The sequence below is a fragment of the Streptomyces sp. NPDC021212 genome, assembly GCF_044332925.1.
GTDB lineage: Bacteria > Actinomycetota > Actinomycetes > Streptomycetales > Streptomycetaceae > Streptomyces.
Genome location: NZ_JBIRPZ010000005.1, coordinates 436,921 through 494,591 on the forward strand (window position 1 = coordinate 436,921; position 57,671 = coordinate 494,591).

Below are 57,671 nucleotides of genomic sequence, written 5' to 3' on the forward strand. Positions count from 1 at the left end.
AAGGACACGAAACGGAACGGGCCGGAACCGATCGGCTTCTTGTCGAAGTCGGTGGCGCCCTCCGGCACGATGTACGCGCCGAACGCGGCCAGAACGTTGGGGAATTCGGCGGTGGGCCGCTTGAGGACGAACTCGATGCCCCGCTCGCCGGTCGCGCGGCTCGCGTCGAGGTCGATGGGTTCCAGGGACGCCTTGGCGCGGAACGCCTTCTTGGGATCGGCAATGCGGCGGTAGCTGTGCAGCACGTCCTTGGCGGTGACCGGCCTGCCGTCGTGGAACGTGGCCTTGCGAAGGGTGACCTGCCAGCGGTCCAGGGTCCTGTTCGCCTCCCACTTCTCGGCGAGGCGGGGCCGGGCGGACAGGTCGGCGTCGTAGTCGGCGAGCTTGTCGTAGAGAGCCTTCGCGCGGGCGGCGTCGGCGAAGAGATTGGCCAGGTGCGGGTCGAGGGTCTCGCTCGCGCCGCCGCCGGCGAACGCGGCGCGCAGCCGTCCGCCGCGCCGGGGGCGACCGGCGCTGCCGTCCCCTCCCGGGGTGTCGTCGGTGCCGCCGCATCCGGTGAGCGCGAACGCGCCGAGTGACGCGGCACCGGCGGCGGCGAGGAAGCCACGGCGGCGCAGGCCGGGGAAGTGGTGCTCGTCCAAGTGATCGCCCACGGGGGGAAGGTGGCGGGCGGGTTCGTCATGCATGGGGATTCCTCGGGGTGTGAGAAGTGGCGACACGATGCGGGGGCGGCCCTCAGGAAGCCGAGGGGGCGGGCTCGGTGACGCGGGCGACCACATGCAGCCGGTCGGCGTCGGTCGTACGGCCGGGGAAGTGGCCCTCGCGCCAGGGCGGCTCGGTGCGCGGACCCGGTCCGTCGTGCAGCTCCAGGACCTCGAAACCGTGCGCGGCCAGGAGATGACGCAGCTCCTGCGGGAACAGCAGCCGCCACGCGGAGTGCTGTTCCACGGGCGCGGATCCGTCGTCCGCGGTCCATACGCGAGTGCGGCGCAGGAGCTGGGCCGTGCGGTCCACCGTGAGCGTGGTGGTGGACCGGTAAGCGGTGCCCTGCCAGGTGAACTCACCGGCCGTAGGTGCGTCGAGCAGGTCCGTACGGCCGAGGAAGTAGGCCCCGTTGCGCATCTCCGCGACGAGCAGCCCGCCCGGGACGAGGGCGCGTCGGCAGGACGACAGGAAGCCGTCGAGCTGGGCGTTGGTGTGGCAGTACAGCAGTGCGCTGTCCAGACACACCACGGCGTCGGACACGCCCTGCCCCAGGTCGAACCCGTGCAGGTCGGCGCGGACGTACGCGGGCCCCGGGTGGTCCTTGCGGGCGTGCGCGAGCATCGTCTCGGAGATATCGGCCCCGGTCACGTCGCGTCCCGCGCCGTGGAGGTGGGCGGCGTCGCGGCCGGTGCCGCAGCCCAGGTCCAGGACGCGCGGCCCGGCGCCGTGCCGGCGCAGGCAGTCCTCCGTCCAGCGGCCGGCCAGCCGATCAGGATCGGGGAACCTGGCCTCGTACAGCTCGGGGTTGTCGGTGAGCAGATTGTGCGCGCCCGAGCCCGCCGTGGTGGTCGTCATGTCGTCTCCCTCTTCTCCCTCGTCTCCTTCGTCGCACCGTGTCCGGGGTGGCCGGATACCACGGCCGGTGCGGCGGACCTCGGTGTCGTCGGCAGTGAGCCCAGCCGGTGCAGCCAGGCCACGCCGAGTGCGGAGGCGAGCCCGAACAGCGCACAGCACGCCCAGGGCAGCCAGTCGGCGTCGCCCCGCTCGCCGGCGTCCATGGCCCAGCCGACGACGGTGTTGCCGAGGGCGGCGGCGATGCCCGAGACCACGTAGAAGATGCCGAAGTACGTGCCCGTCAGCTCGGGCCGTCCGAAGCCGGGGACGAGTTCCATCACGAACGGCTGCGCGACCATCACCCCGAGGTAGAGCAGCAGGGCCCCGACCAGCACGGGCAGGGCGCGCAGTACCGCGTCGGCGATGCCGTCCGGTCCGGCGGAGCCGCCCGCCACCAGCGCGGGCGGCAGGAACGCCAGCGCCATCAGGCCGAGCCCTACGGTGATCCAGCGCGCCCGGTTGCCGCTCACCTTCAGGGCGCGGGTGATGCGCAGCTGGAGCGTGAGGTTGGCGAGAGTGCCGACGAGGAAGACGAGCCCGGCGGCGCCGTCCCAGCCGGTGGCCCGGCGTGCTCCGTCGGGCAGCAACAGATAGAGCTGGTTCTCGAGGGTGAACATGCCGACCATGGCGAGCGCGAAGGCCAGGAAGGCGCGGTGGCCGAGCGCCTCGCGCCAGTCCGCGAGCACCGTGCCCTCGCTCGGCTCCACCTCGCGCGGGGGCAACACCAGGGCCTGCGCCACGGTGAGGACCGCGAAGATCGCGGCGGCGGTGAGCGCCGAGGTACGGAAGTCCACCAGGAGCAGTGCGCTGCCGAGCAGCGGGCCGATCAACGCGCCCGTCGTGGCGAAGACGTTGAACAGGGCGAACGCCTCGGCCTTGCGCTCTCCCGCCTCCTGCGCGATGTAGGCACGCACGGCGGGGTTGAACAGCGCCCCGGCGAACCCGCTGAGCACGGACGCGGCGATCAGGACGGCGAGGCTGTCGCCGAGCGCGAACAGCGCGAACCCGACCGTGCGCAGGGCGCACCCGGTGATGATGACGCCGCGGGCGCCGAGCCGGTCGGCGGCGGAGCCGCCGATGATGAACAGGCCCTGCTGGCTCAGGTTGCGCACGCCGAGGACGATGCCGACGACGGCGGCCGACATGCCCAGGTTCTCGTCGAGGTGGGTGGCGAGGTAGGGGATGAGCAGGTAGAAGCCGGTGTTGACGCCGAGCTGGTTGACCAGCAGCAGCTGGATCGCGACGGGGAAGCGGCGCATCTCATGCCACGTCTTCATGGCGCACCTCCCGCAACTGGACTCCGAGCCCGGGAAGGGCGTTCGCGCGGACGAAGCCGTCGGTGCCGCCGATGCCCGACCACGGGTCGTGGGCCAGCAGCAGGTGTCCGTCGAGGTCGGCCCAGCGGGCGCGGTCGGCGAGGTGGACAGCGGGCGCCAGGCCGAGGCTGCTGGCGGTCAGACAGCCGAGCATCAGCGCGGTGCCGCTGTCCTCGATCGCCTCGGCGATGCGCAGGGCGGCGTGCACACCGCCGCACTTGGCGAGCTTGACGTTGACGCCTTGGACGCGTCCGGCAAGACGGCGTACGTCCTCCAGTCCCACGGCGTCCTCGTCGGCGATGATCGGCACGGGTGAGCGCTCGGCGAGAGTTCCCAGCGCGTCCGGGTGGCCTGGCGCGAGGGGCTGTTCGACGGCCTCCACACCGAGTTCGGCGAACCGCGGCAGCAGCGCCATGGCCTGCGCCACGGTCCAGGCGCCGTTGGGGTCGAGGAGCAGTCGGACGCCGGGTGCCACGTCGCGGATGACACGGACGCGCTCCACGTCGTCCTCGGGGTCGGGAGTTCCCGCCTTGACCTTGAGGACCTCGAAGCCGCGCGCGGCGAGGCGGCGGGCCTCGGCCGCGGCACGGCCCGGCGAGGTGATGCCGATGGTGCGTGCGGTGGCGGCGACGGGGGGTTCGGGGGCGCCGAGGAGGCGGTGCACGGGGGTGCCCTCGCGCTTGCCGACCAGGTCGAGGAGCGCCGCGTCGAGGGCGGCGGTCACGGCCGGGGGAGTGCTCGCCCCGGGCAGCTCGCCAGTCCGCAGGGCTTCCAGGGCGCTCTCGGGGTGGCGAAAGCGGCCCAGGTCCGTCCCGACGGCCGCGAGGAGTCGTCGCAGGGTCTCGGTATCGAGGCCGTAGTAGACGCTGGTGACGGCCTCGCCGTGGCCGCTGACCCCGTCGTGTTCGACGCTCAGCCATACCGCGTCGCGGGCGGCCATCGTCGAGCGGGAGATGCGCAGCGGCTCGGTGAGTTCCAGACGGATGGTGCGCTGACTGGCTTTCACAGGTTTTCTTCCGGGTGGTAGGGGACGGCCCCCGGTGGGGCGGGCCACAGCAGGTCGGCAGTCAACGGGTCGGTGACCCTCGTACATCGCATCCAGCCGGTGGCCTCGGCCGCGCCGGGGTGCGGGATCTCGACGGGCCGGGTGGCCGCCGTGGCCGGGTCGAGGCCGTGGGCGGCGGCGAAGTCGTCGTCGTAGACGGTGTCGAGGTAGCGGTGCGGGCCGTCGGGGAAGATGGTGGCGACGACCGCCCCGGGGTGGACGCGGGCGGCCCAGGCGGAGACCCGCGCGACCGCGCCGGTGCTCCAGCCGCCGCTGACGAAACTCCCCCGGGCGAGCCGGCGACAGCTGTCCACGGCTTCCGCCGGGCCGACCCAGTGGACCTCGTCGAAGGTGTCGTGGGCGACGTTGCGCGGGTGGATGCTGCTGCCCAGCCCGCGCATCAGACGGGGCCGCGCGGGCTGACCGAAGATCGTGGAGCCGGTGGCGTCGACGCCGACCAGCCGGAGCGCAGGCCAGTGCCGCCGCAGCGGGCCGATGATCCCCGCGCTGTGGCCACCGGTGCCGACGCTGCACACCAGGACGTCCAGGTGGTCGAGCTGGGCGGCGAGTTCGGCGGCCAGTGACGCGTAACCGGCGGTGTTGTCGGGGTTGTTGTACTGGTCGGGCCAGTACGCGCCGGGCAGTTCGGCGAGCAGCTCCCGCAGCCGGGCGAGGCGGGCGGCCTGCCAGCCGCCCCGTTCCGCCGGACGGTCCACCAGCTCCAGCCGCACTCCGTGGGCGCGCAGCAACTTCCGCATGGACGGCTCCAGTTCGCTGTCGCCGACCAGTACCACGGGGTGGCCGAGGGCCTGTCCGGCGAAGGCGAGCCCGATGCCGAGGGTGCCGGAGGTGGACTCCACCACCGGTGCGCCGGGGCGCAGTTCGCCCCGTTCGCGGGCGCCCAGGAGCATCGACACGGCGGCCCGCGCCTTCATACCGCCCGCCGCGAGCCCTTCGAGCTTGGCCCAGAAGCCGGGGTGTGGCCCCGGCAGGTCGGAGGCGATGCGGACCAGGGGCGTACGGCCGAGCAGGGCGAGCAGTTCCCGGCGGGCTGCGGGACGGACGACTGTCGCGGTCACCGGGCACCTCCGGGGCGGTCGGCCCGGTAGTGGTGGACGGTGCCGGGACCGCCGTCCAGCCAGAAGAACGGGTACGGTTCGGCGCACACCGCGCTCACCCCGTGACCCAGGAGCCGGGGCAGTACGGCGCTGCCGGTCTGCGCGAACAGCACCAGCCGCTTGCCGTCCCGCAGCGCGTGTTCGCGCAGCGGCTCGAAGGTTCCGTTGCCGAGTGTCATCCCGGAGACGAGCAGCGCGTCGCAGTGGGCGGCCTCGGCGAGCGCGTCGGTGACGACCGGCTCGTCCCACTCCGTCACCCCACCCTTGAGGTCGCACGGCACATAGCCGATTCCGTGCGAGCGCAACGCCTCCAAGAGGGAGTTGACGACGCCGATCACGAGCACCGTCGCCCCCGGCGGCTGGTCGAGCAGCTCGACGACGGCCCGCGCCCGCGCCCGGGACTTCTCCAGCGACGTCCCGGCGGGGAGCGCGACCGGACAGGCCCCGTGCTCCGGGGTGTGCGGAGCGATGTGCATCAGGTAGGCGTCGAGGGCGGCCACCCGCACCGGAAGCAGCGGATGGTCCAGAAGCTCGGCCACATCGGCGCCGACGCACTCCTCGACCGCGCTGTCGGGCAGGGCGCCGGGCTCGACCGCGCACGAGCCGACGGCCCCGGCGAGCCGCAGGCTGAGCACCTCGTTGCGGTAGCCGGTGCCGCGTCCGTCGTGCCGTACGGCCTGCCGCGTGGTGAAGGCCACGGCGATCCGCCGGGTACGCGGGTCGGGTCCGAGTTCGCCGGAGCGGACCCGCCTCACGAGATCGTCGTATGTCGCCCCGCGGACCACGGAAGGGGCCCAGGCGGTCTTGCCGACGGATATGTCGGAGGTGTCGGCGGTCATCGGATCACCAGTCCGGACCGCACCTCGGCGAGCAGCGCCTCGACCCGCTCCCGGGCTCCGGCCCCGTCCGGGTCCCCGGCCATCACATGCCCGAGGTACTCGTTGTTGCTGCCCGCCGCCTTCACCTGCCTGCCCGGCTCCGCGAGCTGGACCTCCAGCACGCCGGGAGCGTCCCGTAGCGGGTCGCCGTCCAGCGAGGCGAGCGTGCCCGTGCGCTCCGGCACGAGGAAGCCGATGGCGGCACTGCGCAGCCCGGTGTCCGTGCGCCGCAGATCGGGGGCGCGGCCGAGGCTTGCGTCCACGCAGGCCGCGGCGAGGTCGATGGCCGTGACGTGGCGGACGAGTTCGGTGATGCGGTTGCCGGCGGGGCGCGAGTTGACCTCGACCACGCGCGGCCCGGCGGAGGTCAGCTTGACCTCGGTGTGTGCAACCACGCCGTCGACCAGCCCGAGCGCCTTGAGCGCGCTCAACGCGGTCTGCTCGGCGGCCTCCGTGTCGCCGGCCGTCAGCGCGGCGGGGAACATGTGCCCGGTCTCGATGAACGCGGGTGCCCCGCCGACGCTCTTGTCGGTCACGCCCACCACATGGACCGCACCCCCGTGCGACACCGTCTCGACGCTCACCTCGGGGCCGTCCAGCAGTTCTTCGAGCAGGACCGTGGGCGCGCGTCGCTGCCCGCGCGCGTTGACCGGGAAGTCGGCCAACCCCGCGAAGGCGGCGGCGAGTTGGTCCTCGTCGTCCACACGCCGTACGTACATGCCCGCGCACAGGTCGACGGGCTTGACGACCAGCGGGTAGCCGATCTCCCGCGCGGCGCGCGCGATGTCCGCCCACTCCTCATGCACGGCGAAGCGGGGCCCGGGCACCCCGGCGTCGGACAGGACGCGACGGGTGGCGTCCTTACGGCAGGCGTTCTCGACCGCCTCCGGCCTCGACCCCGGCAGGCCGAGGTGCCCGGCGATCCGCGCGACCGTCGGCAGGTAGTAGTCGCAGGAGGTGATCGCCCCGTCGAAGCCGAACACCGCGTGCAGCCGCTCGACCTCCGGCAGCAGCGCCTCGGTGTCATTGGTGTCCGCGGTGAGCACGTTGCGCGCCCCGAGCAGCGGGTGTGCCGTCCCCTCGGGGGCGGAACGCAGGTAGTGGTGCAGGTCGCGGGTGAGGAAGGTGAACTCGTGCCCACCCTCGCGTATCGCCCGTGGCAGCAGTCGGCTCATCGACCCGACCCAGCTCTCGACCACCAACAGATGAGCCACAGCTCCCCTTTTCCAGTCGTGTGGGATACCGTCGCGAACACGCTATCGATAATCGTTTTCATTGTCATCTGATGGATCGAAGTCCCGAGGAAGAAATCGTTGTGACCTCAGCCATGCACCGCACGGCACTGCTGTGCGCCCTGACGGCCATCGCCACGGCGGTCGGCCCCGCCGCGCCCGCCCAGTCCGCCGCCCCTGCCCCCTCCGCGAGTTCGGCATCCGCACTCCGCTTCAGCGCCTGCCCCGCATCCGTACCCGAGCCGCCCGACCCGGAGCGCGTCGAGTGCGGGCGGCTGAGCGTGCCGCTGGACTGGGAGCGCCCGCGAGGGCCGCGCATCGACATAGCCGTCTCGCGCGTCCGCGCCTCTGGTAGCCACGCCGAGCGGCGCGGCGCCCTGCTGGTCAACCCCGGCGGGCCGGGCGGCTCCGGGCTGCCCTACGCGGTCACCAAGCGGGCCAAACTCCCCGAGAGCGTGCGCCGTTCGTACGACGTCATCGGCTTCGACCCGCGCGGCGTCGGCCGGAGCACACCCGTCGACTGCGGCCCGATGGGCGGTCTCTTCCACCGCCCCGGAGTGGATCCCGTACCCGTCGGCGCGGCGGCGGAGAAAAAGTATCTGGCGTCGCTGCGAGGCATGGCCGACGACTGCGCGGCGGGCGCGGAAGGCACCCTGCCGTACCTGTCCACCGACCAGACCACACGCGACATGGACGCGATACGCGCAGCGCTCGGCGAACGGAAGACCAACTTCCTCGGCGTCTCCTACGGCACCTACCTCGGTGCCGCCTACGCCGCCGCCTTCCCGCAGCGCACGGGCCGGATGGTCCTGGACAGTGTCGTAGGCCCCTGGGACTGGTACGACTTCGACGTCATCCAGAGCCGGGCACTGCTGCGGCAGCGCGACACCTTCTTCGCCTGGACGGCCGCCCATCCGGACCACTTTCGCCTGGGCGACAGCGTGGAGGCCGTACGCCGGGCCTACCTGCGCGTACGCGGTGGACTCACCGCCGCCCCCGTGAACGCCTTCGGCCCCGCGGAGTTCGACCGAACCGTGTACCGCGCCCTTGGCCGCACCGAACGCTGGGCGGACCTCGCCGACGGTCTGCGCGGCTACCTGCGCGACGGCAGCCCCGCCGGACTCCGTCCCGACCAGGACTTCACCAGCCAGGGCTCACGCAACTACGAAGCGGCCAACCGCATCGTCAAATGCGCCGACGGCCCCGGCCCCACACTCCGGCGGATCGTGACGGACATCCGCCACACGCGACGCCTCGACCCCCAGCCGGTCCTCACCGGCATGGAGGCTTCCACCTGCGCCTACTGGCACCACCACCCCGCCCGCCACGCCCCGCTCGGCAGCCCCGATGCGCCGCCCGCTCTGCTGGTGGCCTCCGCCCACGACCCCGTCACGCCCATCGAGGGGGCGCGCCGAATGCGCCATCACCTGCCGGGTTCACGCCTGATCACCCTCGACAACGACTACTCCCACGGCGTGTTCGCCAGCCGTGGCAACGCCTGCGTGGACGACGCCGTGGCCACGTACCTCGTCGACGGGGCGGAGCCGAGGGCGGGTGTGCGCTGTGCGGGGCCCGGTCTGCCCTCGGTGCCGTGAGACACGCTCAGCGTTTTTGAAAAGCGCTTTCATTTGACTGGTGTGGCGGGATCCGGGGCGGCGCGGCACCGGATCCCGCCGCCCGCGCTGCCGCACGCTCGGCCCAGGCCGGACAGGGAGGAACCCCTCGGTGACACACACCGCGCACCAGGAGTACACCGTGCGCCCCGCGACACCGGACGACGTCGACGGCGCGCGCCGGGTCATGCTCGACACCTTCTACCGGGAGTTCGGCTACGGATACGCACCCCAGTGGCACCGTGACACGGTGGACATCAAGGGCACGTATCTCGACGACCCGCGGCATCTGCTGCTCGTGGCCGTCCACTAGGGCGAGGTGGTCGCCACGACCGGCGTACGGTCCGGCGGCCCCGCCCACCCGCCGCACCCCCGCCGGCTCGCCGAGCGCTACCCGAAGGACACCACCGCACAACTGGTCCGTGTCTACGTGCACCCTGAGCACCGACGCCGTGGGCTCGCCCGCACCCTGGTCGAGGCGGCCCGCGACTTCGTCGCGTGCACCCCCGGCTACGACCGCATCTATCTGCACACCAACGTCGACATCGACGGTACGGAACCCTTTTGGCGAAGCCTGGCCAAGGAGGTGTTCGACGCCCGCACCACCGGCGAACACGGCCCGGGCGTCGCCACGGTGCATTTCGAGGTCCCGATGTGACGACCCGCCGCACACCGGGGCCGGGTACTCACCTCGCTCCCTCGTGTGCGGCGCCGTCGTTCAGGCCGGTTGGGGAGCTGTCTTCCTGGCTCCCCACCGTCGGGTGTGGTAGGTGCCGGCCAGTCGGCAGACGAGGTAGATGGTGAACGAGATGGTCGTGACGTAGGGGCTGATGGGGATGGAGCTGCCGAGGGCGAGCAGGATGCCGCCCTCGATCGAGGCGACGGCGAAGACCACACTGAGCACCGGCAGTAGCACGGGTGACGCGGTGACGCGGGCGGCGGCCGCGGCCGGGGTGACGAGGAGGGCGAGGACCAGCAGCGCGCCGACGATCTGCACCGACAAGGCGACCGCGAGTCCGAGCACGATCATGAAAGCGACGGACAGGGCGCGCACCGGCACTCCGCGGGCCTCGGCGACGTCCGGATCCGCGCTGGCGAAGGTCAGAGGCCGCCACATGGCAGCCAGGGCGACGATGACCACGGCGGAGGTGCCGAGCAACCACGACATCTGAGGAGTGTCGACGGCGACGATCTGGCCGGTGAGCAGGCCGAACTTATTGGCCGCGCGGCCTTTGTAGAGGGCGAGGAAGAGTACCCCCAGGCCCAGGCCGAAGGGCATCATGATGCCGATCACCGAGTTGCGGTCACGGACGCGCGTGCCCAGGACCCCGATCGTGCCGGCCGCGATGAGCGAGCCGGCGATCGAGCCCGCCACGATGTTCGTCTCCAGTAGCAACGCGGCCGAGGCGCCCGCGAAGGACAGCTCGCTGATGCCGTGTACCGCGAAGGGCAGGTCGCGCATGATGACGAAGACCCCGGCCAGGCCGCCGATCAGACCGAGCGCGGCGCCGGCGATGAGGGAGTTGCGGACCAGTGCCAGGAGTTCGCCGTAGTTGTCGAAGTTGAAGATCTGGTGCCAGATCCCGTCGGCGAGCGTCATGGGCGGACTCCGTCGGTCTCGTGTGCTGCGGAGGTCTCGTGGGGGTGGTGGGGCGGCGCGGGTGCGATGGGCTCGTCAGGGGCTCCGACGACCACGATCCGGCCGTGGACACGGACGACGTCGACCCGCGTCCCGTACAGCTGGGACAAGGACGAGGAAGTCAGGACCTCCTCCGGTGTCCCGATGCGGTAACCGCCCCGAGCCAGATACAGCACCCGGTCCACCAGCCCGAGCACGGGGTTGATCTCGTGGGTGACGAAGACCACCGCCGTGCCGTGGGAGCGGCGCCGGGTGTCCACCAGTTCGGTGACCGCCCGCTGGTGGTGCAGGTCGAGGGAGAGCAGCGGCTCGTCGCACAGCAGGATCCGGGGGTCGGTGGCCAGGGCCTGTCCGATACGGACACGCTGCCGCTCGCCTCCGGACAGCAGGCCCACGGGGACGTCCGCGTAGGCCGAGGCCCCGACCGATTCGAGGATCTCGTCCACGCGGCGGCGGGCGGCGCTCGTGCGCAGCCGCGGTCCGAAGCGGTGCCCGTCGATCCCGAAGCGCACGAGGTCGCGTGCGCGCAGCGTCGCGTGTGCGGACAGAGCTGCCTGCTGGGGGACGTAGCCGATGTGACGGCCGGTGTCGCGCGGAGACCGGCCGAGGACGGTCAGCGTTCCGGCGGACAGTGGCCGCAGTCCCAGCAGCGCCCGTACGAGGCTGGACTTGCCCGATCCGTTGGGCCCGAGTACGGCGAGGAACTCGCCTGGCCGTACGTCGAGGTCGAGGTCGCGCCACACCGTGCGCTCTCCGTAGGACAGGGCGGCGCCACGCAGGCTGATCAGCGCGTCGGTGTCGGTGTCGGTGTCGCTGGGCTCGGCGTCGCCCCGGCCGGCCCGGGGCGAGGGAGCCATGGCCGGGCGCCTCACTTGCCCAGCGCGCCCGCGAGCGCGTCGACGTTGGCGGTCATCCAGCCGAGGTAGTCCTTGCCCTTCGGCAGGGTCTCGGTCACGGGCACGACCGGAATGCCGGCGGCCTTGGCGGCGCCCTCGGCCTTCTTCGTCTGCGCACCGGAGGTTTGCTCGTTGTAGACGAGCGCCTTGACCTGCTTGCCCGTGAACAGCGCCAGGGTGTCCCGCAGGGTCTTCGGGGAGACGTCGTCGCCCTCCTCGATGGCCGCGCTGAACTCCTCGGGCGTCTTGTTCGCCAGGCCGCTCGCCTCGGTCATGTAGAGCGGCACCGGCTCGGTGATGGCGATGCCCTCGCCGCCGTGCTCCTTCTTGATCTCCGCTTCCTTCGCCTGGAGCGGCTTGAGCTTCGACTTGAAGGTCTCGGCGTTCTTCTTGAAGGCTGCCGCGTCACCGGGGGCGGCCTTGCCCAGGGCCGCGGCTATGCGGTCGGCGACCTTGGCGACGCTGGGGAAGTCGTACCAGACGTGCTCGTTGAGCTCACCGCCCTTCGGCGCGGTCTTGCCGGATACCTTGACCGCGTTGATCACGTCGGCGGAGGAGTTGCCGCTCTTGAGCATCCGGTCGACGAAGTCGTCATAGCCGCCGCCGTTCTCGACAACGACCTTCGCCTTGGACAGGGCAAGCTGGGTCCGGGTGTCGGCCTCGTAGGAGTGGGGGTCCTGGCCGGGGTCGTTGATGATCGAGGTGACGTCGACCTTCCCGCCGCCTATTCGGTCGGCGATGTCGCCGTACACGTTCGTCGAGGCGACCACCGCGATCTTGGATGACGAGGACTTCCCGTCGCTTCCGGAGTCCGACGAGCTTCCGCAGCCTGCCAGCAGGGCCAGAGAGGCGCCGGTGATCAGCGCCAGGCGGCGGGGCGGGGACGTGAGCATGGATCCTCCATGGCGGGTGGGAAGGGGGCTTCACGGGCGAGGGGCCACTTGGTCGGGCCGGGCGGACACCACGTTAATGGAAATGAATGTCAAGACCATGATCCGGTCTCGTTGTTATGAAAATCGTTGCCAAGAATTGACGTGCCCGCTAGGGAAGCAAGGTGTCCCGGCTCGGCGCCGGGTGGCAGCGGTCGCAGATCCCGGTGAGCTCGACGGTGTGCTCGACCTCGGCGAATCCGGTCGCCGCCGACACGCCGTCCGCCCAGCGCTCGACGAGATCCGCTTCGACGGCGAGGCTCAGGCCGCACCGACGGCAGACGAGGTAATGGCGGTGGCCGTCGTCGGGGCGGGGGCGGTAGAGCCGCTCGCCGGTCACGTCCCGTACGACGTCGACCTGACCGGCGTGTTCCAGCCTCCGGAGGGTGCGGTACACCGTGGTCAGTCCCACCGTGGTGCCCGCTGCCGCGAGCGTCTCGTGCATCGCCCTCGCGGAGACGAAGTCGGGGCAGCCGTCCAGCGCTCGCAGGATGGCGCTCCGCTGCCAGGTCGACCGCCATGCCGACGGCAGCCGCCTGGTCGGCGAACCGTGCATGACGCTTGCCTCCCACGCCTCGGCGATCATGATGGCGATGTACTCGGCGGACCGTTCATAAGGGTCGCTCGGTTTCCTCGGCGGACAACGGCGCTGGATGGATGCCCGACGGGGGTGACAGTCGTCCGGCCCGCGGGCGGTGCCGCTCGGAGCCGGCCGGGTATGCCGTGGCTCAGGACTACGGCACCGGCACGGCCTCGTGCGGTCCGTGCTCGTGGTCACAGCTTTCGTCGAGGCCGTAGGTCTCCCAGGCGGGGAAGGGGTCCTCCCAAGCCGCCCAGCGCGATGCGCCCTGCGCGTGCTCGTCGTCGGTGAGCAGGCATGCGGACAGGGCTTCGTGCAGGGCGGCGGGCCGCAGTCCGGTGCCGATGAAGACGAGTTCCTGGCCCCGGTCGGGGCCGGTCGCGGTGCCGGGCTCGATGCCGTCGTGTGCTCCGGAGGGTTCGAACCGGGCCACCGCTCCCGCCTGTGACCACAGCCCGGTCACGCGCGGGCGGGTGGCCAGGTGGAAGAAGCCCTTGGAACGCAGGACGCTGCCGAAGGTCCCGCTGTCCAGCTCCATGGCGATGAAGTCCCACAGTCGGGCGGGGTGGAACGGCCGGGCGGCGCGGAAGACGGTGCTGGAGATGCCGTACTCCTCGGTCTCCGGCACATGATCGCCGTTGAGCTCCATGACCCAGCCGGGGGCCTGCTGGGCGCGTTCAAGGTCGAAGCGGCCGGTGCCGAGTACCTCCACCGGTTCCACCCGGCCGTGTGTGGCGGGCACGATACGGGCGGCCGGGTTGAGCCGGGACAGCGCCGCCGCCAGCCGTTCGGCGGTCTCGGGGGTGACCAGGTCGAGCTTGTTGAGGACGATGATGTCGGCGAACTCGACCTGGTCCATGAGGAGATCGCTGACAGTGCGCTCGTCGTCCTCGTACTGGTCCAGGCCCCGCTCGACCAGTTCGTCGCCGCCGGTGAGTTCCGGCAGGAAGTTCGCGGCGTCGACGACGGTGACCATGGTGTCGAGGCGCGCGACCTCGCCCAGCGTGGCGCCGTCGTCGCGCGGGAAGGCGAACGTGGCGGCGACGGGCATGGGTTCGGAGATGCCGCTGGACTCGATGAGGAGGTAGTCGAACCGCCCTTCCCTCGCGAGCCGGTCCACCTCTTCCAGGAGGTCGTCGCGCAGGGTGCAGCAGATGCAGCCGTTGGTCATCTCGACCAGGCGCTCTTCGGTGCGGGAGAGGGCGGCGTCGCCGTCGCGGACGAGCGCGGCGTCGATGTTCACCTCGCTCATGTCGTTGACGATGACGGCGACCCGCAGCCCGTCGCGGTTGTTGAGGAGATGGTTGAGGAGGGTGGTCTTGCCGGATCCCAGGAAACCCGACAGGACCGTCACCGGCAGCTGGTCGGCCATCGGGCGGTCAGCCCTCGGGCCGCAGCAGTCCGCGCCGGTAGGCGGGGACGAGCTGCCGCGGGACGCGGTGTTCGCGGCCGTCGATGGTGATCGTCACCAGCTCCGGGGTGTTCGCCTTCCACTGGGCGCGGCGGTGGCGGGTATTGCTCCGGGACATCTTCCGCTTGGGAACGGCCATGAGATGCGTGTCCTTTCCTGATCGGTGGGCGGTCGCCCTCAGCGTATATGAAAATGGGTACCGTTTCCATGTAGTCTTCGTGGTGACACTGTGTCGTCATCCCTCAGGAGGAGTTGTGCCGCTGGTGCTGCTGCGGGTACGCAGAACCGCCCACGACCTTGTGACCGCCCTCGCGCAGGCGGCGGAGTGAGTACCGGCGGGAACGCGGGCCGGGGGCTGCTGGGCCTGGTGTGCGGCAACACTCCGGAAGCCCGGGGGCGCCTCCTGGATCTGCTGCGGTGTGCCGTGCCCGACGCGCTGGTGCTCTCGGTCTCGGTGCACGCCGACGAGGCCGGGAGATACCCCTTCGTGCAGCGCTTCGCCACCGGTGGTGCGGAACAACAGCGGGACTCGCTGTGTCAGGGGGCGACCGGGGACCCCGCGGTGATCATCCGGCAGGACCTGGACGCCATCGCCTGCGCTGCCACGCGCCCGCATGTCGTGCTCGCCCTCCCCGGCAACGTGGACCCCGTGCCGTTTCTGGCCGCCTTGTGGCGGACCCCATCGGGCAGGACCCCGCTCTCGCACCACTACGATCTGGCCCCGACCGCCGTCGGCGTGGACCCCGACCGCATGATCAACGATCTGAGCTGTGTGCACCGCACCGCCCACGTCTTCGGCCACCATGCGCACGCCGAGCCCCTCACGGTCGCCGAAGCGGCCGCCCGCCATGTGGAGGCCGCCCAGGTGTTGGTCGTGCGGGACGGGTCGGGGGAGGACGACCGCCATCGGGAGGGGTGCCGCGCCCTGCTCGGCCACCTCAACCCGTCGGCGGTGGTGCACCTCGACGCGGAGGACGGCGACGATGCCGCGCTGACGGCCCTGGCGCGGCCCGATTCCGGCTGGACCACGGCCGGACCGGCCGACCGCCTCGACGCCGTCGCTCCCGTCGTACGCCACCGCGGCATCGACCACGGCGTGACCTCGGTACTGTGGCGGTCCCGGCGCCCGCTGCACCCCGAACGGCTGGCGGAGAGCCTGCCACGGGTCATGCCCTCGGTGGTGCGCAGCAGCGGACACCTGTGGATGGCCACCCGCCCGCGGACGGTCATCTCCTGGCGCTCGGCCGGGCGCCGGCTCGAACTGCGCGAGGCGGGAGGCTGGCTGGAGGACGGGGACACCGCGGCGTGGCACGCCGCCTCGTCCCAGCGCCGGACACTGGCCTCCTGGTACTGGGACCACTACTACGGCGAACGACGCAACGAGATCGTCTTCACCGGCGCCGAGCTGGACGAGGACCGGCTGCGGACCGCCCTGGACGCCGCCGTGCTCGACGACGGTGAACTGGCCCTGGGCGCCGAGCGCTGGGCCCGTCTGCCCGATCCGCTGCTCGGCGACGCGGCGGAGGGCCAGGAGGGCTGACGTGTCGGCGTGTGGGCCCGGCGCCGACCCCCGCGCGCCGATCGCACCAACCGACGACATCGTCGGCATCGCTGATTCAGCCTTTACAGCTCGTCAGGCGTGGCCTTTGCCGTATGGGGCGACCGTCCTGCGATGGGCCGCGCAGGGAGGCCGCCCAGCGCGGTGAGGCCCAGTTCGCGGCCCGCGCAGGTCCGGACGATCCGGCCCCGCCGCATGACCGCGACCCGGTGTGCGAGGTGGCGTACGAGTGCGAGGTCGTGGCAGATGAACAGGTAGGCCAGGCCCTGCTCGTCCTGTAGGGCGGTGAGCAGGTTCAGCACCCCCGCGCGCACTGATGGGTCCAGTGCCGACACCGGCTCGTCCAGCACCAGCAGCCGCGGCTCGCCCGCCAGCGCCCGTGCGATCCCGACGCGCTGGCATTGCCCGCCGGAGAGTTCGTGCGGCAGCCGGTCGCCCAGCGAGCCGTCGAGGCCGACCGTCCGCATCAGCTCCTCGACCCGGCCGGGTGCCGGCGGCGCCCCTTGGGCGCGCAGGGGTTCGGCGATTGCGTCGCGGACCCGCAGCCGTGGGCTGAGCGATCTGTAGGGGTCCTGGAAGACCGGCTGGAACCGTGGCCGCAGCGGGCGCAGTTGTGGGTGTTGCCGGATCAGGCACGTGGGGCGGGTGGCCGGGTCGGCGGTAGGCGGCCCGGCGCCGCTTACCAACTTCTCTTGGTCGCTCCGGGAAGCTCGCCCGCGTGTGCCATCTCCCGTATCCGGATGCGGGAGAGGCCGAAGGCGCGCAGAACGAGTTGCGTAGGGCCGGGCTCTGTGAGTCGACGTCATCACGTGTCGGACATGCCCTCGCGTTCCTTCCTGGTGACGTCGGTGGTGTTTACCAGGACAGGCTCGGCAACGTTCACCCCCGTCGGCATCGGAGTCGCGTGGCCGATGCGGATCAGCCAGGCCACGGCCGCCAGGCACGCTGCCGTCAGCACGAACAAGATCAGCGGGACCACGCGTACGCTCGATATCTCGATGGCCTTGCCGAGTGACGGACCCGCCGCCACACCCCCGACCATCGACGCGGCAATGACCAGCGCCCCTGCCCGGCGGGCGGTCGGTACGGTGCGGTTCAGCCACGGCAGCCCGGTCGGGAAAATCGGGGCGATGAACAGCCCGACCCCGGCGTAGGCATAGGGCGCCAGTGCCGGGACGGCCGCCGTGAGCAGGCAGATTGCCATCCCCGTGTTGCTCACCACCAGGATCGTCGGCTCTGAGTACCGCAGGGTGAGCGGCGCGACCAGGAACCGGCCGACCGTCATCATCAGCCAGTAGACGGACGTCGCGGATGCCGCCGTGGCGGCGGTGTAGCCGACCGTCTCCAGGTGAGTGGGCTCCCAGCCGCCGACCCCGGCCTCCACCAGGACGTTGAGGACGTAGAGGAGAACGAAGACACCCAGAATCGGGCCGGTGCGGCGGGCGGCGCCCACTGCGGTCGGGTCGGCCGCCGGCTCAGCTGCCTGTTCCCGGTCCCGCACCCCGCCGAGGGTGAACAGCAGCGCCGCCGCGAGGACCGCGAAGGCCCCGAAGATCCCTGCGTAGTGCTGTGCACCGAACAGGCCGATCAGGGCCGGGCCGGCGATCGCCCCGACGCCGAAGTGGGCGTTGAGGATGTTCAGCATGGCCGGGCTGCGCCGCCCGAATCCCACCGCGAACAGCTGGTTGAGACCGTAGTCGATGCCGCCGAAGCCGAAGCCGGTGACCAGAGCCGCAAGCAGCGCCAGAGGCCAGGTGGGAGACAGGGCGAAGCCGAGGCTGCCGACGGCCATCAAACCGTAGGAGGCGCCGAGGAGCATGCGGTTGCTGGCCCGGCCGTGGACGCGGTCGAAGGCCAGCACGCCGGTCACACCGCCGATGAAGTGGGCACTGAGACCCAGTCCCGCGCCCGATGGCGACAGGCCGAAGTCCTGGCGCAGTGCCGGGATCGCCGGCCCGTACAGCGACTGTAGGGCGCCTATCAGGATGAAGCCCACGCAGGATGCCACGACCGCCGTCGGGCTGAACAGCGGAGGATGGTTCGTGGGCGCCTTCGGGGCAGCGGGGCCCTGTGCCATGGAGTCTCCAGATGTGATGTCGGTGGTGACTGCCGGAGCCGCCGTCGGCCGGCGGCTCCGGCGACGGTCAGGCAGGCATACGCGCGGCGATCTCGTGAGCGAACGCCATGATCGTGCCCTGGGGACTGATACCGGTCACTCCCGGCAGTACGCTGGCGTCGCAGACGTACAGGTTCCGGAAGCCGCGGGGCCTGCCGTAGGCGTCGCACACCCCGCCGCGCTTCGGCAGGCCCATCCTGCACGAGGCCATCCCGTGGACCGACACCAACTCCCAGTCACAGGGCTGGACCCGCGCGCAGAACCGCTCGGCGTCGGCCTCGTTCTGCAGCGGGCCGCTGAAGCCCGCGGGCGGGACCAGCTCCTTCGCCCCGGCTGCGAACAGCAGACGTGCGGTGTCGCGGAACGCGGTGCGCAACGCGGCGTGGTCCCGGCTGCCCATGCGATGCCGCAGCACCGTGCCGCCGGGGGGAACGCGCATGATGCGTGCCAGGCTCTCCAGTCGGACCTGCGTGGTGTAGACGCCCGCCTGCCCGATACGGTCCACGTACCGCTGGACGGCATCCGGACCGTGCCCGGCAAGTGCGGCAGCGAGTCCGCCTGGAGTGACATTCGACGGCATGACGAGCATCCCGCGGTCCGTGAAGTGCTGCACCTGGGTGGTGAAGATGGTGCCCCGGTCCGCGTTCACCGTCTCGTCGAACAGGGCGACAGTGCGCAGGTTGACGTGCAGGGCGAGTCCCCGCCCCGCCCGGTCGGCGTGGATCCCGCTGCGCTGCATCAGCGCCGGGGTGCCCAGGGGGCCGGCCGCGAGCACCAGAGTGCGCGGCCGGTACGACGCCCAGCGGCCCGCACCGTCCCGGGTGAGAACCGCGCGAGCTTCTCGCCCGTTGTGCGCGATCCGCAGCGCCCGCACGCCGGGCACGACCCGGGCACCCATCGACTCGGCCTCGGGCAGGTAACTGACCGCCATGCTCTGCTTGGCGCCGGTGACGCAGCCGGTTGCGCACCGGTTGCGGTGGGCGCAGGCGCGCACTGCCCGCTGGGAGTGCGTCCACCGCCAGCCGAGCCGGTCGGCCCCCTGTGACAACAGCACGGAGTCACGATTGCCGTCACCCGGCTGCTGGGCGATCACCCCGAGGCGGTGCGCGATGACCTTCAGCCGGGGCCCCAGGTCGGGGGCGCGGTAGCCGTCGACGCCGGAGGCCTGCGCCCAGCGGTCGAGCAGGGCCTCGGACGGCTCCCAGAACAGTCCGCCGTTGATCACCGTGGTCCCGCCGACGCACCGGCCCTCGCCGTAGGCGATGGTGGGGGTGCCGAAGATCGGCGTCAGCCCGCCCTGGCGGTACAGCCGGCGCATGTTCTCGGCGGGGGACGCCGCCGCCAGCTCGGCGGTCTCCACCCGAGGGCCCTCCTCCAGGACGGTCACCTCCCGTCCGGCCGCCGCCAGTTCCAGTGCCGCCGCGCTGCCGCCCGCACCGGAGCCGACGACGAGCACGTCGCAGTCGATGACGGGCAGGGCGCGGAACCGGCTCAGCGCGCGGATCATGGCGCCTCCTGCCGGGTCCGGCCGTCGAGCGCTCCGTACAGCGCCAGCGTCGTCGTGGCGCGCACGACCTCCCGGAAACCGGGCAGGGTGGCCAACCGGTCGACGCCGCCGCTCCCTGCCGCCCTCCGGCCCCGCGTCAGCAGGGTGGCGACCGGCAGGGCACGCAGGGCGCAGAGGAACGCGAGACGGTAGTGGGCGGGCAAGGTCGCCAGTGTGCGGGCCACGTGCTCCTCGGCCTCGGCGCCGGCCTGCGCCCCGCTGAGGCACCGGTAGTGCCGAGCCCACTGGGCGGGCAGTCCGCTGGCTCGCAGCGCGCCGGCCGCACGGCGCGCGGTCGCGGAGGTGTCGTCCGCCCGCGGCGGTGTGGTGACGCGCGGGATGCCGGATGCCCTGACCGACGCCGTCATCGGGAGCTCACCTTCTCCTTCACGAAGCCGGCCAGCAGGCGTGCGGCGCCCTTGTCGAGTACTGCGTCCAGCGCCGTGAGGAAGACGTCGACATCGGATTCCTCGCTGACCAGTGGGGGCGAGACGATCAGGGCGATGCGCCGGTTCGAGCCGAAGAACGACAGGACGCCGTGCTCCCGGTACAGGGCGGCGATCACTGACCCGGTGATCAGCTTCTGCACGGTCTGGGGGTCCTTCGCGAAGGAACTCGGCAGCAGGCTTCTGAACCGGTCCGGGATCTCGGCCGGCGGGCGCAGGAACACTCCGTGCAGCCCTCCGCGGCCGCGGGTGCCCGCCACGAGTCCCGGGTACCGGGCGGCGATCTCGGCGAGCCCTGTGTTCAGTTGCCCCTCCAGTTTCCGCGCCCGGCCGGGGAAGTCCTCGTCCACGGCGATGGCGAGGGCCTCCAGGGCGGTGGCGGTCTCCTCTCCGAAGCCGTAGTAGGTGGTGCTGTGGAGGGTGGCGTCGCCGAGGTTGTCGTACGCCTTGCGGAAGACGGGCTCTCGCGTGACGTAGCCGGAGATGGACGCCTTGCCGCCGCCGAAGGACTTCGACATCGTCAGCACGTCCGGGACGAGGCCGGGGTAGCGCATGAAGTGGAACAGCTCACCGGTCTTGCCCCACCCCGTGTAGACCTCGTCGAAGATCAGCACGATGTCGAGTTCGGTGCAGATACGGCGCACCTCGCGCAGGAACCGCTCGGAACACTCCTGGAGGCTGGATGCGCTGAACGGCTCCAGCACGACCGCGTACACGTCGCTGCGGCCGTCCGACGAGCAGTGCCGTTCCAGCGCCTCGTGGAAGGACGCGAGGTCGTCGTAGGCGAAGGAGTCGGCCCCCGGGATCTGCGGGAACGGGAAGTGGATCTCGGGTGAGGCGGTGAGGCTGCCCGCGCCGAGCAGTTTGCCGTGGAAGGCGATGTCGGTGTGCAGGATCGTGCCCCGCCGCCCCGCGTGGTACTTGTACGCCAGCTTCACCGCGCCCTCGACCGCCTCGGCGCCGGAGTTGGGGAAGTAGCTGATGTTCAGGTCGCCGGGCAGCAGGGCGGCGAGGTTGTGGCTGAGCGCTGCGACGTACGGGGAGAAGTAGTTCTTGTGCACCTCCATGCGGCGCTGCCGCTGGAACCGCTCGCGTGCGGCAAGGATCCGCGGATGGTTGTGCCCGTGGTTGAGCACCCCGATGCCGCCGGTGAAATCGAGGACGCGGCGGCCGTCGCGCAGGGTGATCCAGGCGCCTTCGGCGTGCTCGACCAGATCACCGCCGAAGCCGAAGGAGCCGATCAGGGACACCTGGCTGCGGCTGACGTACCGCCGGTACAGGTCGTGGACACGGGCGATGTCCAGCTTCTCGCACTCGTCGATGGAAATCAGGTCAGCCATGGTTTCCCTCGGGGATGTCGGTCAGCACCGCGCGTTCACGGCGCTCCTTGCGCACCCGTTCGGCGATGAGCCGGGCAGCCTTCCGGCCGTCCCGTACCGCGTAGTTGGTGCCGCGGTCCTCCGGGAACACCTGCGCCATACTGGCGAGGTACAGGCCGGGCACCCGGGTGCGCAGCGGCGGCATCGTGCGGGTGTAGTCCGGTGTGATCACCGGCTGCGCGTACTCCGCGCGCCAGACGTGATACTCCTCCACCCAGCTGCGGTCGAAGGCGGGGAACATCCGGCGCAGGTGCGGCAGGCTGAACTCGAAGACCTCCTGGTCGGACATCCGGTACAACTCGGCGTCCGCCGGAAGGTACTTCGACAGGTAGACCATGTGCCGTCCGCCGTACCGAGCCGGGTCGTCGAGGTTGGTGTGCTCGATGACACCCACGTACGGGAAGGAGGGGTCGTTGACGTTCAGCCAGTATGTGTCCGACAGGCGGCGGTTGTTCTCCAGGACCAGGCACACGTTGGCGAGGTAGTCGATCCCGCGCAGCTGCCGGAGCAGTTCCGGCACCGCGGCGTGCTCGGTTCCGGGTCCGTCGAGCAGCGCGGCCGTAACAGGCGGGGCGGTGGTGACGAGCACGTGCCGGGCCGGGAAGAACTTGCCGTCGGCCAGGACGCCGGTAGCCCCACGGGCATCGGCGTGAACGGCTTCGGCCGTGGTGGACGTGCGGATGTCGACTCCGAGGTCCGCCAGCCGTTTGGCCATCGCGGTCAGCAGGGCGTCGCTGCCGCCCCGCAGGTAGTACAGCGTCTCGTTGCCCGACTTGTCGCGGCTGCCACCGCGCAGGTGCAACTTGGTCCACATCCACGTCGCGCCCACCTGGCCGGCGTAGGAGCCGAACTTCCCTTCCAGCAGGGGGCGCCACACGACGTCGTAGACTCGCCGTCCGCCGAGCTCCACCAGCCAGTCCTCGGCGGTGCGGTGCTCCAGCTCCCGCCAGTCGCGCACCCGCTGGGCGCGCAGCGCCATCAGACCGAGGCGCAGCCGGTCGGGCAGCGGCAGTGCGGTGAAGCGCAGCAGATCCACCGGTTTGGACAGCCGGTACACGGAGTTCGCGTAGTACAGGCCCGTGCGGGTCTGGTGTGGCTTCATCAGGTCGGAGACGCCCAGTTCCTCGCACAACCCGATCATCTCGTGGTCCGAGGAGAACCAGTGGTGGTAAAAGCGCTCCAACTGCCGGCCACCGACGTCGAAACTCGCCGCCAGGCCGCCGATGCCGTCCTCCCGCTCGATGATCCGGCAGCTGACCCCCCGCGCCGCCAGCTCCAGGGCCGAGGCAAGACCGGTGAATCCTCCACCGACGACGAGCACGTCCACGGGTTCCTCGGCCCTCTCCACCGACGTCGCCTTGAGCTCCTTCATCGCACGGCCTCCATCACCGCCGCGGGCGCCGTCTGCGCCACGTCCGGCAGGGGGCGGGCCGCTTCGGCGAGTGCGGCACCGGCGGCCTCGCCGACGCGGTCGCGGACCACATAGGGTGGCCGCCTCCGGACCTGGCCCAACACGTCGTACACGTATTCGCCGACCGTCCCCAGCGAGAGCGCCTGGAGCGCGAACAGGCCGACCGGGAGCGCGTTCCTCGCGTCCCGGCGAAGCACGCCGAGGCCGAGGGCGCCGGCCAGTGACGCGACGCCGAGCACCGACACCGCGCGCAGCGGTGCGGCAGAGCCGTTGATCAGACCACGCCGCGACAGCGCCAGCATCTTGCCGAGCGTGTACTTCGACTCACCGGCGGCACGTGCGTCGCGCTGGTACGCCACGCTCGCCTCGGGGAATCCCGCCCAGCTCACCGCCCCCCGCAGGTACAGTCCGCTGTCGCCCAGCCCGGTCAGCGTGTCGACCACCTTGCGGTCGAGTAGCCGGAAGTCCCCCACATCGACTGCCACCGGGTACTCGGACACCGCGGTGAGCAGGCGGTACCAGGTGAAGGCGGTGGCCTTCTTGAACACGCTCTCCCCGCTCCTGCCGGTGCGCCGGGCGGAGGCCACCGGCCAGCCCTCGCGCCACAGCTCCACCATCTGCGGTATGAGCTCGGGCGGATCCTGCAGGTCGGCGTCGATCACGACGACGGCATCGCCCGCTGCCTCCCGCAGCCCGGCCATGCACGCGGCCTGGTGGCCGAAGTTGCGGCTGAACCGGACTGCCCGCACCGCGGTGTCCCGGTCCGCCAGGTCCTGGATGATTTCCCAGCTTCGATCGGTACTGCCGTCGTCGACGTACATGAGCTCGTACCTGACGCCGCCGTTCTGCCGTGTCAACGAGGACAGGCGCGCATGAGTCCTCAGAAGGACCGCTTCCTCGTTGTAACAGGGAAGGACGACGCTGATCAGAATTGGCTTCTTCTCCGGTGTGACTTCAGACAAGACGATCACCTCATGTGCGGATCCGGACCGGAGCGGGTTCTTCCGCGAAGCCGGAGGACAACCGGCGCGAGCCCGGGGCTTCTTTGCTGGTGGGCAGGTCGGAGGAATCACAGGGACTGATTGATGGACGGTTCGGGAGTCAGGCCATCGGCGGGGCGGAGCAGTCCGGTCCAGTGATGGGCAGGGCGTACACGGCCCGGCCCGCGAGTTATCCTGACGCCCCCGGCGGAACCCGGGAAAGCGTTCACCGTCGAGTGTTCACCGGGGTCCGCACCGCGAGTGGCGCGTCTCACCGGCTAAACGGCGTCCGTACGCCGTTCGAGAGCTTCCCCGAGACGGGCCCACCTGTCGGAGCACTCCCGGGCCAGGGCGGCCGTGGCCTTCACCCAGTGGCGAGGTACAGAGCGAGCGAACTTCTCCAACTGCTCCGGCTCCACGGCGAGTACGCCGAGCCACTGCAGGAGGAACCGGCCTGTGCTGCTCAGGCGCAGCGATGGGTCTTTGCGCAGGCTGAGCAGCACCTGCCCACTGCCGCGCGCGCCGGTCTGCGGTGATGCATGCGGAATCCTGTCGGCAGCGAGGGGATCCGCATTCCGGTTCGGTTGCCGCTGCGGCTCGTCCCGCCTGCCGGGGACGGGGTGCCCTTCCTCTCGGAGCCTGACCCGTACGTTGTGGGCTGTGCCGACAGCGACTCCTGCCTGTCTCGCGACTTCGCGGAGGGATGCGGTCGGGCAGGCCAGGATGATCTCGGCGGCTCTGCGGCGGCCTTGCCCGCCGTCAGTCGGCCGCACCCGCCCGTCCCGTCCCACTCTCTCGCTCAACTGCCAAGTACTTGCAGTTGAACGACTGCGGATTCCGGCCACCGTCGGCGGGCTGATACCCGCCACCTCGGCGATCGCCCGGTCGGACCAGTGCGGTCGCGCCTTGAGAATCTTCTTGACGGCCTGTTCCCGGTCCCCGGCCGACAACGGCAGGCCGTGTGCAAGGTTGACCCGGACAGACTGGATGAAGCACTCGAACTCGTCGCCGTCGAAGTAGACGACCGCAATCGTCGGGTCGCCGCGCAGGGCGGCCGCGTGGAGCCGGTGCATTCCGTCGATCACTTGGCTCGTGGACCTGTGCACCAGGATGGGCGGTAACGGCCCGCCGGACTCGGCCAGTTCGCGCACATGGTCCTGGCAGATTCCGGCAGAGCGGGGCGAGGCGGCCGACGCAAGTGCCGTCAGGCTGACCTCCTCTGGTGCCGCTCCGGCCGACTTTCCGTTCCGGTGTAGCTGCGCCGTCTTCTCCGGCCTGTGCGCACCGGACGACTGCTCATCTCTCGCAACCCCCGTTGCACGGATCACTGCCGCAACCTCCCCAAAAGGCTCCCGTACACCTCGACATGCTTCTGTGCCAGGGTGTTCCATTCGTAGTTCAGCGAGGCGTACCTGGCCGCCTCCTTCCCCATGTGCGCGGCTCCGTCGGGGTGGTCGAGGAGCCAGGTGATGTGATTGCGGAACTCCTCAGGCGTTCCGTTGTCGACCGGCAGACCCGTGCACATGTGGTCGACCCGCTCCCCAATGCCTCCCACGCGTGACGCCGCGACTGCCTTCCCTGGTGACTGGGCCTCGCAGACGACGATCGGCACCATGTCCTGAAGCGAGGGGAACAGCACAACTCGGCTTGCTCGTACATGTGCGAGAGCCTGGAGTACGGCACCTTGTCTACGAACTCGACACGGTCCTGAAGACCGAGATCCTTGGACAGGCTCTCGAGTTCACCGCGGAAATCACCCTCTCCCGCGATCGTCCGTCGCGCGGCATACAGCAGCGATGAGGAACCCTGGCAGCGGGGGTGAAGAGCGGCACCCCTACCAAGCAGCGCGGTACTGCGCCAAGGGGTGGAGTGCGCCGTCATGACCAGAGGGACGCCGCGTTCCGGGCCGGCGGAACGGCGCACGACCGTGTCCTTGGGACTCCGGGCATGAGCGTGACTGGTGGCGACCGTCACGTGCACGCCAGCGCTTCTCAGGGCATCGGTCAGTGCCCCCACATGGACACCGACGAAACAGAAGGGATTCGGTAGGTAGTCTGTCGTAAGGGTGAGGACGTGCAATCTTCAGCCCTTTCCGGGATGGGGCGACCCTGAAGTCCCGTCCGATCGGGGACTTTCGGAATTGCGCCATACGACTTCACTGCGCGAGGCGGCGGCCGCGCGGCTCCTGGGTCACCCGTGTGTGCACCGGAGCGCAGTGTCTGGATCCTGTGGCCGACCCACCCATGACTTGCCTTCAATTGTTCTGCAACGGAAGTAACTTGGCCACCGTACGTAGACACCTGCCGCAACGCAAGGGGTGTCGCTGGAGCGTTGGCGAGGTACTTACCTTCGAAGCAAAAGTAAGTACGTACCCGGCGGGCGCATGGAGTGAGCCCCGGAACCCGGAGGCGTACCGCCTGGCCGCGAAGCGATCACGCGCGACACAGAACCCAGGAAGAAGGGTCAGGCAAATAAGGCGCATCCGTCGATAACTGGACGCGAAGTACGGCATCGGGCGAGAGAGTTGACCTCTGTCAAAACGTTCTCGTTGACTCGAAGTCGCACACTGACTGGCCCTCGGCACTGCAAACGCACTTACGCCGTCCGCCCGGGTCCGCCCGGGACGGAAGCTGCGCCACCTCGCCCGCCTCGCACCTCGCATCCGCAAGCTCAATGCAGCCGGCACGCTCCTGTGGGACGACCTCAGCAACAAGTGGTTCACGCCGGAAATGCGCGGCAGAACCGTCTTCGTCTTCCACCACCAGGCACCGCTCCAGCTCGGCTCCTCCGCCGTCGCACTCAACCTGATCCGCCTGAACGCCTGGTGGAACGACCGCCCCCCTGGACCGCACCCGCACCAGCCACCTCACCCGACTCAAGCACACCCTCACCGCATAACCACAAGGGGCAACAGGATCCTTCAAGATCCTGGCCACGTACCAGAGGCACTACAACGCGCACTGCCCCCACCGGGCCCGACGCCAACTACCTCCACAGGCGGACGGGCCACCACCTCCGGTCCTGGAGCCGCCCAGCCGCAGAGTCCTGCGTAGTCGCGTCCTCGGCGGCGTGGTCAACGAGTACAGCTATGCCGCTTGACCAGGAGCGACGATTATTCGAGCCCCACACGATCCACCGGGCGATCTCGGCGTCGTCCCGCTCGACGGCCCGGCGCTGGGGGCGCTGCAGGCTCCAGCCCATCCGTCCGGTCAGCAGCCGCCACACCGACGCCCGCGCCAGCTGCACCCCGGTCAGCCGCTCCACCACCACACCCACCCGTTCCAGAGTCCACAGATCGGCCTCGAACCCGTGCGCCTGGGCGCCCTGCACCAACGCTGCTTCCACGGCCGCGACTTGAGCGTCGTCGAGTTTGGGCGGGCGGCCGGTAGCCGGGCGCCGTCGCAGTGCCTGCATCCCGCCCTGCTCCCACACCCGTTTCCAGCGCCGGACGCTCTCCAGGCAGACTCCCACCGCCCGCGCGACCTCGGCCTGGGCACACCCCCGGCTCGAACATCTCGGCCGCGCGCATGCGACGGGCCTCGGCCAACTGCGGCCGCGTCAACGGCGGAACAGATACAGCACAGACATCAGACTCAGCGCGAGAGGACACCACTGGATACTCACACCACTGAAGCCCCCGCACCCACAGAACTAACGAAAAAGTCAGTAGGGTCACGTTGTGGAGTGGGCGACTTTGGCCAGTGCTGCTGCGGGTGCTGTCATAGCGACGGCATCGGGCGCGTTCTTCGATCGCCATCGGTGGCGGCGGGAGCGGAGGGCCCATCTCTTGGAGGTTCGCCGAACGCTGTACGGCGAGTATCTGACCTGCTTATCGAAGGCGCGCAACGCGTTTCGCCTCCTCGCTCGAGACCATGAGCTTGGGTCGCTGGAGCGAGAGAGAGCGGCGCGGGAAAGGTTCGCATCGTGCTACGAACTGCGCTACCAGATGACGATCACCGCGTCAGCGCCCGTGGTTGAGGCATCCGAGGAGACCTTCCGGCGGCTTCGGGACGTGCGGGACCTCTGCCCTTGCCGGAAACTTCATCCGTGCAGGGGTGCGGTGGCCTGGCGTTGGCGGTGCCCTGGTGTGGTCGGTGTCCGTTGTAGAACCGCTCGAACTCGCGGAGGGCGTGGAGAAGGTGTCGCTGGTTCCAGATCAACGTCCGGTCCAGGAGGTCGCGGCGACAGGTCTGTATCCACCTTTCCATGATCGAGTTCATTCGTGGCATCTGGATGCCGCTGAGCACGACGTCGATCCCCGCGTCCTTGAGGACGGCATCGAACAGTTCTGGGAACTTCCCGTCTCTGTCTCGGATCATGAACCGTGCCCGGCAGCCGAGGTCTTCGAGGTCCATGGCAAGGTTCTTCGCCGCTTGCGCTACCCAGGATGCGCCCGGATGCGCGGTGGCGCCCAGGAACCGGATCCGGCGACTGCGGTGTTCGATCACCACGAGCACGTACATCCGTATCCCAGACAGGGTGTTGTTTCCATGAAGTCGCAGGCCAGCAGGGCATCAGCCTGGGAGCGGAGGAAGGTGGCCCAGGTACTGGAGTTCTGCTCGGCTGCTGGGTCGATGCCGGCCTCTTTCAAGATCTCCCAGACGGTGGACGCGCCCACGTTCACCCCCAGCACAAGCAGCTCGCCGTGCGGACGCCTGTACCCCCAGCTCGGGTTCTCCTTCGCCAGCCGCAGCACCAGGACGCGGATCGAGCGCACCGTGCGCGGCCGTCCCGGACGCTTGGGCCGGCAGGAGGCGGCATGACGGTGTGCGACGAGGGTGCGGTGCCAACGCAGCACCGTGGCGGGGCGTACAAGCAGCCGTAATCTTGGCAGGACGTGAAGTGGCAGCCGGTGCAGCAGCGCCGCCAGGAACGCCCGATCGCTCGGCATTAACCTCATCTTGCCCTTGCCGAGTTGACGTTCCAACACGGTGACCTGGCGGCGCAGCGCGAGGATCTCCGCGCACTTGCCCCGGTCGGACATCGGCAGCAGGCGAAGCATCGCGAACGCGTTCGTCACACCCAGGTAAGCCAGTCGCAGCAGCACGGTCGATCATCTTGCCGCGGTGAGCGCCAGCCTCGCGAGAGCGCCTGTTTCGGCGACTTCGCCAGTCGACCTCCGGTACACCGCGCGCCACCTCCCACCAGGGCGGATGACATTTACGGCAAGCGCAAGGTTCGCGACGGTCGACCGGCCCAGCAAGAGCGAGCAGCCCAGGAATCGGCAGAAGAACAGGTAGAGCAGTCGCAGACCAGCAATCGGCGTCAAGCCGAAACGCCTGCGCAAGCATCGGGCGTGCTCGAGGTGTCTCGACTTGGCGGGCCGCGTACACCAATGCCCCTGCCTGTGACTCGGGGTCGGTGATGGCCCGGGTGAAGCTGTCGGCGAGGTCGGTGCCCCCTCTCAGGCCGTCGGTGCCGCTCAGGCCGCCGGTTCCGGTTTCTCCGGTGTCGCCGGTGGCTCGGCGGGTGTCGGCGCGGGGGGACGGAAGAGGACGGCCCGGGCCACGGGCGGGGCGAACAGGGCGGTGATGGGTGCGGAGAGGGTCAGTACGGAGCGGAAGACGCGCCCCACGACAGGATCGCCAGGGGACCGCTCCTGGACCCGGCGCAGGTACCAGTCGGCGACGCGGTCCGCGATCCCGCTGTCGACCGCGTTGCCCATGGCACCCGGCATCTTGCGGTCCGCTCCGGCGGAGATGTCCCACGCCTGCCGGGACGCCGCGAGAAGTGCCCGCTGCACGCGCAGTGTCGTGGGAGTACGGCGCGGATCGGTCAGCGCATCACGCAGGGCGACCGCGTTCATCGCGGCGACGGCCATGCCCTGCCCGTAGATCGGGTTGAAGGTGCACAGGGCGTCGCCGACGGCGAGGAACCCGGCCGGGCAGCGGCCGGGCCGGTCGTAGCGGCGGCGGACATTGGCGGTCCGACGGAAGCCGAACGCCGGCGAGAGCGGTTCGGCCTCCTCCAGCCACCGGTGCAGGAGCGGATGCGGCAGCCTGTTGGTGTACGTCACGAACTCGTCGTCGTCCGTGGGCGGCTCGTCGCCGCGCAGCCCCGAGACGATGACCAGATGGCTGCCGTCCTCCAGCGGCAGGGCTCCGCCGGCGTGGACCTGGTCGGGGCTCGGGTAGACGTAGTAGCTGACGGTGTGACCGTCGAGGACGCCCCCCTTGCCGCGGTAGACGCGCGAGGCGTACGCGAGCCCCGTGTCGATGGTCTCCTCGTGCGGGGCCTCGGCCCCGATCGCCGTGAGCCACTGCGGCGCCTTGGTGCCGCCGCCGGAAGCATCGACGACCAGGTCGGCCTCCAGGGCCCGCTGCTCGCCCCGGGTGTCGCCGGACCTGTCCCGCAACAGCACACCCCGCACGCGCGAGGCGTCACCGAGGAGCCCGACGACATCGGTCCCCTCCGCCGTGCTGATCACAGGGTTGGCGAGTACCCGCCGCCGCACCAGCTCCTCGAGCTGCGCGCGGGAACCGGTGTAGATGTGCGTCGTCGAGGGCGACCTGCGATACCAGCGTCCGTTCTGATGTGCGACCATGTCCGACGGCATGCCCACCCGAGGCGCTCCCGCCGCCCGCAGCTCCGCCTGGATGCCAGGCAGCAGCGACTCCAGGGCCACCTGTCCGCCTTCCAGCAGCACATGCGGATGCCGGCCCTGCGGCACACCGGGCCGCGACTGCGTCCCGTCCGGGAACCGGTCGCGCTCGACCACGGTCACCCGGTCGACATGACCGGCCAGGACTTGCGCCGCGAGCATCCCCGCGAGACTCCCACCCACGACGACCGCGTGCCGCCCACCTCGACCACGGTCCATGCCCCGACCGCCCGTTCCCTCAGCAGAGTTCACCAATCCACTCCACTCCCCTGTTCGTCACGTCGTGACCAGGCATCAATAGTCCCGCTCCACAGAGCTGGTTGCCCGCTTTCCAGCCTCTTTGCGCCCTCCGAATGCACCCGCTCCGCCTCGGAACTCCATCGGATGCCACGTCGGCGCAGGTAGGCGCGGTGGACGGCCTGCCCTTCGACATCGACATGACTGTCATCTGCGGCCGCGACCCGAAGGGCGCGGTGCGGGCGGCCGCAGAAACCCCATGTCGTGTCGGCGTATGTCGAGGCGGGCTAACGCGTCGGGATCGTTGATCGGTGGTGGCAAGGGCTCTGGCATTGGCGATGCCCTGTGCGGGCGGTGCTCGTTGTAGAAGGATTCGTACTCGCGCAGGGCGTGGAGAAGATGGTTCTGGTTCCAGATCAAGGTCCGGTCCAGAAGTTCCCTGCGGCAGGTCTGTATCCAGCGCTCCATGAGCGAGTTCATCCGCGGTATCCGAATCCCGGTGGTGACGACTTTGAGGCCGGCATCGATCATCAGGGCGTCGAAGGCGGCTGTGAACTTTGCGTCGCGGTCGCGGATGAGGAACTTCACCTTGTTGCCCGCGTCCTCGAGATCCATGAGGAGGTTGCGTCCGAGCTGCACGATCCACTCCGCGGTGGGGTGTGCCGTGGCGCCGAGGATCTGGATGCGACGGGTGGTGTGCTCGATGACGGCGAAGGCGTACAGGCGCGCTCCCGTCAGAGTGTGGACCTCGAAAAGATTGCAGGCGAGAAGAGCCTTGGCCTGGCTGCGGAGGAGGTCGCCCCAGGTGGTGCTCTGCCGTTCGGGGGCGGGTGGGGTGCCGTGCTCGCGGAGGATCTCCCAGACGGTGGAGGCGGCGACCTTGATCCCCAGTGCGGCGAGTTCCCCGTGGATCCGTCGATATCCCCACGAGGTATTCTCCCTGGCCAGACGCAGGGCCAAGGCGCGGATGGATCGGATCGTGCGTGGGCGTCCGCGCGGCCTGGGCCGCCCAGCAGGTCCGCAACCTCGCCACCGACCTGGGCATACGCATGGATTCACTGCGCTTCCTCATCCGGGACCGCGACAGCAAGTACACCGACGCCTTCGGCGCCGTGTTCCAGGCCGAGGACATCGAGATCATCAAGACGCCGGCCCGTGCGCCGAAGGTCAACGCCCACTGCGAACGAGCGATCGGCACTCTCCGCCGAGAAGTCCTCGACCACATACTCATCCTCCGCGAAGATCACGCGCGCCAGGTCCTGGCCACGTACCAGAGGCACTACAACGCGCACTGCCCCCACCGGGCCCGATGCCAACTACCTCCCCAAGTCCATAAACAACCACCTCTAGTCCTGAAGCCGGCCAGCCGCAAAGCAGCCCTCGGCGGGGCCTCCGGGGACACCGGGGCAGGGGACACCGTGGTGGCAGGGCGCAGGGGATGACGCGGGCTCGGTCGGTCGCATGGCTGCTCACCCCCTCAGAGCAGAAGCGTCCCGCCGGACGGCAAGGCGGTCGTGCGAGGTTCCGTCCCCGGCGAAATCACCGCGCCCGGGTTCGGGGCCGACCCGGTGTTCTAACCTGTTGTCCAGTCAAGAACGGCTTGGGGGACACGTGCGGTTGGACGGGGCGGCGCGGCAATTCGGGGAGGAGTTGCGCCGTTTGTACCTGCGGGCCGGGAGTCCCGGACTCAACACCCTGGCAGCCCGCTCGCAGTCCTCGCCCGCCGGAGAGCGGCTCACCGCCGCGCTGGTGGGCAAATGGCTGCGCGACGAGTCCATTCCCAGTTCTGCGCCGCGGCTGAGAACGCTCATCGAACTCCTCCAGGAAACGGCGGCCGCATCCGGCGGGGAGCCGTACGACATTCCCCCGCACCAGTGGTGGGAGTCCCTGCGTTCCGCCGCCCTGCGCGAGAAGCGGCGCGGCCCGGGGCCGGAGGTCCATGAGAACGCCGGGGAGGCGGCCGACGGCGAGGACCCCCCGGAACACCACAACAGCGTCGACGGGGAATCCCAGATCATGGGGTCCAGCGTCCAGGCGCGGAACATCAACGAAATCCACTTCCATTCCGCTCCGGCACCCCCCGAGTCCCCGCCCAGGACGCCCCCGTCCACCGGGGACGCCCGGAAGGTGGTCCTTCGATGGGAAACCCAGCAGGAGACCATCGAAATCTACGACGAGGGAATTGCCATGCAATGGATCAGGGCGCACATGCAGATGGGCTTGGGCGATGGATGAGCTGACCGATATCGACCCGGCGACCGCGGAGCGGGCCAGGGAGATCCTGGAGTCCGCGGAGGGCCCCTTTTCGAGTTCCGAGGACACCGACAAGGCCATCGAGATCCTGACCAAGGTCCTGTCCGCGACGCCGTCGAGTACGCTGCGTTCCACGATCCTGTCCAATCTCGGGATGATGCTGTTGGTCCGCTCGCAGCACACGTCATCGGTCGCGGACCTGGACGCGTCCATCGCGTATCTGCGGGAGGCACAGCAGACCCAGAAGACGCTGGGCGGCCATCCCGCGCTGAGCGCGACGATCCCGAACCTCATGAGCGCGCTGCGCGCGCGGTATGAGCACAGCGGGGATCTGGAGGACCTGGACGAGGCGGTCCGGTGGGGCCGTGACGCGATTCTCTGGCTCCCGGCTGGCATTCCCCAGCGGGCCATGGCGCTCACGAGTCTGAGCAGCACCCTGAAAATCCGTTTCGAGCGCTCCGGGAACGCCGGAGATCTGAGCGAGGCGGTGGAACTGGGCCGTCAGGCCGCCGTCGATCTGCCCGTCTCGCATCCGCGTATGGGTCCGGTGCTCTCCAATCTGGGAAGCGCCCTGATGGCGGCCGAAAAGACCGACGAGGCGATTTTCACTTATCGGCGAGCGCTGGAGAATTTCCACGCCACGGGCGACCGGCACGGTGAGGCGCGCGCGCTGACGAACCTGGCCGGGGCGCTGTCTAGGACCGGACGTTCCGACGAAGCCATCACGACGTATCGCAGCGCCCTGGGGATTTTCCGCGCCGTCGGTGACGGATACGGCGAAACCCGCGTCAAGAACAATCTCGCGGGCGTCTATCGGGCGGCGGGCGACCTCGAACGGGCCATTCCGCTTTATGAGACCACCCTCACCGACCGCGAAGCGCTCCTTGGCCCCGACCACCCCATCACCCTCGCCTCCCGCACCAACCTGGCCCAGGCATACGAGGTGGCGGGCGACTACGGACGGGCCATTCCGCTGTACGAGGCCGCTCTCACCGGCCACGAACGCATCCTCGGCCCCGACCACCCCACCACTCGCGCCTCCCGCGCCAACCTCACCCGGGCGCTGCGCCGCTGGTCGGAAGAGGCCGACGCGGAGGGCTGACGGGCGGCCGACGGGAAATGCGGGCCCTATTTCCTTGACGGCGACGCCACCCAACGAGACGTTTCGTTTGCCCTTCAGGGAAGGATCTCGCTCTCCTGCCTGTGGGGTTCCAAAACAGGGCCGCCGCACTGACCTGCGAACTTATCCGGCCCTTTCATACTCATTGATAAGTCCTCCGAGAACGGTTCGACGCTTGATCCGTTCTTGCGAGAGGTCGGTGATGGGAAGGTCGGGTCGGGGCGGTTTGAGTGGGCGTCCGCGGTGGGGTCTTCGCCCGTTGTAGTGGCGGGCGTATTCGTTGAGCGCGGTGCGAAGTTGGCGCTGGCCGAGGATGAGCATGCGATCAGTGACCTCGGAGCGGACGGTGAGTACGAATCGTTCCGCGTACGCATTGGCGTGCTCTTTGCGTAGCATCGCGTCCGCGGATTGCGTCGCCCAGGGCAACCTGACGGCGAGGTCGTCGCCGAGCCGCCACAGCTGATTGTCCCAGCCACGCGCGCCGAACCTGACAGGGCGATCGGCCAGGTCGGGGTGCTGGTCGCGCAGCAGATCCCGGACCAACTCCGCGGTGATCTCGATATCGGTGTGCGTCATGCGGAGCAACGGTATCGGGGCCGCCCGTCCGCGGCTCCCGAGCCGTTTCGACGGGATACGACGAGCAAGGCGTTCGCACGGCGCAGCGGATTCGCGCTGGAGGTCGCCGGCCCACCTCCGCCCGCGCGGAGAGTTCACTGGGGGATGCGGGCGACGGTCAGGGCTGCGGTGGTGGCCGCGGTCAGGCCCTCCAAGTACCCCTCAGGGAGAGGTGAGCGGACTGTGGCCAGGCGCCAGTACAGAGGGCCGCTGGCCAGGTCAAGTGCGAGGTCGATGTCAGTATCGGTGGGTAGCTCCCCGCGGTTGACCGCGTTGCGGACGACCACTTCGGCGACGCCACGTTGGGAGTCCCGCACGGCTTCTTGAAGTGCCTGAGCCATATCCGGGTTGCGGGCAGATTCCGCGAACAGGTCAGGAATGATCTGGGCGGCCATCGGATGCCACAGCACCCGCGCAGTCGCTTCCAGTAGCGCCTTCACATCCCCGTGCAGAGTTCCGGTGTCCGGTGTCGGCAGCCCCTGCTTCGCCAAAGCGGAAACCACCTCCAGAACGATGGGAAGTTTCGAAGGCCAGCGTCGGTAGATGGCGGCTTTCCCCACCCCGGCCCGGCGCGCTACCCGTTCGATCGACATGCGTCCATAGCCGACGGTTGCCAGCTCCTCGAAGACGGCAGCACGGATCGCGTCGGTCACGTTCTCCTGGAGTACGGCGGCACCTGCGGGGGCGCGCCGAGGCTTGGCCGGCTCCTTCTCCATGTCCTGAGCCTACTCGACGACGGAACGGTTGCGATCCGTCGTGGCCTGCTCTAGGTTATGTGACGACGGAACGCTCCCGTTCCGTCCTAAGTATTGAGGTCCGCGGTCCATGCCAGGAGACCGGCCCTGCCGAAAGGTGACTAGGTGAGCCAGCCTCCCGTTCCTGACAGCGAACGGCTCCCTCCTCCCGGGGGTCTCGCAGAGCTAGCAGCCGCTCACGGTCTCACCGTGAGCGGTGCCCGGGTGGGCCTCGGCGAGTACATCCGGCAGATGTGGGGTCGGCGCCACTTCATCCTGGCCTTCTCCCAGGCCAAGCTGACCGCGCAGTACAGCCAGGCCAAGCTGGGGCAGCTGTGGCAGGTGGCGACGCCGCTGCTGAACGCGGCGGTGTACTTCTTCATCTTCGGTCTGCTGCTGGGCGGCAGGGGCGGCATGGGGAACGAGCAGTACATCCCGTTCCTGGTGACGGGTGTGTTCGTCTTCACCTTCTCGCAGAACTCCGCCATGGCCGGAGTGCGGGCGATCTCCGGGAACCTGGGTCTGGTGCGGGCCCTGCACTTCCCGCGGGCCTCGCTCCCGATCTCCTTCTCGCTCCAGCAGCTCCAGCAGCTGCTGTTCTCAATGATCGTGCTGGTCGTCGTCCTGCTGGGCTTCGGGCACTTCCCGGGCTTCTCGTGGTTCCTGGTCCTCCCGGCCCTGGCGCTGCAGTTCGTCTTCAACACCGGTCTGGCCCTGATCATGGCCCGGATGGGCGCCAAGACTCCGGACCTGGCGCAGTTGCTGCCGTTCATCCTGCGCACGTGGATGTACGCCTCCGGCGTGATGTACCCGCTGGAGCACATGCTCCAGAAGGCGGGGGCGCACTCCTGGGTCTCCGACGTCCTGCTGGCGAACCCGGCGGCGGTCTACATGGATCTGATGCGGTACGCGCTGATCGACGGCATGCCCGAGGCCCTGCCCCCGCACGTCTGGACGTGGGCACTGGGTTGGGCTGTGCTCTTCGGCGTCGGGGGTTTCGTGTACTTCTGGAAGGCAGAGGAGCAGTACGGCCGTGGCTGAACAGGCTCTCGAGACCGTCGAGCAGGCCATGCCCGCCGAGGCGCGCGTGCCCACGGTCATCGCGGACGACGTCCACATCGTCTACCGCGTCAACGGCGGACCCAAGGGCAAGGGCAGCGCCACTGCCGCGCTGAGCCGCATCATGCGCCGCAAGGGCGCCCCCGGTATGCGCGAGGTGCACGCCGTGCGCGGCGTCACCTTTGTGGCCTATCGCGGTGAGTCGATCGGCCTGATCGGCTCCAACGGGTCCGGCAAGTCGACGCTCCTGAAGGCCGTGGCGGGCCTGCTGCCCACCGAGCGCGGCAGCGTCTACACCGACGGCCAGCCGTCGCTGCTCGGCGTGAACGCGGCCCTGATGAACGACCTCACCGGTGAGCGGAACGTCATACTGGGCGGTCTGGCCATGGGGATGTCGCGCGAGCAGATCCGCGAGCGATATGCGGACATCGTGGACTTCTCGGGCATCAATGAGAAGGGTGACTTCATCACCCTCCCCATGCGCACCTACTCCTCCGGCATGGCGGCCCGCCTCCGCTTCTCCATCGCGGCGGCCAAGGACCACGACGTCCTGATGATCGACGAGGCCCTGGCGACCGGTGACCGGAAGTTCCAGAAGCGCTCCGAGGCCCGCATCCGGGAGCTGCGGAAGGACGCCGGGACGGTCTTCCTCGTCAGCCACAACAACAAGTCCATCCGGGACACCTGTGACCGGGTGCTGTGGCTGGAGAAGGGCGAGCTGCTGATGGACGGTCCGACGGACGAGGTCATCAAGGCCTACGAGAAGGAAACCGGCAAGTAGCCCACTCGGGCGCCGCCAACGCCGATCCGGTCGCCGGAGCGGTCCGGGACCCGGCAGACTCTCGTGTAGATGGAAGGGGCAGCACGAGTGCACAGCCGATGGAGTTCTACCGCGAGCTCCTGCCAGCCGCGCCGGAGGCCGCCGAGGGGCTCCTGCGGCGCTGGTGGTACGAGGCGATGCTCGACACCGACCCGGCCGGCGACCGGTTCACCGAACCCGCACTGAACGGCACCCTGCAGACGAGCGTCGCTGCGGCCATCGCGCGCCGCCAAGCCGCCGAGCTTGCCCGTTGAGTGAACTGGACGGTCAGGAGCCGGAAGGCTGGCCTTGTGAACTGTGTGGGTGCCAAATATTACATCCGCCCTGGTCAGGTGTCGGATGCTGGTAGCGGTCTCATAGGTTTCGAAACCTGGGTAGTTGCGTTATTCGGTGGGCGTCGACATGGGAAGACTTCCCCAAACCGGAGTTCCCCAGCGAGGCTGAGGTGCGTGCCGGGGACTGCGTGCGAGGGAAGACCGTGTTCCCGGTGCCCGGTGATCAGCGGCCGGAGAAGGTGATCTATGCGCCGGACGGCCGCAGCGAGCATCTGGCTGAGTGGACGGTGCCGAAGAAGTAGCCGTAACCAGACATCGGGGCCGCCGCCGCGCCAGGTGATCAGCTCGGTGTCCTCCAGGTCGATGCCCTCGACGTCGAGCCCGGCGCGGCGCAGGAACTCCAGCAGGTCCATGAGCCCGTACGCCACGCCGAGGATGTTGCCGTCCACGCGTACGCGTCGGCCGGCGCCCGGCGAGGGTGGCTGGACGACGATGCGCGGCGCGCGGGCCATACCTCCAGCGTCAGCCCGAGCGGGGCCGGGCGCATCCGGACGTCCGCCAGGCCGGGGCATGACCCAGACCGACAGCTCAGATCTCTACGCAGGCACAGACTTCCCAGCCATCTACGCGCACGCAGATGCATCCAGTGATGCTCTCTGTCGTGGACGGCTTGGCGCCCGCGCGGGCTACGCTGACTCGCGCATTGAACTCTGCTCGGTCGCCATTGGTCTTCTTGAGCTTCTCGGGTGTCGCGGCGAGGACCTGCGAAATGAGCGATCTGGCGAAGGAATCCGGGGTGTGAACCGACTGCAGCCCTGCGTTGGGGTCATTGGCCATGGTCGACACTTCCTCTCGGGAACTGGGCGATTGCCCGTCTTCACGTCCAGCGTCCGACTGCGGCCTGTCCCGCGCACCCGGGGATAGGCCGGGTGGCTACTCTTCGGCGGGGAGGCGGCGGGCGAGCCGGACGGCCAGCTCGTCGGCGACGGGTGAGCCCTCGCGGCGCAGCAGCTGCACCGCGGCCCGCGCCTCGCCCGGGGTGATGAGCGGCTCGCGCTCGCCCTGGTCTCCGATCAGCGTCCACAGCTGCGTCTCGTCCATGCGCTGCCCAACCTGTGGGGCTCGAATAATCATCGCGCCTGGTCAAGCGGCATAGCTGTACTCGTTGACCACGCCGCCGAGGACGCGAGTACACAGGACTCTGCGGCTGGCCGGCTCCAGGACCGGAGGTGGATGTCCGTCTGCCTGGGGAGGCAGTTGGCGTCGGGCCCGGTGGGGGCGGTGCGCGTTGTAGCGCCTCTGGTACGTGGCCAGGACCTGGCGCGCGTGGGCTTCGCCGAGGATGAGTACGTGGTCGAGGACTTCTCGGTGGAGGGTGCCGATCACTCGTTCGCAGTGGGCGTTGGTTTTGGGCGCGCGGACCGGTGTCTTGATGATCTCGATGTCCTCGGCCTGGGAAACGGCGTCGAAAGAGTCGGTGTACTTGCTGTCGCGGTCCCGGATGAGGAAGCGCAGCGACGGCGGCCTGTGTGGGCGCGGCCGTCCGGGACCTCAGCGTCGTCGTGGGTAGTCCCATCGGCGGGCGACGAGTCTGCGGTGCCAGGCCAGCAGCGTGCTCGGTGTGACCGGGAAGACCTACGGCCCAGCGGCGGCGGGGTATCAGGGAGGACAGGGGTGCGAACCAGAGACGGTCCGCTGGCTCGTACCGTACCCGCCCCTGCAGCTGGCGTCGTGGCACAGCGTTTTCGTGCCGCAGGACGACAAGCTCAGCCTCCTTCGAGGAATCCCGCCGTAGGAGCACTGCTGGGACAGAGAGAAGACATCGAGTCATTCGGTAGAGAGAGCGACACGACCATCCAACCAGGATCGCAGTGCTACGCGGAGGTCGTGGCCTTTTGACCAGCAGCGATGAATATCCGAGCCCCACAGGTGCGTGGGCGTCCGCGTCGCCTGGGTACGCAGGTTGCGGCATGGCGTCGCCTGAGCAGTTCACGGTGCCAGCGCAACACCGTCTCGGGCCGGACCAGCAGCAGAAGGTGCCGCAGCCCGTCCTTGGGAAGGTGGTGGAGCAGGCTTGCGAGGGCAGCGCATCAGTGTCGGTGAAGGTCGGCTTGCCCATCTGACGCTGCAGGACCAGCAGTTGGTGCCGGAGCACCAGGATCTCGACGTCCTTTTCTCTGTCGCTCATCGGCAGGAGGCGTAGGAAGGAAAGGGTGTTGGTCGCGGCGAGGTAGGCCAGGCGCAGCAGCACAACAGATCGTGATGCCGCGAGGACCCAGAGCGGGTGGGTACCGGCACCCGCAGTGCTGATCATGGTGTCGGCGGGCTGACCCACGCGAGCCGCACTGATCGGCCAGTCTCATCGAGCGGGCCCCGGGCCCAGTTCCGCAGCGTCGTGGTGTTGACCCCGAGGTCCAACCGCTCCCTGGCGACCATGGCACCCGCCCCCGTCAACAAAACGCTGTTTTCGTCAGGAGTGGAGGAAGCCGAGGTCCACGAAGCCGGGCTCCTCCTCGTCAGAGTCCATGTACGCGTCGACGTCCGAGGCTGCGGCGAGGCGCAACTGCCAGGTGCGGATGACGTTGTGCAATGGGGTGAGGCTGTAGCTGTGGCGAGAGTCCTCCAGGGCCTTCGCCCAGTCCCGCTCGAAGGCCGGTGCCCAAGTGTCGGCGCGGCGGTCGGTGCGCAGCTGGGCATATATCTGCGCGGGGGCGGTCGGGGCCGGGGCTTCCTCAGGCTGCGTGCTCATCGGTTCCTCCAAGCGGGCGGTGCCGACACGGTAGCCGCCATCGGGATGATGGAAAAGAGGTGCTCACTGCTCCAACGCCCTTTCTCAGTTCAGGAAATCCCCGGGTCCCTCCTCCTGTCCCTTCTCTTGGCACCGGCAGTCGTCGGCGACTGCCGGTTAGTCGCGTTCGGCGTTGTTCTTCGGATGAGAACTCAGACGCCGCCTCAAAGCATCCAGCGAGCCGTACAGAACGCATCTCTCATCTGTACGAGAGGCACTCTTATACCTCAGCTTCGATGAGAACTCACGGCAGTCGCCTCCCGCGACGCGGCTCAGTCGGCAGCCGTCATGGTGAGGGGAAGGCTGGTGGTGCCCCGGATGAAGTTCGACCGCAGGCGCCGTACCGGGCCGGAGACCGTGAAGGATATCCGCCGGTCGGTCATGTGCCGTACCAGGATGCCGAGTTCGACCTGAGCCAGCATCGCACCGATGCAGCGATGGATACCAACGCCGAACGACAGGTGCCGGTTCGGCGTACGGGTGATGTCGAAGGTGTCCGGATCGGGAAAGCGGGTCTCGTCGAAGTTCCCCGAGGCGTTCCACAGGGTCACGGTGTCACCGTCCTGGATCAACCGACCGTCGATGGTGAATTCGCGGACGGCCTGGCGCATGACGTAGGCGTTGGTCGAACTCCAGCGGAGCATTTCGTTGACCGCGCTGTCCGTGAGTTCCGGGTCGGCCTGGAGAAGTGCCTTCTGCGCCGGGTTCTGGTGCAGCGCGAGAATGCCGGCGCAGGCCGTGTACGAGGAGGTCTCGTTGCCGCCGACGGCGACGTTCAAGCAGTTGAAGAGGATGTCCTCCTCCGGCCAGGGGCGTCCGTTCCGCCGGGCTTTCAGAAGCATGCTGACGAGGTCGTCCTTCGGGTTCTTCCTGCGATCCGCCAGAAGTTCCGCGAAGAATTCGAAGATTTCGGCTTGGACCACCGCGAGCCCGATCCGTTCGTCCTCCCCGGGGTCGACGAAGACCGGGTCCCGGAAGCCGATCATGCGCCGGGTCATGCCGATGAGCTCATGGGCGTCGGTGTGGGAGACGCCCATCATGGTCATGATGGCGCCGGCCGGGAGCTCCGTGGCGATGTCGGTGGCGAAGTCACAGCCGCCGTCGGCCACGGCGCGGCGCACCGCGGTATCCACCAGAGTGGTCACCTGGTGAGCGATCCGTCGCAGCATCCCGTTGCTGAAGGCACGGTGCACCTGCTGGCGGATGTGTCGCTGGCGCGGGAGGTCGGAGGCCACGAGCATCCGGCCGGCGGAGGGATCAGCGGTGCTGCGGAACGATCCGCCCAGCATGGGGCCGCCCTCGGAGCTGAGCGAGGTGTGATCGTTGTACGCCGTCTCGATGTCCGCGTACCTGGTGAGCGCCCAGAAGCCGCCGCCGTCGGGGAGCGGGTGCCAGTGCACCGGGTCGTTCTCCCGCAGCTGGCGGAAGATCATCGGGGCGTCCTCGCCGAGGAACAGTTCGGGGTCGGTGAGGTCGATCGTGGGCGTGGTCATACGAGATCGTCCTCCTTCTCGGACAGCACGGGACCGGTTTTGGAGCGGACCAGATCGGCAAGTGCCGCCAGCTCACTGGTCACCAGGATTTCCCGGTTGCTCACCTCCACGCCCAGTTCCTTGACGATCCGCCGTCGGAGCCGGAAGGCCTGGAGGGAGTTGCCGCCCAGAGCGAAGAAGTCATCGGTGAGGCCGACCTCGTCCACCGAGATCAGGTCCTTCCAGAAGTCGGCGAGCCGGATCTCCACCGGGTCACTCGGTGCCACCCGGTCGGCGCGGTGCTTCTGGTGTTCCGTCACGATCTCCCGCAGCCGTCCCAGATCCCGCTTGCCGCGGTCGTTGGAGGGCATCTCCGGGATGCTGATGAAGGCGCTGGGAACCATGTACTCGGGCATCGAGGACGCGGCCGCTTCACGCAGGTCGGCGAAGGAACTGTCGCCGTACAGCACCACGAGTGCGGCGAGATAGCGGTCGACGCCCTCTCCTCCCACGAGCACGGCCACATCACGCACATGGTGGTGACGGGCCAACTGGCGTTCGACCTCTCTCGGCTCGACCCGGTAGCCGCGTACTTTGACCTGGTCGTCCGCCCTGCCGACATAGCGCAGCAGTCCGTCCTCCCCGCGTACCGCCAGATCCCCGGTGGCGTACAGCCGGCCGCCCGGAGTGCCGTAGGGGTCGGGAAGAAACCTCTCCGCTGTCAGTCCCGGCTGGCCGTGGTAGCCACGGGCCACGCCCGGGCCCCCGATGTGGAGTTGCCCGACGGCACCCGGTGTCACCTCGTCAAGATTGTCGTCCAGGACGTACAGGCCGATCCCCTCCAGCGCGCGGCCGATCGGCACGCTGCCGTCGTGTTCCGCATCGGTGACCGGGTGGGCCGAGCAGGCTGTGGCCGCCTCAGTGGGGCCGTACAGGTTGACCAGTTGCCCGGTGAAGCCTGCCGCGAGCAGGTCACGGCAGGAGCCCGGCGACACCACGTCGCCGCCGGTGGCGAGGATCCGGAGTGAGGAGAAGGTCTCCGGTTGCTCATGGGCCAGATGGTTGAAGGCCAGCGTCGGTACGAGCATGGCGGTGATCCGGCGCTGCTTCAGCTCGCGCCGCATGTCGCCGCTGATCAGGTCCGGCATGGTGGGCAGGGTCACCACTTCGGCGCCTGCCGCGAAAGCGCACCAGGTCTCCCAGTGGAAGGCGTCGAAGGCGAGGTTCGAGACATGGCCGACCCGGTCTTGCGGAGTGAGCGCGGGCAGCGCCGGGTTTTCGGCGAACTGGACCAAGTTGCGGTGTTCCAGGAGCACCGCCTTCGGTATTCCCGTGGATCCGGAGGTGAACAGCACACTCGCGGCCTGCCGGGGCGTGGCCGCCGCGGCGGGCCCGGGCTTCGGATCGGCGTGGTCGTCCGCCACGTACTCCATGACCCGTGCCGTGGCCAGATCGTCCAGCCGGCCTGTCATCTCCGGGTGGGTGATCACCACAGAGGCGCCGCTTCGGTCGATCAGCAGACGCAGCCGCTCGTCGGGGGCCGCCGGGTCCAGCGGCACATACGCGGCCCCGGTCTTGAGGGCGGCCAGCAGGACGACGAACGGGGCGACCCCGCGGGGCAGCAGATAGGCGATGTGGTCGCCGGGGCGGACGCCGCGTGCGAGGAGTGCCTGGGCGAGCCCGTCCGAGCGCCGGTTGAGCGCGGTGTAGGTGTAGCTGAACTCGCGGTCGGAGACCGCGGGCCTGGCCGGATGGCGTTTCACCGTACGGCTGAAGAGTTCCAGCAGGGTGCCCTCGTTGCCTTCCGGCGGGGCGAGGGCGCCGGGGAGCCGTTCACGGCCGCGCCGGTCGGCCTCTGCCAGGCAGGAGGCGTGACTGCCCTGATGGCCGGTCGGCCGCCAGCCCGCTGGGACCGGCCGGGTCACGGGCCAGACGCTGAGGTCGCCCTCGGTGTTCTCGACCAGCGAGTGGTTCGCGGAGCCGCTGTCAGGCATGGACGTTCTCTCCTGCTCGGTGGGGGGAGGCTGCCGGCACTTCCGCCGACAGGGACGGGATGTCGACCCGGATCCGGAATTCCTCCGCCATACGGAGGAATCCGGGGCGCCACCGCAGGTTTTCCGGTTCCGTGGCGAGGGCTATCCGTGGGTAACGTCGCAGCAGGGTTCCGATGGCGCACTCAGCTTCGATCTTGGCCAGCCTGGCTCCGAGGCAGTAGTGGATGCCGTGGCCGAAGCCCAGATGGGTGGTGCCGGGCGACCTGGTGATGTCGAAGCGGTCCGGGTCGCGAAATGCCCGTGGGTCGCGGTTGGCAGCGGCGGTGGCGATGATGACGGACGAGCCCTTGGGGATGGTCACCCCGCCGATCTCGATGTCCTCCAGGGCGACCCTGTTGATGCCCGGGTTGATCGGCCCGTCGTAGCGCATCACCTCGTCCGTCATGGAGGACAGCAGCCCGTGGTCGGCGCGCAGGGCGGCCATCTGCTGGGGGTTCAGGTGCAGGGCGAGGACCGCGTTGATGATCAACTGCACGGTGGTCTCGTGCCCGGCGAAGATCATCAGGCCGGCCATCGCGACCAGTTCCTCCTCGGAGAGCCGACCGCCCTCCTCGGTGGAGTGGATGAGATCACTGAGCATGTCGTCGCGGGGATCGTCGCGTTTGTCGGCCAGCAGTTGTCGCACATAGCCGTCGAACGCCTCCAGGTTCCGGATGGTCTCACGGGCCCACTCGTCGTCGTCCATGAAGCCCGCGAGCACCGCGGCCGCGCCGCGGAACACCTCGACGCCGTCCGCCGGCACGCCCAGCAGGGTGCACACCATACGGATGGAGAGCGGGTAGGCGAGTGTCTCCAGCAGGTCGAACTCGTCCTGCCCGGCCACCGCGTCCAGCAGGGTGTCGGTGACTTCCTGAACCGTCGGTCGCAACGCCTCCATGCGCTTGGCGCTGAACGCCCTGACGACCAGCTTGCGCAGCCGGGTGTGGTCGGGCGGGTCGAGGTTGGCCATCGCCCGGCCCTGTACGGCTTCGGCCCGCTTGATCGCTTCGGTGACCAGGCCGGTTTCCGGTCCCTGGGGGTTCTCGCCCTGGCCCATGACGGCGAAGAGGTCGCTGCTGAACCGGAGGTCGTTGAGCGCCGCCAGTGCCTCGTCGTAGCGGGTGATCAGCCAGCGTGGCCGTCCCAGGCCGTCAAGGAACTCGGCCCGCTGGACCGGGGCTTCCTCCCGCATACGGTGGAGAAGCGGAAAGGGGTCGGCGTTGAACGTTTTCGGGTCGATCGTCACCATCAGTGATTCTCTTTCTGCGATACGGGGTCGTGCTGCCGCAGGGCCCGGTTGAGATGTCCGGCGAGGTCCGGGGCGTTGCGGCCGTCCATCACGGTCCAGTGGTCACCGGCAATCGATCGGACCTCCACGGCGGTGTAGAGGCTGCTCAGGTCGCGGCGCAGCCGCAGGCGGGCGCGCTCGTTCACCCCGGCCTTGAGGATGACGGCGGGGCAGCGGACCGGTTGGGGGACGTAGCGCAACATCGCATCGATGCTGCGGTTGTGCACGGAGACGAAGTTGCCGGCCGTCTTCTCGTGCCGTCCGGCCCTGGCCCGCTGCCTGCGCCAGCGGGTCACGTCCGCGATACGGAGTATCCGGTCTTCCGGCTCTGAGCTGTCCGCGCTTACCGTCGGCTGCGCGCCGCCGAACCCGAACACCGCCTGGGTCTTGTAGACCAGGCCGCCGAGGAGGAAGCTGGGCTGGGTGGCCATGGGCATTCCGCCGGTGTTCGGGAGATAACCGTCCACCCCGATCAGCACGGCGACTTCTCCGCCGTCGGTGATGATCTGACGGGCGATCTCGTGGCTGAGCATCATGCCGAACGACCACCCGCCGAGCAGATACGGGCCGTCCGGTTGGATGCTCCGGATCAGCTGGACATGGTGGTCCGCGATGTCTTGCAGCCGATTCAGCGGCGCGCGTCCGTCGTGCAGACCTGGGGTCTCCAGGCCGTAGAAGGGGCGGTCGCCGATATGTTTGGCGAGTCCGCGGTAGCACAGGGCGCTGCCCGCAGCTGGGGCGGAGAAGAAGAGCGGGGTGCCCTGGCCGGTGTCGTTCAGCACCATGAGGTTCGGTGTGCCGGCCAGTGTGGTGGCGGCCGTAGCCGACCGGTGCGGTGCGGTCTGTGGCTGTGGCCGGTGCTGTTCCGGCCGCGGTGTGCCGGGCTGCGGGCGCGGTGCGGAGCCGACCAGGCCCGCCAGGTATCCGTAGGTCGGGTTACGGGTGAAGTCGGACATCGGCACCTGTATCCCGCAGACATCCCGTACCCGGGCCAGCAGATGGACCGCGGCGAGCGACTCGCCCCCGAGGGCGAAGAAGTCGTCCTCGGGCCGGGCCTGCGGCACACCCAGTTCGTGACGCCACAGCTCCTCCAGGGCGGCGGTGGTCCCGCCCGGGGCGGCGTCGGCCGGGGCCGGCTCCACCGCCTCGGCGGCCGGGGCCGTCGGCGGGGCTTCTTCCGCGCGGAGGGTGTCGGCCGGCGCCGAACGCGCGGGCCGCGGGGCTTCCGGGACGTCGGCCGGGGCCATGGCCGGTGTGGCGGAGGCCGGGACGGTGTCCGGAATCTCCGGTGCGCGCAGCCGGACCGTGCGCGGCAGCCAGGGTTGGCCCAGTGCCTGCGGCAGCGCGCCGAGTACCGCGGAGCCGAACCGGTCGGCGTGCAGATGTGTCCAGTCCGCGTTCGCCGGGGAGTCCAGCAGGGCGCGGGTGGCCCCGTCCAGCGGGCCGGTGCTCAGCAGCACGCCCGGGGTGGCCGCGAGTGGCCCTTCGGAACGTAGGGACTTCCAGCGGTCAGTGGCGTCGAGTGCCGCCCGCTCGTCGGGCGAGCGCAGCACGGACAGCACGAGATCCGCGTCGGAGGCGAGCGGCGTGTCGGGGTCCTCGTCCGCCGTGGGGGAGGGCGCCGCGATCATCAGCGTATGGTCCGAGGGGACGCCGTCCGGGACCACAGTGATCTCCGGCAGTCCCGACTCCGCGAGGGCCCGCTGCCAGGTCGCCGTGTCCAGGACGATCGAGGTGCTCCGCATGTCGTCGTCGAAGTCCCACCAGCCCGGTGCCAGTCCCCACAGCAGATGGCTCCATCGCGTCACCTTGGTGACCTCGACGAGGGAGAGCGCGCCGGCCGGTGACAGCAGGTTCCGCAGATGCCCGAGGGCGGTATGTACCGAGGGTGCGACGTGGATGACGTTGTACGCGATGATCAGGTCGAAGCTGCCCGCCGCGAGTCCCTGTTCCACCGGGTCGCGGGTCATGTCGTAGGTGGAGAAACGCATCCCGCCGATGCCCTTGGTACGTGCGTACTTGGCGGCCCTGCGCACCAGCAGCGTACTGATGTCGGTGAAGTGGTAGTCGACATTGTCCCGGTCCTGCCAGCCTTCGAGCAGTTGCCAGGTGAACAGGCCGTGTCCGCCGCCGACCTCCAGGATCCGCAGTGGGCGGTCGCCCCAGGTCCGGTGGAGTGAACGGATCGTCTCCTGAAGGGCGTTCAGGCAGAAGCCGCCGTCGTAGATCTCCAGCCGGTTGTCCGGCAGCCAGGAGCGCAGCATGCTGTCGTCGCCGTCCGGCCAGAGCACGGCGACCGGTTCCTTCTCACCGTCGAAGACCGCGGGCAGTTCGGCGGCGATGCTGTCGAGAAGCCGGTGCAGGCCGTCCACCTCTCCGAGGCCGGCGCCCGCTGCCAGCAGTTCCTGCGGACCGGTGACGACCCGGTAGCCGTCATCGGTGCCGCTGCCCGCCGGTTCGGGCCGCAGGACGTCTTCCTCGACGAGAGAACGCAGCAGGAAGTCGAAGAAACGGGGCAGCCGGTCACCGGCGTTGAGCCGACGGCGCAGTTCGGGTCCGGCGATCCGGTCCCCCGGGCGCAGCCCGGCGCGGTCCAGGACGAAGCGGGCGATGAGGCCGCCGCAATAGCGGTCGACCGCGGCCGTCAACTCGGGCCGTTGGGAGAGCCTGGCGGCGCCGGGCCGCCAGGTCTGGGCTGCCGCGACCGCGCCGGGAGACGGCCGCGCGGGCAGGGAGCCACCGCCGAGCAGGCCATTGACCCTGACGCCCGCCGAGGCGAGGTCCGCGGCGAGCACAGTGGCGTCGGGGTCGTCGGTGACCAGCGCCACCCGGGGGGTGTCGGTCACCGGCTCGACAGGGACCGACTGGGGCAGCAGGGACCACCAGCCGCTGCCGCGCCAGGCGTAACGGGTGGCACCCGGCCAAGGGGCGGGGAGCCAGTCCGGGCGGCCGTCGTGGCCTATGTCCAGGAGCGTGGTCCGGTCCCCGGCGGCCTCCCGGTGGCTGAGCCATTCGGCAGCCGCCGACTGGACGCCGACCGGTCCCGTGCTGTCGTCCAGGACGTCGAACAGTCCCCTGCCCAGCAGCAGCAGGTGGACTCCGGCGGTACGGGCCCGGTCGGCGAGGCCGGTCAGCGCGTTCCAGTCGTCGTCGTCCGGCAGTTCGGCGACGACGACGGGCGCGGTAAGCCCGGCGAACCGGTCGTCCGTGGCCGGCAGGCCCAGTTCGGCGGCGAGTGTTTCGCCGACCGCTGCGGCGCTGGTCACGGACAGTCGCCTGGAGACCGAGGTCCAGGCGTCCGTGGTCAGTGTCGGGTGGGGTTCCGCGGCGGGGGACACGGGCTCGGGGCCGGGGCGCCCTGCCTCGGCGGGGGTGGCGGCGGTACCGGCCGTGGGGGTGGGCCGGGCGGGGAGCGGTTTCGGCTCGTAGGGGTGCGCGGGCAGTTCCGTGATGGAGGGCTCGTCCTCGTCCAGCAGCCCGGCCAGGTCGACTTCGACTCCGTACTCCCAGAGGGTGGCGCAGAGTTCCAGGACGCTTTCGGTTTCCTGGTCGGCGGCCCTTCCCAGGGCCGGGACGGCAGGGGTGGCGGTGTTCCAGCCGGGGTGCATCCGTACGGCGCGCAGCGTGCTCTGTCCGGGGCCCAGTTCGACGACGAGGTCGCAGGGGGTGTCCAGGAGCGAGCCGATGGCGCGGTGGAGCTGGACGGTACCGCGCAGATGGCCGGCCCAATGGCCGGGGTCGGTGAGCTGTCCGGGTTTCACCGGCTCGCCGGTGAGGGTGGAGACGACGACGGTGTCCCCGGTGTCCGTGGCGCCCGTGGGGGTGGTGGCCACCTGGGCCCGGAGTTCCTCGGCGGGGCCGTCCATCATCGGCGAGTGCGAGGCCCGGTCGATGTCCAGAAGCCGGCAGGACCAGCCCTCGGCGACCCAGGTCTCGTACGCCTTGGTCACCGGTTCCGGCTCGCCGGACAGCACGAGCTGATGGGGGGCGTCGATGGCGAGGGTGACGCCGTCCGGCACGTGGAGCTCCTTGCCCGGCTGCCGTACGACGGCGACCATCCGGCCGGGGGCGGCGGACAGCATCGCCCGGCCCCGCAGGCGGACCAGGGCCAGGGCGTCCGGGAGGCTCCAGATCTCGGAGAGGGCGGCGGCGACGTACTCGCCGACGCTGTTGCCCATCATCGCCGCGGGCCGCACTCCCCAGGCGCGTAGCTGACTGCCCAGCGCGTATCCGAGGGTGAACAGGGCGAGTTGCTGGAAGGTGATGTCCTCGACGGGGGCGGACCGGCCGGTGACCAGGGCTGCCAGGTCGATGTCGTAGCGTTCCAGGACGATCTGCGCGGCCTCGTCGAACACCCTGCGGAATTCGGGCAGGAGCCGGTGGGCTGCGGCTCCGGCGCCCTGGTAAAGGGTGCCGTGGCCGGGGAAGACGAAGGAGACGGCGGGGGTGGTGCCGTCGTACCGGACCGGATCGCGGGGTGTGCGCAGGGCGGCGGCGAGTGCGTCCCGGTCGGCGGCGACGACCGCCGTGCGGTGGGACAGCCTGCGTCGTCCTTCGGCCAGGGTGAAGGCCACGTCGCCGAGGCCGTCCCCGGAGGAGCCGGTAACGGACGCGGCGGGGGCGGGCGTGGCGATCGCGTCGGCGACCGATGTCCGCAGTTTCTCCAGCGCCCAGGTGCTGTTCGCGGACAGCGGGAAGACCCGAGGCCGGACGGTCTGGCCGGGCCGGACGGAGCGTGGCGCGTTCTCCAGGACCACATGGGCGTTGGTGCCGCCGATGCCGAAGGAGCTCACACCGGCGAGCAACGGCCCGTCGGTGTCCCACGGCTGTACCTCGGTGGCGATCCGGAAAGGGCTCTGCGCCAGGTCCAGGTCCGGGTTGGGCGAGCGGTAGTGCACCGTCGGGGCGATCTCCCGGTGGCGGAGCTGAAGGACGGTCTTGATCAGTCCGGCGACCCCGGCGGCCGCGCCGGTGTGGCCGATGTTGCTCTTCACCGCGCCGAGCCAGGTGGTGCCCACGCGGTCGGTGCTTTCCCGGAAGGCCGAGGTGAGTGCCGCCACCTCGATCGGGTCGCCGACCTTGGTCGCGGTGCCGTGCGCCTCGATGTAGCCGACGTCGGCGGGGTCGACGCCGGCCCTGCCCAGGGCCAGCCGGATGACGTCCCGCTGCCCGGTGACCGAGGGCGCCGTGTAGCCGACCTTGGCTCCGCCGTCGTTGTTGAGCGCCCAGCCGCGGATCACCGCGAGGACCCGGTCCCCGCTCGTCAGCGCGTCCTCCAGGCGGCGCAGTACGACCACCCCGGCCCCGCTGCTCGGCACGGTGCCGCCGCCGGCGGCGTCGAAGGGGCGGCAGTGCCCGTCCCGGGACATGATGTGGCCCTCGCTGTACTGGTAGCCCGTCCACTGGGGCAGCCGCAGCGATACTCCACCGGCCAGGGCCACGTCGCAGTCCTGCGACAGGAGGCTGCTGCATGCTTGATGGATGGCGACCAGGGAGGTGGAGCAGGCGGTCTGCACCGCCATCGCGGGGCCGTGCAGCCCCAGCTTGTAGGCGACCCTGGTGGCGACGAAGTCCTTCTCCACCCCGATCACCCGGCTCAGCAGTTCCCCCTCACCGGGTGCGTGATCCGGGGTGATGTCGCTTCCGGCGTAGACACCGATCCAGCCGTTCAGCCGGACCGGGTCGATGCCGGCGTCATCGAGGGCAGTGGACGCCACTTCCAGGAACACGCGCTGCTGCGGATCGATGGTGGCGGCCTCGGCCGGGCTGTAGCCGAAGAAGGAGTGGTCGAACCGGTCACCGCCATCGATGGTGCCGCGCACGGGGATGTAGTCGGGGTGCCGGCTCAGTGCGGGATCCACCCCGGCCGCGAGGGACTGCTCCACGGTGAACCGGGTCAGTCCTTCCCGGCCCGCCCTGAGATCCGCCCAGAAACCGGGGATGTCCGTGGACCCGGGCATGCGCGCGGCCATGCCGATGACCGCGATCTGCTGATTCGTCGTCATGAGTTTCGGTTCCTCCGGGGAGTTCCATGCGCAGCGGGCGACTGCCGCGGTGCGGGGGATCGCCAGCGGGCGGCACGTGCGTCGATGTCGTCACGGGCGGCCGGTGAGGACGCGGCCGCGCCGTCGCTTCCTGGAGTGAGGAAACGGGCGAGCTGACGTACCGTCGGGAATTCGAAGAGCCGGTGTACGGGGATCTCCCGGTCCAGTTCCTTCAGCAGACGGGCATGCAGGGTGGCCAGCTTCAGGGAGTTGCCGCCCAGGTCGAAGAAGTTGTCCGCGGCCCCGACCCGTTCGAGGTCCAGGACCGCTGCCCAGACGGCGGCGATCCGCCGTTCCAGACGATCCGAGGGCTCCACCCAGTTGCGCGCGCCCGCCAGGTCGTCACGGCCGGGCCGGGGCAGCCGGGCCACGTCGACCTTCCCGTGCGCGGTCGTGGGCAGTTCGTCGAGCCACATCAGGGCATCGGGCACCAGGTGCGCGGGCATCCGGGCCGCGAGCCCGTCCAGGACACGCCGGGTGTCCCGGCCGCCAGGGGCGGCGGGGACCACATGGGCGACCAGGGTCGTCGCGTCCCCCGACACGTAGGCGCGCTGCACCAGGGGATCGGCGAGCAGTCCCGCCTCGACCTCCTGGGGTTCGATCCGGTGACCGCGCACCTTGAGCTGGCGGTCCATACGGCCGAGGAACTCCAGTGTCCCGTCCTCCCGCCAGCGGGCCCGGTCACCGGTCCGGTAGACGGGGCCCGGGGCTCCGTCGGGGCCGGTCGGCAGGAACCGCTCCCGGGTCAGCTCCGGGTTGCCCCGGTACTCCAGGGCGATGCCGACCCCGCCGATGAGAAGTTCACCGATCACTCCGGGCGGGCAGCGGCGCCCGGCCGGGTCCACGACGTATACCGACTTGCCGGCGATCGGGCGGCCGATGATGTTCAGCGGCGCGTCCTCGGGTGTCGGGCCGGGCTGCCAGGTGGCGACCACACTGCCTTCCGTGGGCCCGTAGTTGTTGGCGACCCGGTAGCCGAGACCGGCGGGCGGGCGCCGGGTCTGGGCAGCGGCGGCGAACAGCATCCAGCGCAGCGCGGGAAGGTCTGCTCCGGTTCCCCACACCGCCTCTGCGACCGGAGTGGACAGATAGGTCATGGTGATGCGCCGCTCGGCGAGCCACGGTGCCAACTCGGGCACCACGACGCGCTCCTCGTGGGCCACCACACAGGCTCCGGCGGCCAGATAGGGCCAGATCTCCCACTGGGTGGCGTCGAAGCCCACGCTGGACAGATGGCTCGCCCGGTCCCGGGGCGTCACGTCGTACGCCTCGGCGTGCCACAGGGCGAGCTGGGCCAGGCCGTGGTGGCTGAGTACGGCTCCCTTGGGCCGTCCGGTCGTCCCTGAGGTGTAGAGCACGTAGGCGGGCGCGTCGGGGGCAGGGGTGTGCGGCTCGGGCGCCGCGGTGTCCCTCTCGTACGCGGACGGGTCGCCGATGTCCAGGACCGGGATGCGCCCGGTGTCGGGGCGCCGGCCCGGTCCCCTGATGACGGCCCCGGCCGCGACGTCCTCGAGGGTCAGCCGGATTCGCTCGTCCGGGTAGTCCGGGTCGATCGGGCAGAATGCGCAGCCTGCGTACCAGGTGGCGAGCATGGCCGTCACCAGGTCCTCGCCACGGCCCAGGACGATGGCCACGATCGGCTCGCGTTCCTCGACGGCGACCCGGATGCGGGCGGACAACTGTAGGGCACGTGTGTGCAGTTCGCCGTAGCTGAGAACGCCCCTGGAGGATTCGACGGCCGGTGCGCCGGGCTGCTCGGAAATCCGCTCGGCCAGCAGCGCGGGCAGTGTGGTGGCCGGCGCGGCCGGTGCGCCGTTCTCGAAGGCGGTGATCCGCCGGTACTCCTCGGGGCCGAGCAGAGGCACCGCGTCGACGCGTTGCGACGGCGGGCCGCACAGTGCCTCTACCGTCCGGCCCAGCAGTCCGGCGAAGGCCCGGGAGACCTCGGCGGGAATCCGGTCGCCCCGGTACGCGATATTTCCGGTGAATCGTCCGTCTTCCTCGCGGAAGCTCACGGTCAGCGCGAACTTCGCGAGATGGTTCGCCTCCGGGTCCTCGAAGACATACGGGGTCACCTGGCCGGGGCCCACCGGCACCGGGGTCACCGGCTCCGCCTCCACCGCGAGCATGACCTCGACGTAGGGGCTCCAGCCGGGGCGGCGCGGCGGGTTGAGGCGCTCCACCACGTCCTCGAAGGGGACCTCCTGGTGGTCGATCGCGTCGAGGACGGTGTCACGCAGCCGGCCGAGGAGTTCGCCGACGGTCTCGCCCTGCCGGGTCGTGGACCGCAGCACGGCGGTGTTCAGCAGCGGCCCGATGACATCGGCGTACTCCTCATGAAGTCGCCCGGCGACCGGTGTTCCGAAGGTCACGTCGTCCTGACCGGTCCAGCCGTGCAGTGCGGCGGCGAGCGCGGCCGCGAAGACCATGGCCGGGCTCACACCGTGACGCTTCCCCAATTCCGACAAGTGGTCCGAAAGTTGAGGGGGCAGGGGTACGGGAGTCGTGCCGTTCGGCCCGGGGGTGGGGGGCGGTTCGAACCCGGGGTGGGCGGGGGCACCGTCCAGTCGGGCGGCCCAGTGGTCGAGACCCGCGGGGTCGGCCGGGCGGCCGAGCGCGTCCCGGTACTGGGGCCGCAGCGCGGGCGGCGGCCCGGAGGGGGCGAGCGACTGGGCGTAGCAGTCGGCGAGTTCGTGCAGGAAGGGGTGAGCGGAGCCGCCGTCCCAGACCAGGTGGTGGGTGTTGAGCAGGAGGAGTTGTTCCTCACCCGGCAGGTCGAACAGGGTGACGCGCAGGAGCATGCCGGAGCTCGGGTCGACGGGTTTCCGCGCGGCGGCCCGCAGCCGTTCGGTCACCTCGCGGTCCCGGTCGTGCCCGGCGATCCCGGTCAGGTCCTGGTGGGCGACCTCCGGCTGCCAGGGGGCACCGGGTTCCTGCCACAGGGCGCCGTCACGCTGGACGAAGGCGGTCCTCAGGATCTCGTTGCGCTCGGTCATCCGGTACAAGGCCGTGCGCAGGACGGCCGGGTCCAGCCGTCCTCGGACCCGCCACACCATCGGCACCTGGTAGAGGCCCCCGCCTTCGAGGAACTGTTCGTCGAACCAGATCCGCTGTTGGAAGCCGGAAGCGGGCAGCGGCCCCCCGGATGCGGTCGGCGCGGAGGCCGGTGCGGGCAGCGGTCCGTCCGCGAGCCGGTCGAAGGCGTCGGCGAAGTCCTGGAGCACCGGGTGCTCGAAGAACATCCGCAGCGGCGGTACGTCCCTGTCGAGCCGCTTGGCGATCTCCCGCAGCGTCCGGGCGGCGAGCAGGGAGTGGCCGCCGAGTTCGAAGAAGGACTGATCGGCGCCCGGGGCGCGGACCTTCAGCAGGTCCGACCAGACCTCGGCCACCGCGCGGGCGGTCGCGGTGCGCGGCGGGTCGGTGTCCTGGCCGGTCTCCAGCGGCGTTCCGGCCTCTCGCAGCCGCTTCGTGTCGATCTTCCCGTTGACCGTCAGGGGGAGGCTCTCCACGGTGAGGAACCGGGCCGGGAGCATGTAGTCGGGCAGGCGCACCGCGAGGTGACCGCGGAGGGTCGCGGTGGTGGGCGGAGTACCGTGCGGCACCAGGTACGCGACGAGTTGCTGGTCACTGCCGGGGCCTGCCTCGGGCAGGACGACGGCGCCTTCGACCGCCGGATGGTCGAGCAGCAGGGCCTCGATCTCGCCGGGTTCGATCCGGTAGCCGCGTATCTTGACCTGCTGGTCGGCCCGTCCGACGTACTCGACGGTGCCGTCCGGCAGGCGGCGGGCCAGGTCGCCGCTGCGGTACAGAGTTCCCTCGCCGAACGGGTTGGGGAGGAAGCGCTGCGCGGTCAGCTCGGGCCGGTTGAGATATCCGTCGGCGACGCCGAGACCGCCCACCCAGATCTCTCCGGTCTCGCCGGGCGCGAGCGGCTCCCGGTCGGGGCCGAGGATGAAGAGGCTGGTCGTCGGCAGCGGTACGCCGACGTTGCTGCGGCCGGTCTCGATGTCCCGTTCGGTGATCTTGCGGAAGGTGGTGTGAACGGTGACCTCGGTGATCCCGTACATGTTGACCAGGGCCGTGCGCGGGTGACGGGCGGCGAAGCCGGCGAGGTGTCCGGGATCGAGTTTCTCGCCTGCGAAGATCACGTAGCGCAGGGAGTCCAGCGGCGCCTGCCCTGTCCCGTGCACGCCGGTGAGCTGGGCGAAGGCGCTGGGTGTCTGGCTGAGTACGGTGACGTTCTCGGAGCGCAGCAGGGTGAGGAAGCGCTGCGGGTCCTGGGCCTCGTCGCTGCCCACCACCACGAGTCGTCCGCCGTGTGCGAAGCAGCCGAACATCTCCCAGACCGAGACGTCGAAGGCGTAGGAGTGGAACATCGTCCACACGTCGCCGGGACCGAAGTCGTAGGGCAGCCGGTCGTTGACCACGAGGCGCACCACATTGCGGTGAGTGATCACCACACCCTTGGGGCGCCCGGTGGTGCCGGAGGTGAAGATCACGTACGCGGGAGAGCCGGGGTCGATGTCCGGCAGTTCCCCGTCCTGTGCGTCTCGGAGCTCGTCCAGCGCGATCACCGGGCCGGTGAAGCCCGCGATGTCATGGCGCCCGTCGGTGACCAGGCAGACCGCCGCGCTGTCCTCGAGGATCATCTGATGGCGCTCCGCGGGCGCCGCCACGTCCAGCGGTACGTACACCGCTCCGGCGAACAGGGTACCGAGAACCGCTTCCACCTGTGCGATCCCGCGTGGCAGCAGCAGTCCCACCAGATCGCCGGGGCGCACGCCCCGGGCGGCGAGCCCCCGGGCGAGGGTCCCGGCGCGGTCGGTCAGCTCGGCGTAGGTCAGTTGTTGCGTGCCGTCCGAGATGGCGATCGCGTCCGGCGTGGCGGCCGCGCGTGTCCGCAGCAGTCCGGGCAGGGACGTATCCGGGAAGTCCGCGTCGGTGGCGTTCCACGCCAGTTCCTTCGCCAGCAGTGTCTCGGGTGACGGCCGGTCTGCGGCGGCGATGGAGTCCGGGGCGGTCGCACCGACCGTGCCCTCGAGGTCAGCGATGAGTTCGGCCAGTGCCACCGGGTAGGCGGCGGCCAGTTGTTCCACGGTGTCGCGTCCGACGGCCCCTGCGGGGTCTTTCCAGATCACGCTGGTGCCGCGGGGGTCCTCCCGCAGCATCACGGTCAGCGTGTGGTCGGCGTAATCCTCCGTGGCCAGCAGTCGCAGCACTGCGTCGCTGTCCGGGCCGGTCAGCCGGAGTGCGGTCAGATCGATCTCGTCCTGCGGAGGGGCGGACCAGTACTGGAAGATGACCTGGCCGACGTGGGCGCGGGCCTGCTGCCCGGTGAGTCCGGCGGCGCGCAGCAGCGCGGGATAGGGCAGGCTGCCGTGCCGGACGGCGTCACGCAGATTGTTGTGCAGGTCCCGCAGGACCTGACGGTGGCTGATGCCGGTGGGCAGCCGGTGGCGCAGCGGCAGTACGTTGGAGAAGTAGCCGACGCGGTCGCGCAGTTCCCGGGTCCTGCCGTGGTAAGGCGTGGGGACGATCAGGTCCTCCTGGCCGGTGCGGGCCCGGATGAGCAGGCAGAAGGCGGCGTACAGCGGGATCATCGGGTGCACCCTGGCGGCGGTGGCCGTCTTGTGGGCGGCGGCGATCAGTGCGGGGTCCAGGGCGACTTCGTGAAACGTGGGCTCGCCGGGCCCGCCCGGCAGCTTCAGCGGCGCGGGGAGGTCCTCGCCCAGTGTCCGGCGCCAGTGTTCCCGGTGCTTCTCGCCCTCCGGGCCGTGGGTCAGTTCGTGCTGCCTGCGGGCGAACTCGGCGTGGGGCGCGGTGTTATCGGCGGGGCCGAGGTCTTTCCCGGCGTAGGCGTCCCGGAAGGCGGCCAGGAACGGGCCGCAGGCGCGTCCGTCGAAGACGATGTGGTGGACGTCGATGAGCAGGACCACGTAGTCGGGCCCGTGCAGCACCTGGATCCGGGCCAGCGGCCCCTGGCGGAGGTCGAAGCGGGCCGCGCCGTGACGGCTCACCATCTCGGCCCGCGGGCTGTCCGTCCGCACCTCGGTGACCGGGATGGCGGGGGCGTCGTCCCAGCGCAGTTCGGTCTCGTCCCCGCTCTCCACGATCCTGCCGCGCAGCATCGGGAAGCGTTGCCCGAGCGACGCCGCCGCCGCGTGGACCCGTTGAAGGTCCAGGTGGCCCTCATCGAGCAGCATCGGCATGTGGATGATGTGACTGGACCGGTCCGGGTCGACCTGCCAGTGCACCCAGACGGCCTGCTGGTCGACGGAGAGTGGAAGCCGGTGGCCGGGGGTGGTCGCCGTGCCGGTCCGGGAGGCTCCCGGCGACGGGCTCTCCTCGCGCCGGCTCTTTTCCTTCTTCATCGCTCCCCCGGGTGGGTATCGGCGGTGGGCGGTATATCGGTGATCACACCTGTGAGCAGGGAGGCGTACGTGTCGTCGCCACTGAGCCAGGCGTCGCTCACGGCGGCGTGATCGGGGCCGGCCGTCACGGGCTCGGCCTGCCGCCACAGGCCGGCCAGGCGGTCCCTGGCGTGCGCGCAGTAGACGGCCGCGAGGTCCTGGGCCTCGGTGCGGCCCTCGTGGTGCAGGCGTGCTGCCTTGGCCAGGACCACGGACATGGTCAGGATCTC

At 70.0% G+C, this 57,671-nt stretch carries 42 protein-coding genes and 6 pseudogenes (2 of these 48 only partly in view); 9 read left to right on the forward strand and 39 right to left on the reverse strand.

The window, feature by feature from the left end; all coding sequences use genetic code 11:
* The 7 genes in view from ACH4SI_RS16710 to ACH4SI_RS16740 are tightly spaced (at most 49 nt apart) and all read right to left on the reverse strand, a layout consistent with a single transcriptional unit that may run on beyond the window.
* Positions 1-686, reverse strand: the 5' portion of a protein-coding gene (locus ACH4SI_RS16710) for an ABC transporter substrate-binding protein (RefSeq protein WP_398296449.1). Its footprint begins 934 nt before the window's first position; only the first 686 of its 1,620 coding nucleotides appear in the window; the start codon lies at positions 684-686; its stop codon lies off the left edge, out of view.
* A 49-nt stretch (positions 687-735) separates the two neighbouring features.
* On the reverse strand, positions 736-1,560 hold the full coding sequence (locus ACH4SI_RS16715) for a class I SAM-dependent DNA methyltransferase (RefSeq protein ID WP_398296450.1): 825 nt from the start codon (positions 1,558-1,560) through the stop codon (positions 736-738).
* Positions 1,557-2,876, reverse strand: a complete 1,320-nt coding sequence (locus tag ACH4SI_RS16720) for an MFS transporter (protein ID WP_398296451.1) — start codon at positions 2,874-2,876, stop codon at positions 1,557-1,559. Before ACH4SI_RS16720 ends, ACH4SI_RS16715 begins: the two co-directional genes overlap by 4 nt.
* Positions 2,860-3,921 carry a dipeptide epimerase gene (locus ACH4SI_RS16725; RefSeq protein WP_398296452.1) on the reverse strand — a complete coding sequence of 354 codons (1,062 nt, stop codon included), beginning with the start codon at positions 3,919-3,921 and terminating at the stop codon, positions 2,860-2,862. The genes ACH4SI_RS16720 and ACH4SI_RS16725 overlap by 17 nt, the downstream gene beginning before the upstream one ends.
* Positions 3,918-5,039, reverse strand: coding sequence for a PLP-dependent cysteine synthase family protein (locus ACH4SI_RS16730; protein ID WP_398296453.1), 1,122 nt, complete (start codon positions 5,037-5,039; stop codon positions 3,918-3,920). The genes ACH4SI_RS16725 and ACH4SI_RS16730 overlap by 4 nt, the downstream gene beginning before the upstream one ends.
* Complete coding sequence (locus tag ACH4SI_RS16735; RefSeq protein WP_398296454.1) at positions 5,036-5,917, reverse strand: Rossmann-like domain-containing protein; 882 nt, start codon at positions 5,915-5,917, stop codon at positions 5,036-5,038. Before ACH4SI_RS16735 ends, ACH4SI_RS16730 begins: the two co-directional genes overlap by 4 nt.
* Positions 5,914-7,170: an ATP-grasp domain-containing protein gene (locus ACH4SI_RS16740; RefSeq protein ID WP_398296455.1), complete on the reverse strand. Its 1,257-nt coding sequence runs from the start codon at positions 7,168-7,170 to the stop codon at positions 5,914-5,916. Before ACH4SI_RS16740 ends, ACH4SI_RS16735 begins: the two co-directional genes overlap by 4 nt.
* A gap of 101 nt (positions 7,171-7,271) precedes the next feature.
* Between ACH4SI_RS16740 and ACH4SI_RS16745 the strand changes: the two genes are divergently transcribed.
* A complete protein-coding gene (locus ACH4SI_RS16745; protein ID WP_398296456.1) occupies positions 7,272-8,783 on the forward strand; it encodes an alpha/beta hydrolase in 1,512 nt (503 codons plus the stop codon).
* 205 nt (positions 8,784-8,988) lie between these two features.
* Positions 8,989-9,459, forward strand: a pseudogene (locus tag ACH4SI_RS16750) (GNAT family N-acetyltransferase).
* Between the two features lie 60 nt (positions 9,460-9,519).
* Here the strand turns inward: ACH4SI_RS16750 and ACH4SI_RS16755 are convergent.
* The 6 genes from ACH4SI_RS16755 to rpmF form a co-directional block, all read right to left on the reverse strand.
* Complete coding sequence (locus tag ACH4SI_RS16755; protein WP_398296457.1) at positions 9,520-10,401, reverse strand: metal ABC transporter permease; 882 nt, start codon at positions 10,399-10,401, stop codon at positions 9,520-9,522.
* Positions 10,398-11,297 carry a metal ABC transporter ATP-binding protein gene (locus ACH4SI_RS16760; protein ID WP_398296458.1) on the reverse strand — a complete coding sequence of 300 codons (900 nt, stop codon included), beginning with the start codon at positions 11,295-11,297 and terminating at the stop codon, positions 10,398-10,400. Before ACH4SI_RS16760 ends, ACH4SI_RS16755 begins: the two co-directional genes overlap by 4 nt.
* 11 nt (positions 11,298-11,308) lie before the next feature.
* Entirely contained in the window at positions 11,309-12,229 is a 921-nt protein-coding gene (locus ACH4SI_RS16765) for a metal ABC transporter solute-binding protein, Zn/Mn family (protein ID WP_398296459.1), read from the reverse strand.
* Positions 12,230-12,377: 148 nt separating this feature from the next.
* The gene (locus tag ACH4SI_RS16770) at positions 12,378-12,851 is read right to left on the reverse strand and encodes a Fur family transcriptional regulator (protein ID WP_398296460.1); all 474 of its coding nucleotides are present in this window, start codon (positions 12,849-12,851) and stop codon (positions 12,378-12,380) included.
* A 148-nt stretch (positions 12,852-12,999) separates the two neighbouring features.
* Positions 13,000-14,217: a GTP-binding protein gene (locus ACH4SI_RS16775; RefSeq protein WP_398296461.1), complete on the reverse strand. Its 1,218-nt coding sequence runs from the start codon at positions 14,215-14,217 to the stop codon at positions 13,000-13,002.
* A gap of 7 nt (positions 14,218-14,224) precedes the next feature.
* On the reverse strand, positions 14,225-14,395 hold the full coding sequence (rpmF, locus tag ACH4SI_RS16780) for a 50S ribosomal protein L32 (protein WP_398296462.1): 171 nt from the start codon (positions 14,393-14,395) through the stop codon (positions 14,225-14,227).
* Positions 14,396-14,581: 186 nt separating this feature from the next.
* Between rpmF and ACH4SI_RS16785 the strand changes: the two genes are divergently transcribed.
* A complete protein-coding gene (locus ACH4SI_RS16785) occupies positions 14,582-15,796 on the forward strand; it encodes a GTP-binding protein (RefSeq protein ID WP_398296463.1) in 1,215 nt (404 codons plus the stop codon).
* Positions 15,797-15,879: 83 nt separating this feature from the next.
* Here the strand turns inward: ACH4SI_RS16785 and ACH4SI_RS16790 are convergent, their stop codons facing one another.
* The 14 genes and pseudogenes from ACH4SI_RS16790 to ACH4SI_RS16855 all read right to left on the reverse strand — a co-directional run.
* Positions 15,880-16,446, reverse strand: a complete 567-nt coding sequence (locus tag ACH4SI_RS16790) for an ATP-binding cassette domain-containing protein (RefSeq protein WP_398296569.1) — start codon at positions 16,444-16,446, stop codon at positions 15,880-15,882.
* A gap of 47 nt (positions 16,447-16,493) precedes the next feature.
* Positions 16,494-16,580 (reverse strand): annotated as a pseudogene (locus ACH4SI_RS16795) (30S ribosomal protein S14); the annotation flags it as partial.
* A 39-nt stretch (positions 16,581-16,619) separates the two neighbouring features.
* Positions 16,620-17,891 (reverse strand): MFS transporter, encoded by a 1,272-nt coding sequence (locus tag ACH4SI_RS16800; RefSeq protein WP_398296464.1) that lies wholly within the window; start codon positions 17,889-17,891, stop codon positions 16,620-16,622.
* A gap of 67 nt (positions 17,892-17,958) precedes the next feature.
* Positions 17,959-19,437, reverse strand: a complete 1,479-nt coding sequence (locus ACH4SI_RS16805; RefSeq protein ID WP_398296465.1) for an FAD-dependent oxidoreductase — start codon at positions 19,435-19,437, stop codon at positions 17,959-17,961.
* Positions 19,434-19,844, reverse strand: coding sequence for a hypothetical protein (locus tag ACH4SI_RS16810; protein WP_398296466.1), 411 nt, complete (start codon positions 19,842-19,844; stop codon positions 19,434-19,436). Before ACH4SI_RS16810 ends, ACH4SI_RS16805 begins: the two co-directional genes overlap by 4 nt.
* Positions 19,841-21,262, reverse strand: a complete 1,422-nt coding sequence (locus ACH4SI_RS16815; protein WP_398296467.1) for an aspartate aminotransferase family protein — start codon at positions 21,260-21,262, stop codon at positions 19,841-19,843. Before ACH4SI_RS16815 ends, ACH4SI_RS16810 begins: the two co-directional genes overlap by 4 nt.
* The gene (locus ACH4SI_RS16820; protein ID WP_398296468.1) at positions 21,255-22,673 is read right to left on the reverse strand and encodes an NAD(P)/FAD-dependent oxidoreductase; all 1,419 of its coding nucleotides are present in this window, start codon (positions 22,671-22,673) and stop codon (positions 21,255-21,257) included. The genes ACH4SI_RS16815 and ACH4SI_RS16820 overlap by 8 nt, the downstream gene beginning before the upstream one ends.
* Positions 22,670-23,785 carry a glycosyltransferase family 2 protein gene (locus tag ACH4SI_RS16825; RefSeq protein WP_398296469.1) on the reverse strand — a complete coding sequence of 372 codons (1,116 nt, stop codon included), beginning with the start codon at positions 23,783-23,785 and terminating at the stop codon, positions 22,670-22,672. Before ACH4SI_RS16825 ends, ACH4SI_RS16820 begins: the two co-directional genes overlap by 4 nt.
* Positions 23,786-23,970: 185 nt before the next feature.
* Positions 23,971-24,843 (reverse strand): streptomycin biosynthesis protein, encoded by an 873-nt coding sequence (locus tag ACH4SI_RS16830; RefSeq protein ID WP_398296470.1) that lies wholly within the window; start codon positions 24,841-24,843, stop codon positions 23,971-23,973.
* 173 nt (positions 24,844-25,016) lie between these two features.
* A pseudogene (locus tag ACH4SI_RS16835) lies at positions 25,017-25,379 on the reverse strand (glycosyltransferase); the annotation flags it as partial.
* 1,298 nt (positions 25,380-26,677) lie between these two features.
* Positions 26,678-27,187: pseudogene (locus ACH4SI_RS16840) on the reverse strand (winged helix-turn-helix domain-containing protein); the annotation flags it as partial.
* A 458-nt stretch (positions 27,188-27,645) separates the two neighbouring features.
* Positions 27,646-28,739, reverse strand: a pseudogene (locus ACH4SI_RS16845) (integrase core domain-containing protein).
* Between the two features lie 375 nt (positions 28,740-29,114).
* A complete protein-coding gene (locus ACH4SI_RS16850) occupies positions 29,115-30,512 on the reverse strand; it encodes an FAD-dependent oxidoreductase (RefSeq protein WP_398296471.1) in 1,398 nt (465 codons plus the stop codon).
* 225 nt (positions 30,513-30,737) lie between these two features.
* A pseudogene (locus tag ACH4SI_RS16855) lies at positions 30,738-31,535 on the reverse strand (integrase core domain-containing protein); the annotation flags it as partial.
* Positions 31,536-31,579: 44 nt separating this feature from the next.
* Between ACH4SI_RS16855 and ACH4SI_RS16860 the strand changes: the two are divergent.
* The 3 genes from ACH4SI_RS16860 (at position 31,580) to ACH4SI_RS16870 (ending at position 33,885) form a co-directional block, all read left to right on the forward strand.
* A complete protein-coding gene (locus ACH4SI_RS16860) occupies positions 31,580-31,972 on the forward strand; it encodes an integrase core domain-containing protein (protein ID WP_398296472.1) in 393 nt (130 codons plus the stop codon).
* Positions 31,973-32,180: 208 nt separating this feature from the next.
* Positions 32,181-32,765 (forward strand): hypothetical protein, encoded by a 585-nt coding sequence (locus ACH4SI_RS16865; protein ID WP_398296473.1) that lies wholly within the window; start codon positions 32,181-32,183, stop codon positions 32,763-32,765.
* Positions 32,758-33,885, forward strand: a complete 1,128-nt coding sequence (locus ACH4SI_RS16870) for a tetratricopeptide repeat protein (RefSeq protein ID WP_398296474.1) — start codon at positions 32,758-32,760, stop codon at positions 33,883-33,885. The genes ACH4SI_RS16865 and ACH4SI_RS16870 overlap by 8 nt, the downstream gene beginning before the upstream one ends.
* 141 nt (positions 33,886-34,026) lie before the next feature.
* On the opposite strand, the gene ACH4SI_RS16875 is transcribed toward ACH4SI_RS16870, so the two are convergent.
* On the reverse strand, positions 34,027-34,479 hold the full coding sequence (locus ACH4SI_RS16875) for an integrase core domain-containing protein (RefSeq protein ID WP_398296475.1): 453 nt from the start codon (positions 34,477-34,479) through the stop codon (positions 34,027-34,029).
* 134 nt (positions 34,480-34,613) lie between these two features.
* Positions 34,614-35,234: a TetR/AcrR family transcriptional regulator gene (locus ACH4SI_RS16880; protein ID WP_398296476.1), complete on the reverse strand. Its 621-nt coding sequence runs from the start codon at positions 35,232-35,234 to the stop codon at positions 34,614-34,616.
* A 228-nt stretch (positions 35,235-35,462) separates the two neighbouring features.
* On the opposite strand from ACH4SI_RS16880, the gene ACH4SI_RS16885 reads away from it, so the two are divergent.
* From ACH4SI_RS16885 to ACH4SI_RS16895, 3 genes are all read left to right on the forward strand, one after another.
* Positions 35,463-36,293, forward strand: a complete 831-nt coding sequence (locus ACH4SI_RS16885) for an ABC transporter permease (RefSeq protein ID WP_398296477.1) — start codon at positions 35,463-35,465, stop codon at positions 36,291-36,293.
* A gap of 28 nt (positions 36,294-36,321) precedes the next feature.
* Positions 36,322-37,092: an ABC transporter ATP-binding protein gene (locus ACH4SI_RS16890; protein WP_398293933.1), complete on the forward strand. Its 771-nt coding sequence runs from the start codon at positions 36,322-36,324 to the stop codon at positions 37,090-37,092.
* 98 nt (positions 37,093-37,190) lie between these two features.
* Complete coding sequence (locus ACH4SI_RS16895) at positions 37,191-37,385, forward strand: hypothetical protein (RefSeq protein ID WP_398296478.1); 195 nt, start codon at positions 37,191-37,193, stop codon at positions 37,383-37,385.
* A 609-nt stretch (positions 37,386-37,994) separates the two neighbouring features.
* On the opposite strand, the gene ACH4SI_RS16900 is transcribed toward ACH4SI_RS16895, so the two are convergent.
* The 10 genes from ACH4SI_RS16900 to ACH4SI_RS16945 all read right to left on the reverse strand — a co-directional run.
* Positions 37,995-38,243, reverse strand: coding sequence for a hypothetical protein (locus ACH4SI_RS16900; protein WP_398296479.1), 249 nt, complete (start codon positions 38,241-38,243; stop codon positions 37,995-37,997).
* 96 nt (positions 38,244-38,339) lie between these two features.
* Positions 38,340-38,507 carry a hypothetical protein gene (locus ACH4SI_RS16905; RefSeq protein ID WP_398296480.1) on the reverse strand — a complete coding sequence of 56 codons (168 nt, stop codon included), beginning with the start codon at positions 38,505-38,507 and terminating at the stop codon, positions 38,340-38,342.
* Between the two features lie 42 nt (positions 38,508-38,549).
* Positions 38,550-38,792, reverse strand: a complete 243-nt coding sequence (locus ACH4SI_RS16910; RefSeq protein WP_398296481.1) for an integrase core domain-containing protein — start codon at positions 38,790-38,792, stop codon at positions 38,550-38,552.
* 1,084 nt (positions 38,793-39,876) lie between these two features.
* Positions 39,877-40,155, reverse strand: coding sequence for a DUF6247 family protein (locus ACH4SI_RS16915; protein WP_398296482.1), 279 nt, complete (start codon positions 40,153-40,155; stop codon positions 39,877-39,879).
* Positions 40,156-40,466: 311 nt separating this feature from the next.
* Positions 40,467-41,687 carry a cytochrome P450 gene (locus ACH4SI_RS16920; protein ID WP_398296483.1) on the reverse strand — a complete coding sequence of 407 codons (1,221 nt, stop codon included), beginning with the start codon at positions 41,685-41,687 and terminating at the stop codon, positions 40,467-40,469.
* Positions 41,684-43,660 carry an amino acid adenylation domain-containing protein gene (locus tag ACH4SI_RS16925; protein WP_398296484.1) on the reverse strand — a complete coding sequence of 659 codons (1,977 nt, stop codon included), beginning with the start codon at positions 43,658-43,660 and terminating at the stop codon, positions 41,684-41,686. Before ACH4SI_RS16925 ends, ACH4SI_RS16920 begins: the two co-directional genes overlap by 4 nt.
* A complete protein-coding gene (locus tag ACH4SI_RS16930; RefSeq protein WP_398296485.1) occupies positions 43,653-44,948 on the reverse strand; it encodes a cytochrome P450 in 1,296 nt (431 codons plus the stop codon). The genes ACH4SI_RS16925 and ACH4SI_RS16930 overlap by 8 nt, the downstream gene beginning before the upstream one ends.
* Positions 44,948-50,992 carry a type I polyketide synthase gene (locus ACH4SI_RS16935; RefSeq protein WP_398296486.1) on the reverse strand — a complete coding sequence of 2,015 codons (6,045 nt, stop codon included), beginning with the start codon at positions 50,990-50,992 and terminating at the stop codon, positions 44,948-44,950. Before ACH4SI_RS16935 ends, ACH4SI_RS16930 begins: the two co-directional genes overlap by 1 nt.
* Positions 50,989-57,402, reverse strand: coding sequence for an amino acid adenylation domain-containing protein (locus ACH4SI_RS16940; RefSeq protein ID WP_398296487.1), 6,414 nt, complete (start codon positions 57,400-57,402; stop codon positions 50,989-50,991). Before ACH4SI_RS16940 ends, ACH4SI_RS16935 begins: the two co-directional genes overlap by 4 nt.
* Positions 57,399-57,671, reverse strand: the 3' end of a protein-coding gene (locus ACH4SI_RS16945) for an acyl-CoA dehydrogenase family protein (protein WP_398296488.1). 1,527 nt of this gene lie beyond the right edge of the window; 273 of the gene's 1,800 nt are visible here — the last part of the coding sequence; the start codon falls outside the window, past its right edge; its stop codon occupies positions 57,399-57,401. The genes ACH4SI_RS16940 and ACH4SI_RS16945 overlap by 4 nt, the downstream gene beginning before the upstream one ends.

Excerpts from the sequence above, each read along its gene's own strand:
- ACH4SI_RS16715 (WP_398296450.1), bottom strand. The coding sequence starts at position 1,560 with ATGACGACCACCACGGCGGGCTCGGGCGCGCACAATCTGCTCACCGAC.
- ACH4SI_RS16720 (WP_398296451.1), bottom strand. The coding sequence starts at position 2,876 with ATGAAGACGTGGCATGAGATGCGCCGCTTCCCCGTCGCGATCCAGCTG.
- ACH4SI_RS16735 (WP_398296454.1), bottom strand. The coding sequence starts at position 5,917 with ATGACCGCCGACACCTCCGACATATCCGTCGGCAAGACCGCCTGGGCC.
- ACH4SI_RS16755 (WP_398296457.1), bottom strand. The coding sequence starts at position 10,401 with ATGACGCTCGCCGACGGGATCTGGCACCAGATCTTCAACTTCGACAAC.
- ACH4SI_RS16760 (WP_398296458.1), bottom strand. The coding sequence starts at position 11,297 with ATGGCTCCCTCGCCCCGGGCCGGCCGGGGCGACGCCGAGCCCAGCGAC.
- ACH4SI_RS16765 (WP_398296459.1), bottom strand. The coding sequence starts at position 12,229 with ATGCTCACGTCCCCGCCCCGCCGCCTGGCGCTGATCACCGGCGCCTCT.
- ACH4SI_RS16770 (WP_398296460.1), bottom strand. The coding sequence starts at position 12,851 with ATGATCGCCGAGGCGTGGGAGGCAAGCGTCATGCACGGTTCGCCGACC.
- ACH4SI_RS16775 (WP_398296461.1), bottom strand. The coding sequence starts at position 14,217 with ATGGCCGACCAGCTGCCGGTGACGGTCCTGTCGGGTTTCCTGGGATCC.
- rpmF (WP_398296462.1), bottom strand. The coding sequence starts at position 14,395 with ATGGCCGTTCCCAAGCGGAAGATGTCCCGGAGCAATACCCGCCACCGC.
- ACH4SI_RS16800 (WP_398296464.1), bottom strand. The coding sequence starts at position 17,891 with ATGGCACAGGGCCCCGCTGCCCCGAAGGCGCCCACGAACCATCCTCCG.
- ACH4SI_RS16805 (WP_398296465.1), bottom strand. The coding sequence starts at position 19,437 with ATGATCCGCGCGCTGAGCCGGTTCCGCGCCCTGCCCGTCATCGACTGC.
- ACH4SI_RS16810 (WP_398296466.1), bottom strand. The coding sequence starts at position 19,844 with ATGACGGCGTCGGTCAGGGCATCCGGCATCCCGCGCGTCACCACACCG.
- ACH4SI_RS16815 (WP_398296467.1), bottom strand. The coding sequence starts at position 21,262 with ATGGCTGACCTGATTTCCATCGACGAGTGCGAGAAGCTGGACATCGCC.
- ACH4SI_RS16820 (WP_398296468.1), bottom strand. The coding sequence starts at position 22,673 with ATGAAGGAGCTCAAGGCGACGTCGGTGGAGAGGGCCGAGGAACCCGTG.
- ACH4SI_RS16850 (WP_398296471.1), bottom strand. The coding sequence starts at position 30,512 with ATGGACCGTGGTCGAGGTGGGCGGCACGCGGTCGTCGTGGGTGGGAGT.
- ACH4SI_RS16860 (WP_398296472.1), top strand. The coding sequence starts at position 31,580 with ATGGATTCACTGCGCTTCCTCATCCGGGACCGCGACAGCAAGTACACC.
- ACH4SI_RS16870 (WP_398296474.1), top strand. The coding sequence starts at position 32,758 with ATGGATGAGCTGACCGATATCGACCCGGCGACCGCGGAGCGGGCCAGG.
- ACH4SI_RS16875 (WP_398296475.1), bottom strand. The coding sequence starts at position 34,479 with ATGACGCACACCGATATCGAGATCACCGCGGAGTTGGTCCGGGATCTG.
- ACH4SI_RS16880 (WP_398296476.1), bottom strand. The coding sequence starts at position 35,234 with ATGGAGAAGGAGCCGGCCAAGCCTCGGCGCGCCCCCGCAGGTGCCGCC.
- ACH4SI_RS16890 (WP_398293933.1), top strand. The coding sequence starts at position 36,322 with ATGCCCGCCGAGGCGCGCGTGCCCACGGTCATCGCGGACGACGTCCAC.
- ACH4SI_RS16895 (WP_398296478.1), top strand. The coding sequence starts at position 37,191 with ATGGAGTTCTACCGCGAGCTCCTGCCAGCCGCGCCGGAGGCCGCCGAG.
- ACH4SI_RS16900 (WP_398296479.1), bottom strand. The coding sequence starts at position 38,243 with ATGGCCAATGACCCCAACGCAGGGCTGCAGTCGGTTCACACCCCGGAT.
- ACH4SI_RS16905 (WP_398296480.1), bottom strand. The coding sequence starts at position 38,507 with ATGGACGAGACGCAGCTGTGGACGCTGATCGGAGACCAGGGCGAGCGC.
- ACH4SI_RS16915 (WP_398296482.1), bottom strand. The coding sequence starts at position 40,155 with ATGAGCACGCAGCCTGAGGAAGCCCCGGCCCCGACCGCCCCCGCGCAG.
- ACH4SI_RS16920 (WP_398296483.1), bottom strand. The coding sequence starts at position 41,687 with ATGACCACGCCCACGATCGACCTCACCGACCCCGAACTGTTCCTCGGC.
- ACH4SI_RS16925 (WP_398296484.1), bottom strand. The coding sequence starts at position 43,660 with ATGCCTGACAGCGGCTCCGCGAACCACTCGCTGGTCGAGAACACCGAG.
- ACH4SI_RS16930 (WP_398296485.1), bottom strand. The coding sequence starts at position 44,948 with ATGGTGACGATCGACCCGAAAACGTTCAACGCCGACCCCTTTCCGCTT.
- ACH4SI_RS16935 (WP_398296486.1), bottom strand. The coding sequence starts at position 50,992 with ATGACGACGAATCAGCAGATCGCGGTCATCGGCATGGCCGCGCGCATG.
- ACH4SI_RS16940 (WP_398296487.1), bottom strand. The coding sequence starts at position 57,402 with ATGAAGAAGGAAAAGAGCCGGCGCGAGGAGAGCCCGTCGCCGGGAGCC.